The 57,671-nt window shown below is 58.4% G+C and carries 53 protein-coding genes and 1 pseudogene (2 of these 54 cut by a window edge); 36 read left to right on the top strand and 18 right to left on the bottom strand.

What is annotated here, in order from left to right:
- On the bottom strand, positions 1-1,754 hold the 5' portion of the coding sequence (locus ABI171_RS04830; RefSeq protein ID WP_348091470.1) for a UvrD-helicase domain-containing protein. Its footprint begins 310 nt before the window's first position; only the first 1,754 of its 2,064 coding nucleotides appear in the window; its start codon is at positions 1,752-1,754; its stop codon lies off the left edge, out of view.
- Between the two features lie 136 nt (positions 1,755-1,890).
- Here ABI171_RS04830 and ABI171_RS04825 point away from each other — a divergent pair, with 136 nt between their 5' ends.
- Complete coding sequence (locus ABI171_RS04825) at positions 1,891-2,370, top strand: SRPBCC family protein (RefSeq protein ID WP_348091469.1); 480 nt, start codon at positions 1,891-1,893, stop codon at positions 2,368-2,370.
- 19 nt (positions 2,371-2,389) lie between these two features.
- On the opposite strand, the gene ABI171_RS04820 is transcribed toward ABI171_RS04825, so the two are convergent.
- Complete coding sequence (locus ABI171_RS04820; RefSeq protein ID WP_348091468.1) at positions 2,390-3,016, bottom strand: response regulator transcription factor; 627 nt, start codon at positions 3,014-3,016, stop codon at positions 2,390-2,392.
- Entirely contained in the window at positions 3,009-4,388 is a 1,380-nt protein-coding gene (locus tag ABI171_RS04815; protein ID WP_348091467.1) for a cache domain-containing protein, read from the bottom strand. Before ABI171_RS04815 ends, ABI171_RS04820 begins: the two co-directional genes overlap by 8 nt.
- A gap of 231 nt (positions 4,389-4,619) precedes the next feature.
- On the opposite strand from ABI171_RS04815, the gene ABI171_RS04810 reads away from it, so the two are divergent.
- Positions 4,620-6,692, top strand: coding sequence for a carbon starvation CstA family protein (locus ABI171_RS04810; RefSeq protein ID WP_348091466.1), 2,073 nt, complete (start codon positions 4,620-4,622; stop codon positions 6,690-6,692).
- Positions 6,693-6,702: 10 nt separating this feature from the next.
- The gene (locus ABI171_RS04805) at positions 6,703-6,903 is read left to right on the top strand and encodes a YbdD/YjiX family protein (RefSeq protein WP_348091465.1); all 201 of its coding nucleotides are present in this window, start codon (positions 6,703-6,705) and stop codon (positions 6,901-6,903) included.
- Positions 6,904-6,992: 89 nt separating this feature from the next.
- Here the strand turns inward: ABI171_RS04805 and ABI171_RS04800 are convergent, their stop codons facing one another.
- The 4 genes from ABI171_RS04800 to ABI171_RS04785 all read right to left on the bottom strand — a co-directional run bounded on the left by ABI171_RS04800 (position 6,993) and on the right by ABI171_RS04785 (position 10,468).
- On the bottom strand, positions 6,993-7,523 hold the full coding sequence (locus ABI171_RS04800; RefSeq protein WP_348091464.1) for a DUF6622 family protein: 531 nt from the start codon (positions 7,521-7,523) through the stop codon (positions 6,993-6,995).
- Between the two features lie 134 nt (positions 7,524-7,657).
- Positions 7,658-8,479 carry a GntR family transcriptional regulator gene (locus ABI171_RS04795; RefSeq protein ID WP_348091463.1) on the bottom strand — a complete coding sequence of 274 codons (822 nt, stop codon included), beginning with the start codon at positions 8,477-8,479 and terminating at the stop codon, positions 7,658-7,660.
- A gap of 283 nt (positions 8,480-8,762) precedes the next feature.
- On the bottom strand, positions 8,763-9,269 hold the full coding sequence (locus tag ABI171_RS04790) for a hypothetical protein (protein WP_348091462.1): 507 nt from the start codon (positions 9,267-9,269) through the stop codon (positions 8,763-8,765).
- Positions 9,266-10,468, bottom strand: a complete 1,203-nt coding sequence (locus ABI171_RS04785) for a glycosyltransferase (RefSeq protein WP_348091461.1) — start codon at positions 10,466-10,468, stop codon at positions 9,266-9,268. Before ABI171_RS04785 ends, ABI171_RS04790 begins: the two co-directional genes overlap by 4 nt.
- Positions 10,469-10,773: 305 nt before the next feature.
- Here ABI171_RS04785 and ABI171_RS04780 point away from each other — a divergent pair, with 305 nt between their 5' ends.
- On the top strand, positions 10,774-11,673 hold the full coding sequence (locus ABI171_RS04780) for a DMT family transporter (protein ID WP_348091460.1): 900 nt from the start codon (positions 10,774-10,776) through the stop codon (positions 11,671-11,673).
- A gap of 155 nt (positions 11,674-11,828) precedes the next feature.
- Positions 11,829-12,134 carry an NIPSNAP family protein gene (locus tag ABI171_RS04775; protein WP_348091459.1) on the top strand — a complete coding sequence of 102 codons (306 nt, stop codon included), beginning with the start codon at positions 11,829-11,831 and terminating at the stop codon, positions 12,132-12,134.
- Positions 12,135-12,216: 82 nt separating this feature from the next.
- Here ABI171_RS04775 and ABI171_RS04770 read toward each other — a convergent pair whose 3' ends face one another.
- On the bottom strand, positions 12,217-12,813 hold the full coding sequence (locus ABI171_RS04770; RefSeq protein WP_348091458.1) for a nitroreductase family protein: 597 nt from the start codon (positions 12,811-12,813) through the stop codon (positions 12,217-12,219).
- Between the two features lie 321 nt (positions 12,814-13,134).
- Between ABI171_RS04770 and argS the strand changes: the two genes are divergently transcribed.
- From argS to ABI171_RS04745, 5 genes are all read left to right on the top strand, one after another.
- A complete protein-coding gene (gene argS, locus ABI171_RS04765) occupies positions 13,135-14,871 on the top strand; it encodes an arginine--tRNA ligase (protein ID WP_348091457.1) in 1,737 nt (578 codons plus the stop codon).
- Between the two features lie 112 nt (positions 14,872-14,983).
- A complete protein-coding gene (locus ABI171_RS04760; RefSeq protein ID WP_348091456.1) occupies positions 14,984-15,730 on the top strand; it encodes an SPOR domain-containing protein in 747 nt (248 codons plus the stop codon).
- A gap of 71 nt (positions 15,731-15,801) precedes the next feature.
- Positions 15,802-16,515 (top strand): thiol:disulfide interchange protein DsbA/DsbL, encoded by a 714-nt coding sequence (locus ABI171_RS04755; RefSeq protein ID WP_348091455.1) that lies wholly within the window; start codon positions 15,802-15,804, stop codon positions 16,513-16,515.
- 125 nt (positions 16,516-16,640) lie between these two features.
- Entirely contained in the window at positions 16,641-17,423 is a 783-nt protein-coding gene (locus tag ABI171_RS04750; RefSeq protein WP_348091454.1) for an SDR family oxidoreductase, read from the top strand.
- Between the two features lie 3 nt (positions 17,424-17,426).
- Positions 17,427-18,050: a LysE family translocator gene (locus tag ABI171_RS04745; RefSeq protein ID WP_348091453.1), complete on the top strand. Its 624-nt coding sequence runs from the start codon at positions 17,427-17,429 to the stop codon at positions 18,048-18,050.
- Positions 18,051-18,173: 123 nt separating this feature from the next.
- Here the strand turns inward: ABI171_RS04745 and ABI171_RS04740 are convergent, their stop codons facing one another.
- Complete coding sequence (locus ABI171_RS04740) at positions 18,174-19,241, bottom strand: MBL fold metallo-hydrolase (RefSeq protein ID WP_348091452.1); 1,068 nt, start codon at positions 19,239-19,241, stop codon at positions 18,174-18,176.
- A 31-nt stretch (positions 19,242-19,272) separates the two neighbouring features.
- Positions 19,273-20,193, bottom strand: a complete 921-nt coding sequence (locus ABI171_RS04735) for a LysR family transcriptional regulator (RefSeq protein WP_348091451.1) — start codon at positions 20,191-20,193, stop codon at positions 19,273-19,275.
- 138 nt (positions 20,194-20,331) lie between these two features.
- Here ABI171_RS04735 and ABI171_RS04730 point away from each other — a divergent pair, with 138 nt between their 5' ends.
- The gene (locus ABI171_RS04730; protein ID WP_348091450.1) at positions 20,332-21,543 is read left to right on the top strand and encodes an MFS transporter; all 1,212 of its coding nucleotides are present in this window, start codon (positions 20,332-20,334) and stop codon (positions 21,541-21,543) included.
- A 119-nt stretch (positions 21,544-21,662) separates the two neighbouring features.
- Here ABI171_RS04730 and ABI171_RS04725 read toward each other — a convergent pair whose 3' ends face one another.
- Entirely contained in the window at positions 21,663-23,369 is a 1,707-nt protein-coding gene (locus ABI171_RS04725) for a GMC family oxidoreductase N-terminal domain-containing protein (RefSeq protein ID WP_348091449.1), read from the bottom strand.
- Positions 23,370-23,639: 270 nt separating this feature from the next.
- Here ABI171_RS04725 and ABI171_RS04720 point away from each other — a divergent pair, with 270 nt between their 5' ends.
- The 11 genes from ABI171_RS04720 to ABI171_RS04670 all read left to right on the top strand — a co-directional run bounded on the left by ABI171_RS04720 (position 23,640) and on the right by ABI171_RS04670 (position 34,406).
- A complete protein-coding gene (locus ABI171_RS04720) occupies positions 23,640-24,347 on the top strand; it encodes an SDR family oxidoreductase (protein ID WP_348091448.1) in 708 nt (235 codons plus the stop codon).
- Positions 24,348-24,530: 183 nt separating this feature from the next.
- Positions 24,531-25,610 carry an aromatic ring-hydroxylating dioxygenase subunit alpha gene (locus ABI171_RS04715; RefSeq protein ID WP_348091447.1) on the top strand — a complete coding sequence of 360 codons (1,080 nt, stop codon included), beginning with the start codon at positions 24,531-24,533 and terminating at the stop codon, positions 25,608-25,610.
- Between the two features lie 269 nt (positions 25,611-25,879).
- Positions 25,880-27,733, top strand: a complete 1,854-nt coding sequence (locus ABI171_RS04710) for a fatty acyl-AMP ligase (protein WP_348091446.1) — start codon at positions 25,880-25,882, stop codon at positions 27,731-27,733.
- A gap of 3 nt (positions 27,734-27,736) precedes the next feature.
- Entirely contained in the window at positions 27,737-28,684 is a 948-nt protein-coding gene (locus tag ABI171_RS04705; protein WP_348091445.1) for an acyl-CoA desaturase, read from the top strand.
- Positions 28,685-28,699: 15 nt separating this feature from the next.
- A complete protein-coding gene (locus ABI171_RS04700) occupies positions 28,700-29,668 on the top strand; it encodes an acyl-CoA desaturase (RefSeq protein WP_348091444.1) in 969 nt (322 codons plus the stop codon).
- 52 nt (positions 29,669-29,720) lie between these two features.
- On the top strand, positions 29,721-30,053 hold the full coding sequence (locus ABI171_RS04695; RefSeq protein ID WP_348091443.1) for an acyl carrier protein: 333 nt from the start codon (positions 29,721-29,723) through the stop codon (positions 30,051-30,053).
- Positions 30,054-30,067: 14 nt separating this feature from the next.
- Positions 30,068-31,168 (top strand): fatty acid desaturase, encoded by a 1,101-nt coding sequence (locus tag ABI171_RS04690; protein WP_348091442.1) that lies wholly within the window; start codon positions 30,068-30,070, stop codon positions 31,166-31,168.
- Between the two features lie 43 nt (positions 31,169-31,211).
- Positions 31,212-32,156 carry an alpha/beta hydrolase gene (locus tag ABI171_RS04685; protein WP_348091441.1) on the top strand — a complete coding sequence of 315 codons (945 nt, stop codon included), beginning with the start codon at positions 31,212-31,214 and terminating at the stop codon, positions 32,154-32,156.
- Entirely contained in the window at positions 32,149-32,334 is a 186-nt protein-coding gene (locus ABI171_RS04680; RefSeq protein ID WP_120233877.1) for a rubredoxin, read from the top strand. The genes ABI171_RS04685 and ABI171_RS04680 overlap by 8 nt, the downstream gene beginning before the upstream one ends.
- Positions 32,335-32,471: 137 nt before the next feature.
- Complete coding sequence (locus ABI171_RS04675) at positions 32,472-33,491, top strand: aromatic ring-hydroxylating dioxygenase subunit alpha (RefSeq protein WP_348091440.1); 1,020 nt, start codon at positions 32,472-32,474, stop codon at positions 33,489-33,491.
- 102 nt (positions 33,492-33,593) lie between these two features.
- Positions 33,594-34,406 carry an alpha/beta hydrolase gene (locus ABI171_RS04670; RefSeq protein ID WP_348091439.1) on the top strand — a complete coding sequence of 271 codons (813 nt, stop codon included), beginning with the start codon at positions 33,594-33,596 and terminating at the stop codon, positions 34,404-34,406.
- A 38-nt stretch (positions 34,407-34,444) separates the two neighbouring features.
- Here the strand turns inward: ABI171_RS04670 and ABI171_RS04665 are convergent, their stop codons facing one another.
- Positions 34,445-35,482, bottom strand: a complete 1,038-nt coding sequence (locus ABI171_RS04665) for an AraC family transcriptional regulator (RefSeq protein ID WP_348091438.1) — start codon at positions 35,480-35,482, stop codon at positions 34,445-34,447.
- 1,342 nt (positions 35,483-36,824) lie between these two features.
- On the opposite strand from ABI171_RS04665, the gene rutA reads away from it, so the two are divergent.
- From rutA to ABI171_RS04635, 6 genes are all read left to right on the top strand, one after another.
- A complete protein-coding gene (gene rutA / locus ABI171_RS04660; RefSeq protein ID WP_348091437.1) occupies positions 36,825-37,913 on the top strand; it encodes a pyrimidine utilization protein A in 1,089 nt (362 codons plus the stop codon).
- Positions 37,910-38,677, top strand: a complete 768-nt coding sequence (rutB, locus tag ABI171_RS04655) for a pyrimidine utilization protein B (RefSeq protein WP_348091436.1) — start codon at positions 37,910-37,912, stop codon at positions 38,675-38,677. Before rutA ends, rutB begins: the two co-directional genes overlap by 4 nt.
- Before the next feature lie 53 nt (positions 38,678-38,730).
- Positions 38,731-39,120 carry a pyrimidine utilization protein C gene (rutC, locus tag ABI171_RS04650; protein ID WP_348091435.1) on the top strand — a complete coding sequence of 130 codons (390 nt, stop codon included), beginning with the start codon at positions 38,731-38,733 and terminating at the stop codon, positions 39,118-39,120.
- 46 nt (positions 39,121-39,166) lie between these two features.
- Positions 39,167-39,940 (top strand): pyrimidine utilization protein D, encoded by a 774-nt coding sequence (gene rutD / locus ABI171_RS04645; protein WP_348091434.1) that lies wholly within the window; start codon positions 39,167-39,169, stop codon positions 39,938-39,940.
- Positions 39,941-39,951: 11 nt separating this feature from the next.
- Positions 39,952-40,458 carry an NADH-dependent FMN reductase RutF gene (rutF, locus tag ABI171_RS04640; protein ID WP_348091433.1) on the top strand — a complete coding sequence of 169 codons (507 nt, stop codon included), beginning with the start codon at positions 39,952-39,954 and terminating at the stop codon, positions 40,456-40,458.
- A gap of 607 nt (positions 40,459-41,065) precedes the next feature.
- Positions 41,066-43,324: a TonB-dependent receptor gene (locus ABI171_RS04635; protein WP_348091432.1), complete on the top strand. Its 2,259-nt coding sequence runs from the start codon at positions 41,066-41,068 to the stop codon at positions 43,322-43,324.
- A 286-nt stretch (positions 43,325-43,610) separates the two neighbouring features.
- Here ABI171_RS04635 and udp read toward each other — a convergent pair whose 3' ends face one another.
- Genes udp through ABI171_RS04605 form a run of 6 tightly spaced genes read right to left on the bottom strand, consistent with a single transcriptional unit; the run spans position 43,611 to position 49,493 of the window.
- On the bottom strand, positions 43,611-44,375 hold the full coding sequence (udp, locus tag ABI171_RS04630; protein ID WP_348091431.1) for a uridine phosphorylase: 765 nt from the start codon (positions 44,373-44,375) through the stop codon (positions 43,611-43,613).
- A gap of 5 nt (positions 44,376-44,380) precedes the next feature.
- The gene (locus tag ABI171_RS04625; RefSeq protein WP_348091430.1) at positions 44,381-44,863 is read right to left on the bottom strand and encodes a cytidine deaminase; all 483 of its coding nucleotides are present in this window, start codon (positions 44,861-44,863) and stop codon (positions 44,381-44,383) included.
- On the bottom strand, positions 44,823-46,055 hold the full coding sequence (locus ABI171_RS04620) for a phosphopentomutase (RefSeq protein ID WP_348091429.1): 1,233 nt from the start codon (positions 46,053-46,055) through the stop codon (positions 44,823-44,825). Before ABI171_RS04620 ends, ABI171_RS04625 begins: the two co-directional genes overlap by 41 nt.
- A 38-nt stretch (positions 46,056-46,093) precedes the next feature.
- Positions 46,094-47,425 (bottom strand): thymidine phosphorylase, encoded by a 1,332-nt coding sequence (gene deoA / locus ABI171_RS04615; RefSeq protein WP_348091428.1) that lies wholly within the window; start codon positions 47,423-47,425, stop codon positions 46,094-46,096.
- Between the two features lie 9 nt (positions 47,426-47,434).
- A complete protein-coding gene (gene deoC, locus ABI171_RS04610) occupies positions 47,435-48,205 on the bottom strand; it encodes a deoxyribose-phosphate aldolase (RefSeq protein ID WP_348091427.1) in 771 nt (256 codons plus the stop codon).
- 13 nt (positions 48,206-48,218) lie between these two features.
- Positions 48,219-49,493: a NupC/NupG family nucleoside CNT transporter gene (locus ABI171_RS04605; protein WP_348091491.1), complete on the bottom strand. Its 1,275-nt coding sequence runs from the start codon at positions 49,491-49,493 to the stop codon at positions 48,219-48,221.
- Between the two features lie 491 nt (positions 49,494-49,984).
- On the opposite strand from ABI171_RS04605, the gene ABI171_RS04600 reads away from it, so the two are divergent.
- The 8 genes and pseudogenes from ABI171_RS04600 to ABI171_RS04565 form a co-directional block, all read left to right on the top strand.
- Positions 49,985-50,677, top strand: a complete 693-nt coding sequence (locus tag ABI171_RS04600) for a TetR/AcrR family transcriptional regulator (protein ID WP_348091426.1) — start codon at positions 49,985-49,987, stop codon at positions 50,675-50,677.
- 212 nt (positions 50,678-50,889) lie between these two features.
- Positions 50,890-51,212, top strand: a pseudogene (locus ABI171_RS04595) (helix-turn-helix domain-containing protein); the annotation flags it as partial.
- A gap of 347 nt (positions 51,213-51,559) precedes the next feature.
- Positions 51,560-51,985 carry a MerR family DNA-binding transcriptional regulator gene (locus tag ABI171_RS04590; RefSeq protein ID WP_348091425.1) on the top strand — a complete coding sequence of 142 codons (426 nt, stop codon included), beginning with the start codon at positions 51,560-51,562 and terminating at the stop codon, positions 51,983-51,985.
- Positions 51,986-52,070: 85 nt separating this feature from the next.
- Positions 52,071-53,255, top strand: coding sequence for an isovaleryl-CoA dehydrogenase (locus ABI171_RS04585; protein ID WP_348091424.1), 1,185 nt, complete (start codon positions 52,071-52,073; stop codon positions 53,253-53,255).
- A gap of 108 nt (positions 53,256-53,363) precedes the next feature.
- Positions 53,364-54,305 (top strand): pyridoxal-phosphate dependent enzyme, encoded by a 942-nt coding sequence (locus tag ABI171_RS04580; protein ID WP_348091423.1) that lies wholly within the window; start codon positions 53,364-53,366, stop codon positions 54,303-54,305.
- Between the two features lie 2 nt (positions 54,306-54,307).
- On the top strand, positions 54,308-56,077 hold the full coding sequence (aceK, locus tag ABI171_RS04575; RefSeq protein WP_348091422.1) for a bifunctional isocitrate dehydrogenase kinase/phosphatase: 1,770 nt from the start codon (positions 54,308-54,310) through the stop codon (positions 56,075-56,077).
- A 186-nt stretch (positions 56,078-56,263) separates the two neighbouring features.
- On the top strand, positions 56,264-57,460 hold the full coding sequence (locus ABI171_RS04570) for an acetyl-CoA C-acetyltransferase (protein ID WP_348091421.1): 1,197 nt from the start codon (positions 56,264-56,266) through the stop codon (positions 57,458-57,460).
- 131 nt (positions 57,461-57,591) lie between these two features.
- Positions 57,592-57,671, top strand: partial view of a 2-hydroxychromene-2-carboxylate isomerase gene (locus ABI171_RS04565; protein WP_348091420.1) — the start only. The gene runs 526 nt beyond the window's last position; 80 of the gene's 606 nt are visible here — the first part of the coding sequence; its start codon is at positions 57,592-57,594; the stop codon falls past the right edge of the window.

Raw genomic sequence — 57,671 nt, 5'->3', positions numbered from 1 at the left:
ATCAGGAACACATGCGGATATTCCAGCCCCTTGGAGGCATGCAAGGTCGACATGCGCACCGCATCCGGTTCTTCGTCGCGCCCTTCCAGCATCGACATCAACGCCACCATCTGCGTCAGTTCCAGCAGATTGCGCTCGTCGCCGGCGCCATCTTTGCCGCCGGTGCCTTTTTCTTTCAGCCAGTTGGTGAAATCCAGCACATTCTGCCACTTGCCTTGCGCCGCGCGGTCATCGAAGCTGTCGTACAGATAATGTTCGTAATTGATCTCTTTCATCATGTCGTCCAGCACGGCGGCGGCGTTTTCGCCACTGCCTGAAGGGCCGACGCGGCTGGCGCGGGCTTCCAGCTGGTTGATGAAATGGCAGAATTCGCGCAGCGGATACAGCTGGCGGTCGGTCAGCTTGGCTTCGATGCCGCCCTTGAACACCGCTTCAAACAACGAACACTGCCACTGCCCTGCCACCGTGCCCAGTACTTCCAGCGTGGCCTGGCCGACGCCGCGCTTGGGCGTGGTGATGGCGCGGATGAAGGCCGGATCGTCGTCTTCATTGGCGATCAGGCGCAGGTAACTGATGATGTCCTTGATTTCGGCGCGGTCGAAGAAGCTCTGGCCGCCCGACATTGAATACGGAATCCGCTCGCGCCGCAACGCTTTCTCGAATATCCGTGCCTGGTGATTGCCGCGATACAGGATGGCGTAGTCGGAGAATTTGGCGCGCCGTTCGAAGCGGTGTGCCGACAGCATGATCGCCACCTGCTCCGCCTCTTTCTCGTCATCTTCCATGCCCATCACCTTGATCGGATCGCCGAGGCCGTGTTCCGACCACAGTTTCTTGTCGAACAGCTTGGGATTATTGCCGATCACCGCATTGGCGGCTTGCAGGATACGGGTGGAAGAACGGTAATTCTGTTCCAGTTTGATCACTTTCAGGTCGGGAAAATCGACCTGCAGGGTTTTCAGGTTTTCGATGGTGGCGCCGCGCCAGGCGTAGATCGCCTGGTCGTCGTCGCCCACCGCGGTGAACATCGGCTTCTTGCCGAGCCCGGTCACCAGCAGCTTGACCAGTTCGTATTGGCAGGTATTGGTATCTTGATATTCATCGACCAGCAGATAGCGCAGCCGCCGCTGCCATTTGTCGCGCACCGCCTCGTTGCTGCGGAACAGTTCCACCGGCAGGCGGATCAGATCGTCGAAATCGACCGCCTGGTAAGCCGCCAGGGTCGCCACATAGCTGCGGTAAATCCGCGCGGACTGGGCTTCATCCTCGGTGACGGCATCCTTGACGGCTTGTTCCGGATCGATCAGGCCGTTCTTCCACAGCGATATGGCAGTCTGGATGCGGCGCACCAGCTGCTTGTCGGTGGTGATCGCCAGATCCTGCACGATAGAAAAGCAATCGTCGCTGTCCATGATCGAGAAGCGGTCTTTCAGGCCGACGCCGCGTGCTTCCTGACGCAGGATCTTGACTCCCAGCGAGTGAAAAGTGCTGACCGTGATGTGCTTGGCCTGTTTCGGGTCCTTCAGCAGCTTGGCGATACGCTCCTGCATTTCGGTGGCCGCCTTGTTGGTAAAGGTCAGCGCCGCAATATGCTTGGGGTCGTAGCCGCAATCCTCGATCAGATGCTGGATCTTCTGCGTGATCACGCGCGTCTTGCCCGAGCCGGCGCCGGCCAGCACCAGGCAGGGACCGTCGAGATACTTGACGGCTTCCCGCTGGGGAGCATTCAGACCGAAATTGGGGGTGGACGACATAAGTGACGGCGCAGCGGCGGACCGGAAGGGAGCAAAGCGCTGTATTTTAACAGTGCGCGCGGGTCGGACAAGCTCGGCTCCAGTTCCTGTGCCGAATATGGGACAATCCCCTATCAACTATTTTGCCGGACATGCCATGAAATTCAGCCATCTGATCGAAATCAACGATCCCCTCAACCCGCTGATCGATTCCCTGACCCGCGAGCAGCTATGGCGCGGGCTGGTGATGCGGGCCGAGCAGCCGATGTTGTTCGTCGAACATCTGGATGCTTGCCAGCTGTCGGACAAATCCGTGCAATCGGTCACGCGCGAATTGCGTTATGGAAAAGTAACAGTCAAGGATGTGGTCAGCTATCTGCCGCTGCTGCAGGTACGCTACCAGGTGCCGCAACAGCCGGACATTACCGGCTCCAGCCTGATCATGACGATTGAAGAACCGGAACAGGAAATGCTGTTTGTGCGTTTTGAATATGAAGACGATGCGGTCGAGCGGCAGCCGGCGGCGCAGGCCGAGCAAGAGTTTTACGATGAGTTCCGGCGTTCTGCCTATCAGGAAGCGGATATCGACACCATCCGCATGATTCGCGAACTGGCGGTTGAAGGTAAGCTAGGGTAATAATCGCTGGCACCGCTCTTCAGCGGAAATTATTTTCCACCGCAAACTTGATCAGCTCCGCCTGCCCTTCGATATCCAGCTTGCGCTTGATGTTGAGGCGGTGGGTTTCCACCGTGCGCACGCTTAAATCGAGGTCGCGCGCAATCTGCTTGTTCGATTCGCCGTTGGCGATGTGCTGCAACACCTGGCGCTCACGCGCCGTCAGCAACTGTCCCGGCGTCATCGGCCGCGCCAGCTTCTGCGCCAGCGCCGCGCTGTAGTACATGCCGCCGGAAATCACCGTTTCTATCGCATGCACGATGTCCTTGCCGGGCGCGTCCTTCAGCACATAGCCGCGGGCGCCGGCCTGCACCGATTGCATCAGGTATTCGGTCTTGTCGTGCATGCTCAGGATCAGCACCGCGATTTCCGGGAAGCTGGCATGGAAGCGCGCCGTCAGGTCGATGCCGTTGCTACTGCCGCGCAGGTTGATGTCCATCAGAATCAGGTCGATCGGCTGCTCCTCAGCGCGCTGCAAGGCTTCCTCGGCGCTACCGGCCTCGGCCACGATGGCGAAGCCCGGCACCGCTTCCAACCGCGCGCGCAAGCCGTCGCGCACCAGCGGATGATCGTCGACCAGCATGATCTTGGTAATGGTTTCAGACATAAGATGTGTGGGAAATGGTTGCCAGCACGCGGGTGCCCGCCGTCGAAGACATAATGTCGAGATGGCCGCCGACCGCTTCCAGCCGCTCGACCATATTGCGCAAGCCGATGCCGCGTTTGGGATTGCCGTCGATTTTATCGACATCGAAACCGACGCCGTTGTCTTGCACGGCTAGCGTAATCGCTTGCGGTTGATTTTGCAAAACCGGGCCTTGCAACAGCACCTCGATCTGCGTCGCCTGCGAGTGACGGGCTATGTTGGTCAAGGCTTCCTGAGCGATGCGGAATAGTACCGTATTGGCGACCGCCGGCAGGCCGTCGGTATTGCCGGTGTGCTTGAAGATGATCGGAATGCCCGCATGTTCCAGCCATTCCTGCGTCAGGTGTTCAAGCGCCGCCGCCAGGCCCAGATCATCCAGGATCGCCGGCCGCAAATCGTGCGAAATGCGCCGCACTTCGCCTAGCACGTCATTCAGCTGGCCGGCGGTGCGTTCGAAAGTCGAGCGCGCCGCCGCGGCATGCTGCGGGCAGTTGTCGAGTCGCGTGATGCCGGCTTCGATCTGCAGCTTGATCGACACCAGCCACTGGCTGATGCCGTCGTGCAAATCGCGCGACAGCCGCGCGCGTTCCTCCTCCTGCGAACGCACCACGCGCTGCGCCAGGACTTTCAGCTTGGCGTCCGCCACCCGGTGCTCGCTGATATTCAGCACCAGTCCCGAAGCCCCCACCACCAACGCGCTCAAAATCGCGATACCGGCGATCCACCACATGGTGTTGCGAATATTGCCCGAGACCTGGGCATCAATCTTGTTGAGCGCATCGTCGACATCATCCAGATAGATACCGGTGCCCAGCATCCAACCCCATTTCGGCAGGGCTACTACGTAACCGAGCTTGGGCGCGACATGATGGCTGGAGGGCTTTTCCCACAGATAGCGCTCGAAGCCGCCACCGTTTTTGGCGCGTTCTATCAGGTGCTGGATGGTCATGCTGCCGTTGGCATCCTTCATGTCCCACAGATCGCGCCCGACCAGTTCCGGCTGGCGCGGATGCATCAGGCTCTTGCCTTGCATGTCGTAGATGAAGAAGTAACCGTCGTCGCCATAGGACAGCTTGGCCAGGATCGCCTTGGCTTCATCCAACGTGGCCTGGTCGTTGCGACCGGAATCGTAGAGATGCGCAATCGACCGCGTGGCCAGCGCCACATAGTGCTTGAGCTCCGCTTCCTTGCTGGCCAAATACGCTGCCTGGATCGTTGCGCGCTGCTGCTGGCCGAGCGAAATCGCCTGATGGCGCACCGCCAGCGCGATCGCGCACAGCGCCAGGATCAGCGGAACGATGGCCAGGAAGATGATTTTTTGGCGTAATTTCATGGCGCTACTTTACCCGTAATCGATAGCGATTCTGTAAAAAATGCTATTGGACTTGGTGAGCATTTCATTGCGGGCTAAGTAGTACTACGTAAAAACCTTGCGTAGTTTCTCGCTTGTTCTCGGGCCCTGTATGCCAAATACTTTGGCCGCGGTCATGCTGCCTGGCTGGCGCCGGCGGCACGCTAATAAAAACAACATCTAACAACATTCTTTCCCTCTGGGAGGAGACCAATGAATCGTCTATCTTCAAAAATGGGCTGGCTTGCGCTGGCCCTGCTCGGTGCGTTCGCGTTCGGCTATATCGGCCTGCAGCGCGGCGAATCCATCAGCGCCATCTGGATCGTGATCGCCGCAGTCTGCGTCTATCTGATCGCTTACCGTTTCTACAGCCTCTATATTTCCGACAAGGTGCTGGGCCTGGACGCCACGCGCATGACGCCGGCTTACAAGTACAACGACGGGCTGGACTATGTGCCGACCAACAAGAACGTCTTGTTCGGCCACCACTTCGCGGCGATTGCGGGCGCCGGGCCGCTGGTCGGTCCGGTGCTGGCAGCGCAGATGGGTTATCTGCCGGGCATGTTGTGGATACTGGCCGGGGTGGTGTTTGCCGGCGCGGTGCAGGATCTGATGGTGCTGTTCATCTCGACCCGGCGCGACGGCCGCTCGCTCGGCGACCTGATCAAGTCGGAGCTGGGTGTGGTGCCGGGCGTGATCGCGCTGTTCGGCACGTTCATGATCATGGTGATCATCCTGGCGGTGCTGGCGCTGATCGTGGTCAAGGCGCTGGCGGAATCGCCGTGGGGTACGTTCACCGTGGCGGTGACTATTCCGATTGCGTTGTTCATGGGCGTCTACACCCGTTATATCCGGCCGGGACGTATCGGTGAGATCTCGCTGATCGGCTTCGTATTGCTGATGCTGGCGATCGTCGGCGGCCAGTATGTGCAGGAACATCCGGTGCTGGGCGCCATGTTTACCTTCACCGGCAAGGAGCTGACCTGGATGCTGATCGGCTACGGCTTCATCGCCTCGGTGCTGCCGGTGTGGCTGCTGCTGGCGCCGCGCGACTATCTGTCGACCTTCCTCAAGATCGGCACCATTCTCGGCCTGGCGCTGGGCATCGTCTTCGTCGCGCCGGAATTGAAGATGCCGGCATTCACCCAGTTCATGGACGGTTCCGGGCCGGTCTGGTCGGGTAGCTTGTTTCCTTTCCTGTTCATTACCATTGCTTGCGGTGCGGTCTCCGGCTTTCATGCGCTGATTGCTTCCGGCACTACGCCGAAACTGCTCGAAAACGAGCGCCATGCGCGCTTCATCGGCTACGGCGCGATGCTGATGGAATCGTTCGTCGCCATCATGGCGCTGATCGCCGCATCCTGCATTGAGCCTGGCGTGTATTTTGCGATGAACAGTCCGGCGGCGCTGATTGGCACCACGGTCGAAACCGCTGCGCATGCGGTATCGCAATGGGGTTTTTACGTGACGCCGGAAATGCTGGCGCAGGTAGCCAAAGACGTCGGCGAGCACAGCATCATTTCGCGCGCCGGCGGCGCACCGACACTGGCGGTCGGCATGGCGCACATTCTCTCCAGCATCGGCGGCGGCAAGGTCATGATGGCGTTCTGGTACCACTTTGCGATCCTGTTCGAAGCCTTGTTCATCCTCACCGCAGTGGATGCCGGCACCCGCGCCGGCCGTTTCATGCTGCAGGATCTGCTTGGCACTTTCGTGCCCTCCATGCGCAAGATCGATTCCGTGCCGGCCAGCCTGATCGCCACCGCCCTATGCGTCGCCGGCTGGGGCTACTTCCTGTACCAGGGTGTGGTCGATCCGCTGGGCGGCATCAATACCTTGTGGCCGCTGTTCGGCATCTCCAACCAGATGCTGGCGGGGATTGCGCTGATCCTGGCGACCTGCGTGCTGTTCAAGATGAAGCGCGACCGTTATGCCTGGGTCACCATCGTACCGACCGCCTGGATCCTGATTTGCACCTTGACCGCCGGCTGGCAAAAGATCTTCGACGCCAATCCGCGCGTCGGCTTCCTGACCCACGCCGGTAAATACCAGGCGGCGCTGGCCGATGGCAAACTGCTGGCGCCGGCGAAATCGGTGGCGCAGATGCAGCAGATCATTTTCAACGATTACCTGGATGCCGGGCTGGCGGCGTTCTTCATCCTGGTGCTGCTCAGCATTCTCGGTTTCGGCATCAAGACCGTACTGGCGGCGCGCGCCGCCAACAAGCCCAGCACCAGCGAAACGCCGTTTGAATCGCTGCCGGCGAGCGCTCTGCCCACAACCTGAAAGGTCGGCCATGCTGGATGAAATCGCCAAAGCCGGACGTTATCTCGGACAGACCATGCGGTTGATGGTTGGCTTGCCGGAGTACGGCACCTACGTGACGCACATGGAAAACACCCATCCCGGCGAGCCGATGATGAGCTATGAAGAGTTTTTCAAGGAACGCCAGGAAGCGCGTTACGGTGGCAATGGCCGGGTCGGACGCTGTTGCTAGGCCACCTGCCCTGGCTGTAAAAGGTTAAGCGTCCTATGGGGGATGTTGGTGCCGACCGGTTCGCCGGCCGGCATTTTTTTATTCAGCCATCAACCGTTCAACTGGCCGTTATACAGAATGGCCGATGGCTGCGCATTGCGATACAGGCTGACGATGCGTGACAGGCGGCCGATGAACATGCCGTTGAAAATCCCGTACAGCGAACACACTACAGCTGTAAATACCGGGTCGCGAACGAGTTCCGGATGCATTGCCAGCAGCACGCCTACCGTGTATTTGGTCAAGAAAATCCCCATCATCAACATCAGCGGCAACCAGCTGCCGCGCTGGAACACCACACCGCGGTCCGGATGCGCGGTCACCCGATCCTTCCGGAAAAAAAGCCAGCTGAGAGAAGCCGCGATACCTGCGGGCAGCAACCAGCACGCCAAGGTCAATGGCGTGATGCCGAAATGGCTTGATATACCCTCCCAGGAAAGCGCCAGCATCACCAGCGGAATGATGGACAGCTTTTTCAGCGTGGCTTCACGGTCAACGCTGGCCAGGACGCCGCGATACACCAGGAATGCCAGCAATGCCCATACCCAAAGCGGCGTGTGTGAAATGATTTGTGCAAACATGTTGTGCTCCCGTTGATTGATCTGCTGCGATTATCTGGTCGCCGCAGAGGCGGGAAAAGCGGAAAGCGACGAAGTGCAGGAATACGTCGCGAATCGACGGTCTGGGAGGATGGCGTGCGGCCGGTTTGGCTCTGTTATCGCACTTCCGCGGAGTATTGAAAGCGCTCGGCCGGCACAAAGGAACTGCGCCATTCGACCGGTTCGCCGGCATGGTCTAGCATCAGACGCTCGACACAGATCGCCATGGTCTTGGTTTTCAGCTTGAATACGGCGGCGTTGGCGCGGTTCAAGGGCTTTGCCGTCAAGTCGTCGATGGCGCGCGAGACCAGCACGTCGCATTCGCTCTCATAAATGGGATACAAAAAAGGCGGAGAATTGCTTTTAAGATATTTTTGTAGCTTGCGGAAGCGCGCCAGCGGCAGCCAGATGTGTTCCGACAAGACGATTTCATCATTGAAAGACCTAGTGCGATGTAGGTAAAGGGTTTTGTCGCGCGGCTTGAGCTTGAGCTTTTCCGCTACCGCGGCTGGCGGTATCGCGGTCGTCATTGCGCGGATCTCGGCCACCGGCAGTGCGTCCCTGCTTGTGCCCTTGGCGCGGATAAAATGCAGCATCGAAGAGCGTTCTGCAGCGCGCGCCACAAATGTCCCGCGTCCACGCACGCGGTCGACGATACCGTCATTGACCAGCGTGTCGAGCACCTTGCGCATCGTGCCAACCGCAATTTCATATTCGGCGGCCAGTTTTTCTTCAGACGGCAGCGCTTCATCAGCGGCCCAGCTACGCAAAACGATCCTTTTCAGCAGATCGTCTCGGACCTGCAAATAGCGAGGGAGACGCGGATCAGACGCATTTTCTGGTGAGAGAGACCCGTTTTTTTGCAAGAGAGACGCGTTTTTTTCGTCTTTTTGGAGGTTTTTTTTGGGATTTATTTTCGAATTTACTTGATTAAGCATCAACAGCATTTCAAACTTTGTAAGGGCCCGCAATTTACCAAGTTCCAGCTGTTATTACAATACATATATGCATCTCTACTTCTATACAGAAGTAGAGATGCATATATGTATGAAGTGATGAAAGAAGGCGAAGAGAACACGCGTTCTTCAAATACGGAAGTGCGCAATATGTACAACGACAGAAGGAATGTTTACGTGCTGGCCGCGCCACTGAAGCGACATCGTGAAAAATAATGTCGTTTCAACGGCGGGTAGATTTTTTTTTGAGTGGGATAACGTTAAATCAGTTCTGGCTCAGTGCAACGCGGCTCGGCCGTGGCTTGCGTTCAGCCAGCCACAACAGCACGATCGCCACTGTCGAATAAATCCAGTAATCGACCGGCACGCCGCCCAGCCAGTGCTTGTGCCACGGCACGTCGATCGGGTTGAAGCGCACCAGCCCGTAGGCCGGATTGAGCACGAACCAGAGCCAGTCTTCGCTGATCCAGAACACCATGATGGAGGCCATGATGCGACCCTCGGCGCGCCAGTCCCAGCTGCCGTTGAACCAGATCGGATAGTGGAACATCAAGGCGATGAACGGAAAAATCCAGGCGTGGTAGCCGGTCATGGCGCGGCCGCCCCAGAAGATGTCGAGCAGCCAGTGATGCTCGATGCGCCAGGTCGGCAGATTGGCGGCCCAGCCCGCGGCGCCTTCGATCTGGATTTCGACGTTGGCGAAAAAGAAGGCGGTCAGTGCTGACCAGAACAGCATGCCGAACACGCGGCGAGAAGGTGTGGAAGCAGTCATGGCGAGGATGGAAAGAATGGAGAATCAAGTTTGCTGAGCACCGTTTGCAGCACGGCGCGGCCGGCTTGCGGCCGGCCCAGCGCCAGGCTGCGCTGGCGCAGGCGCTGCAGCAGCTCCGGTTGCTGCAACAACTGCTGCAGCCGGTATTCGAGCGCGGTCAGGTCGATGGCCTTTAGCGCAGCGCCTTGTTCCAGCAGATAATCGGCGTTGCGTTCTTCCTGTCCCGGAATCGGCGAGTGGATGATCATCGGCACGCCCATCGCCAGGCATTCGGAAGTGGTCAGGCCGCCCGGCTTGGTGATCGCCAGGTCGGCGCAGGCCATCAGTTCATCGACCCGGCTGGTGAAGCCGAACGGAAACAGGCGCGTCGGATGCGCCGCCGCCAGCTGCTGCAGGTCGGCCAGCATGGCGGCGTTCTTGCCGGCCAGCGCCACCAGCTGGAAATCGGTCGGTAGCGATAACAATCTTTGTACCGTTTTGTCGAGATCGCCGATGCCGGCGCCGCCGGACATCATCAAGATGATCTTGCGCTCCGGATCAAGCCCGAATTGCTGTGCGCATTGACGCCGCTCCAGCGTCTGGCCGAAACCCGGCATGATCGGAATCCCGGTCACATGTACCGCGTCAGCCGCCAGCCCGCGCGCCCGCATGCGGTAGGCGATTTCCTCGGTGGCGGCGAAATAGCCCCGCATCAGCGGTTGCAGCCACATGCTGTGCAAATCGAAATCCGTGACCTGCACCCATACCGGACATACCACGCGCTGCTTGCCGATTTCACGCGCCAGCAATTCGGCCGGCAGGAAATGGGTGCAGATGATGGCGTCCGGCGCAGCCGCCTGGATCGCCTTGCGCAAGGGGCGGGTGCTGATGCGCTCGATCGCGCGCCGCAGTTTTTGCGTCGGCGAACTGCTCAGGGCTTTATCGCTCTTTTGATAAACATAGCCCCACAGCGCGGGATGGCGGTTCACCAGATGCAGATAGAAGTCGGTATACACCGCGCGGAATCCGGCGGGGACGAAATCCATGGCATCCAGGTGGATCGCCTCGGTATCCGGGAATTCGGCGGAGGCGTAAGCCCTCAGCGCTTCGGCAGCGCGCATGTGGCCGGCGCCGGCGGAAACGCTTAACAGCAGTAGTTTGCGGGGGCGGGACGGGGTTGCGGTGCCGCTGGCCGGCGCGTTCTTTAGCATATGAATCATCTGCTCCGGCCATCAGTGTATGTCGTGTATATCGCCGGCAATGCAAAAGTGACTACTTTCAAGCATACTCCTTGCAATCTGATCTCTGGGCCCGCGATAGCGGCCAATGACGTTGATGATAGGGATAAATCAACGCTGAGTAAAATGACATTTATGACAAACAATCTTCCCCCCGTTTTAGAATTAGTCTGGACTTACGCAAAACTGTCCCAGCAAGGCACGACGACGACAGTACGGCGTACGGCTAGGAGGAGTAACGCCGCTGGGGCAGTTTTGCGTAAGTCCTATTAGTGAAAGACCGCAATATGCCTACTACCCGCAAACCGTTAGACGGCCTGGCCATGAGCCTGATGTTAATCCTTTGTATGTGCTGGGGGTTGCAGCAGGTGGCGATCAAGGTGGCGGCGCCGAGCATTTCGCCGATTTTGCAGAATGGCTTGCGTTCGGCCGTGGCGGCGGTGCTGGTGAGCGGCCTGATGTGGTGGCGCGGCAGCAAATTTTCGCTGACCGACGGTAGCTTCTGGCCGGGCCTGGCGACCGGCTTGCTGTTTGCCGGTGAATTCCTGTGCGTTTCCATCGGCTTGAACTACACCACCGCTTCCCACATGTCGGTATTCGTCTACACCGCGCCGATTTTCACCGTGCTGGGTTTGCACTGGCTGGTGCCGGGCGAACGCTTCGGCCTCACCCAGTGGCTGGGCGTGCTGGCGGCGTTTGCCGGCATCGCGGTGGCGTTCGCCGGCGGCTTTGAAGCCGGCGCGGGTTTCAGCCGCACCCTGGTCGGCGATGCGCTAGGCGTGCTGGCCGCCGTATTCTGGGCCGCAACCACCATCATGATCAAGCGCAGCGTCCTGACCAATACGTCGCCTAGCATGACCTTGTGGTACCAGCTGGTGGTCGCCGCCCTGGCGTTGCCGCTGCTGGCGCTGGTTTCCGGTCAGACGGAAGTCGCGCCGCTGACGGGCATCATGTGGGTCAGCTTGGTGTTCCAGTCGCTGATCGTGGCTTTCGGCAGTTTCCTTGCGTGGTTCTGGATGCTGCGCCGATACCTCGCCTCCCGGCTTACCGTGTTTTCATTTTTAACGCCGCTGTTCGGAGTCAGTTTTGGCGTCTTGGTGCTGAACGATCCGATCGGCTTGCCGTTCGTGTTTGGCGCTTTGCTGGTGCTGAGCGGGATCGTGCTGGTCAACTGGCAACGCAGTTAGATAGGACTTACGCAAACCGCCCTGACCGCGTTGCATCTCCTAGCCGTACATTCGTACTGTCTTCGTCGTTGCGCTTTGTCAGGACGATTTTGCGTAAGTCCTCTTAGATATTCAACAAGGTCTTATAAACGTTAAACCTGCTCCAAGGAAAATACATGGTTACCTGCTATCTGCGCTACATCATCGACGCCGGAAAACTCAAGGAGTTCGAGCACTACGGAAAATTGTGGATACCGCTGGTCGAGAAATTCGGCGGCACGCACCATGGTTATTTCTTGCCGTCGGAAGGCGCCAACAACGTCGCCCTGGCGCTGTTCACCTTTCCCAGCCTTGCCGCCTACGAACAATATCGCATCAAGATGGCGAACGATCCGGAATGCCTGCTCGCCTTCAAGTATGCCGAGGAAACCAAGTGCATTATTAGTTACGAGCGCAGCTTCTTCCGGCCCGTATTTGAATGAGGCATTGCAAAAAAATGCGGGTTAACAGTTTGCACCGTTAACCCGCATTGAATTTACTTGTCGAAACAATATGCAAGGGCGATCAGGCCTTGAAAGTACCTTCCGACACCAGCGCTTGCAAAGGCAAACGCGGGCTAGGCTCTTCCTTGGCGCGCAAACCTTCCGGCAGCATGGCCTTGTCGCCGATCTTGCCGATGGCTACCGCTGCTTCAATGGCGAAATTGGCCGGTACGCCCAGTTCGGTACGCGTCTTTTCCTTGTCGAAACCAGCCATGCCATGCGCATGCCAGCCGGAGATGCTGGCTTGCAGCGCCAGGTAACCCCAGGCCGAACCGGCATCGAAAGAATGGGTAGGCGAAGGCAATTCTTCGCTGCTGCCCGGCGGCGCAAAAGTGGTTTTTGACAAAACGATCACCAGTGCGGCGGCGTTTTCAGCCCAGCTGCGGTTGAATTCGTTGAGCAAACCCAGCAATTTGGTCCACTGCGGCGTGCCGCGGCGGGCGAAGACGAACCGCCATGGCTGCGAGTTGTAGGACGATGGTGCCCAGCGCGCTGCTTCAAGGATGGTCAGCAATTCTTGCTCTGAAATTTCATCCTGGGCGTAGGCGCGTGGCGACCAGCGGCTGAGGAATTGCGGATGGGCCGGGTGATCGGCAACGCGTGGCGTGGATTGGGTCATATGGTTTCCTGTGGTTTCCAGTAAATAAACTGTATAGAGATAAGGGATGCAAAATCGCTGTGGCCGCAGCGTTCCCGGCCAAGACGGTGCATCTTATCAGCAGTTTTTGATGCTTGCAGAGGCGCCGGGAATTTATGGCATAGCTTAGCGGCGACGGCAGATTGCCCTGCCAAGGCGGAGCGCCAAGCCGGTATAATCGGAAATAACCAAGGCTGTCCGGGAGAGCTCCAGGCGTTTGAGCAATCCCGCAGACTTTCGCATAATCCTGTGCGGCGCACTGTATTTCCGCGCCGCATTCTTGTTCTACTGATACTCAATCCTATGCTTGCACCGCAAAAACAACAGATCATCGACCTTTTCAACGCTGCATTGCAGCCTATTGTCGCCGGTACCGGCCTGACGCCGACGGTGACGCTGGAGCGTCCGCGCGATGCTTCGCACGGCGATGTCGCTTGCAATATCGCCATGCAACTGGCGAAGCCGCTGAAAAAGAATCCGCGTGAACTGGCGCAAGCCGTGGTGGCGGCAGTCATGGCTGGCGCTGCGGGCGGCAACCTGATCGAGGCGGCCGAGATTGCCGGTCCAGGCTTCATCAATTTGCGTCTGACGGCAACGGCCAAGCAACAGGTGGTCAAGACTGTGCTGGAACAAGCGGCTGAATTCGGCAAGAGCCAGCTCGGCGCCGGTAAAAAGGTGCTGGTCGAGTTCGTCTCGGCCAATCCGACCGGTCCGTTGCACGTCGGCCATGGCCGTCAAGGCGCGCTGGGCGATGCCTTGTCGGCATTGTTTGAAGTGCAAGGTTTCGATGTCACCCGCGAGTTTTACTATAACGACGCCGGTGTTCAGATCGCTACTTTGGCGACCTCGGTCCAGGCGCGCGCCAACGGCTTCAAGCCGGGCGACGCAGAATGGCCGGAAAGTGCTTACAACGGCGACTACATCGACGATATCGCCCGGGATTTCCTGGCGCGCAAGACGGTGGCAGCCAGCGACGGCGAACCAGCCACCGCCAGCGGCGACATCAACGATATCGAATCGATCCGCAAGTTTGCAGTAGCGTACCTGCGCCGCGAGCAGGATTTGGACTTGCTGGCCTTCGGCGTCAAGTTCGACAACTACTACCTGGAATCCTCGCTGTACAAGGATGGCAAGGTCAACGCCGCGGTCGACGCGCTGATCGCTGCGGGCGTCACCTATGAACTGGATGGTGCCTTGTGGCTGCGCACCACCGACTACGGCGACGACAAAGACCGCGTGATGCGCAAGACCGACGGTACATATACCTACTTCGTGCCGGACGTCGCCTATCACATCGTCAAATGGCAGCGCGGCTTCGGCAAGGTCATCAACATCCAGGGCAGCGACCACCACGGCACGATCGCGCGGGTGCGGGCCGGTCTGCAGGCGGTCAGCATGGGCATCCCGCAGGGCTACCCGGATTACATCCTGCACAAGATGGTCACCGTGATGAAGAACGGCGAGGAAGTGAAGATTTCCAAGCGCGCCGGTTCCTACGTGACGGTGCGCGACCTGATCGAATGGTCGGCCGGTGAAGAAACTCCCGCAGATGGCGCGCCGCGCGACCTGACCCGCGGCCGCGACGCCGTGCGGTTTTTCCTGATCTCACGCAAGGCCGATACCGAATTCGTGTTCGATGTCGACCTGGCGCTGGCCAAATCCGACGAAAATCCGGTCTATTACGTACAGTACGCCCATGCCCGTATCTGCTCGGTGCTGGCGCAATGGACCGGCGATGAAGCCAGCCTGGCCACGATCGATCTCAGCCCGCTGACCGCGCCGCGCGAAGCCAGCCTGCTGGCCAAGCTGGCGGAATATCCAGACATGCTGCAACATGCGCTGGAAGAACTCGGGCCGCACCAGGTGGCGTTTTATCTGCGCGATTTGGCGGGCGAGCTGCATAGCTACTACAATGCGGAGCGGGTTTTGGTCGACGATGAAGCGCTCAAGCTGGCGCGCCTGGCGCTGATGTACGCAACCCGCCAGGTGTTGCGTAACGGCCTGGCGCTGATCGGCGTGTCGGCGCCCGCACGGATGTGATTTGAATCTACAATAGATGAGTTCCGCATGGCAATGTGTCTGATCCGGCGTCCGCGCCGGTAGCACGGTTGCCTGAAGGAAGTGTCTGTAACCAGTATGTCATTGGGGAAGTATGAGCAAACTTAACAACAAGCTTCACACCAAGCTTAACTACAAGCAAGCTGGCGGTACTTTACTGGGCCTGATTTTCGGCCTGATTATCGGATTGGCGATTGCCGTCGTGGTGGCGATCATGATCACCAAGACGCCTACGCCATTCACCAACAAGACGGTGAAGGCCGACAAGCCTGCAGACGCCATTACGGCTCCTGCCACGCCGGCCGCTCCGGCTGCGGGCACGGACCAGCTGCCCGATCCGAACAAATCCCTGTACGGTAACAAGGACGCGGCCAAGGAAGCCGCCAAGGCATTTGCGCCGGCCAATCCAGCGAATCCTGCCATCCCTCCGACAGATGGTTCGCCGGCAGCCATCAACCAGGCGGCCGAGAAAAAGCTGGATGCACTGGTAGCCAAGGCCCAGGAAAAGCCGGCGCCGGTGGTCGATAAATCGACTGCGGACAAGACCAAGAAGGCCGCCGGCGACATTGCCGAAGCCAAGACCAAGGCCGCGGCGGCGGACGACAACTGGATCTATTTCCTGCAAGTCGGCGCCTTCCGCGAACAGAATGAAGCCGAAAGCGCCAAGGCCAAGCTGGCCTTGATGGGTTTCGAAGCCAAGATCAGTGAACGCCAGGCGGATACCGGCTCGCTGTACCGAGTGCGTGTCGGCCCGTTTAATCAGATGGAAACAATGAACCGGATTCGCGGAAAGTTGTCAGATAACGGCGTTAATGCGGCTGTGGTGCGGGCTGCGAAATAAGAGATCCCTGTCAGCATGTCGCCGCTGCGCGGGTAAAAAAATCAAACAATTTCATTTCGATAGGATACTTCATGCGTTTTTTTCAAAAAGCCCTGGCTGTAGCCGGTTTTAGCCTGAGTCTCGGCCTGCTTGCCGTCAGCGCGAGCGCATCGCCGGCCAGCCCGGTTGCCGGCACCGACTACAAAGTTCTCGACAATCCGCAGCCGACTGATAGCGGCCTGGGGAAAAAAGTCGAAGTGACGGAGTTCTTCGGTTACTTCTGTCCGCATTGCAACGCGCTGGAACCGACGCTGGAAGAGTGGGTCGCCAAACAGGGCGACAAGATTTCCTTCAAACGGGTGCCGGTCGATTTTGGCGATCCGAATGGCGATCCGAAGAAATCGCCTTACGTGACCCAGAAAAAGCTGTACTACACGCTGGAAGCGATGGGCAAGCTGCCTGACATGCACAAGAAGGTCTTCAACGCCATCCATGTACAGCGCCAAAATCTGAATACCGATGCCGCCGTCGCCGATTTCGCCGCCAAGCAAGGTCTCGACAAAGCCAAATTCGTGGATGTCTACAATTCCTTCGCGGTGCAAACCAAGGTGACCCGCGCCACCCAGCTGCAGAACGCCTACAAGGTCGACGGCGTGCCGATGCTGGTGGTTGACGGCCGCTACGTCACCTCGCCGTCTGTCGTCGGCGCAACGCCTGGCGCCGGCACTACCGAGGCAGCCTTGTTCAAGTCGACACTGCAGGTGATGGACAGCCTGGTGACCAAGGCCGCGGCAACCAAGAAGTAAGCTGAATGGCCGTTAAGGCCCGCCAGCAGCAGGTTTGGCAGCACATGTTCAAAAGTCCGCCTCTCGCAAGAGGGCGGGCTTTTTTATCGAGGTTTGATTAAATAACGCCAAGATTGGTCATTTTCATGAAACGCATATTCATCACCGGCGCCTCGAGCGGCATCGGCGCCGCCCTGGCGCAATATTATGCGGAGCAGGGCGCCGCACTGGGGCTGGTGGCCAGGCGGCAGCCGGTGCTGGAGCAACTGCTGGCCAGCCTGCCGCATCCGGAACGGCATCGTTTGTATGCGCTGGATGTCAACGATCATGCCGCGTTGAGCGCGGCGGCGGCGGATTTCATCGCGGCGGGTGATGGCGTCGACGTGGTGATCGCCAGCGCCGGCATTTCGCAAGGCACGCTGACCGAGCATGCCGAGGACCAGGAAGTATTCAACCAGGTATTCGCTACCAACGTGCTAGCCACGGTAGCGACTTTTGCACCATTCATCGCCACCATGAAGCGCCAGGCCCAGGCCGGTCGGCGCGATTTGCGGCTGGTCGGCGTCGGCAGCGTGGCGGGGATTCGCGGCTTGCCGGGCGCCGGCGCTTACAGCGGCTCGAAGGCTGCTGTGATCAGTTATTGCGAGTCGCTGCGAGTGGAGTTGCGAGACAGCGGTATCAAAGTGGTCACCATCGTACCCGGTTATATCGATACGCCGATGACCCAGGTGAACGATTACAAGATGCCGTTTTTGATGCCTGCATCTCGCTTTGCCGCCAAAACCGGCGCCGCGGTTGCGCGTGGCAGCAGTTACCAGGTGATCCCGTGGCAAATGGGCGTGGTCGCCAAGCTGTTGCGGGTATTGCCAAACTGGCTATATGATCTGGTCTTCTCAAAAGCGCCGCACAAGGCGCGCAAAACGGATTGATCCATGGAATTCCACAATTTCTTCCTGTTCGTGCTGACTGAACTGGCTTTATCGGCCTCGCCAGGGCCTGCAGTCATGCTGGTGGTCGCCTATGGCATCACGGCGGGCCGGAAAAAATCGATTTTTGCGACGCTGGGAATACTCACCGCCAACGCCATTTATTTCACCATTTCGGCGACCGGACTGGGAGCGTTGATTGTCGCTTCGCACACCTTGTTCACGGTGGTGAAATGGCTGGGCGTAGCCTATCTGGCGTATCTCGGCTTGTCGGCAATTTTCGGCCGGCCTTCGCCGATTACGGCGTCCAAATTAAATGGACAGAATGCATCCGGCTGGAAAATCTGGCTGAGCGGCCTGACCCTGCAACTCGCCAATCCGAAGGCCTTGATTTTTTTCATCGCGATCTTGCCGCAATTCCTGAATCCGGCTGCGAACGTGCCGCTGCAAATGATCTGGCTGGCGGCCGGCTCGATGATTCCGGAATTCTTCATCCTGCTCGGCTACGCGGTGCTGGCGGGCAGAATGCAAACCATCGCCACCCGTCCAAGCTTTGCGCGGATCACTGACCGGGTCGCCGGCAGCCTGATGCTGGCGGTGGCGATGATCGTGGCGGCGATCCAGCAGTAACTAATTGTTTAAGGCTCTTCCACAAATCGCGTCATCCCCGCGAACGCGGGGATCCAAATTTGCGGATTAAAATGGATTCCCGCGTTCGCGGGAATGACGTGCAAGGAGTTATTTGAGGTCATTTTAAATAACGCTAAAGCGGTAAACCTGATCTGCATCCAGCCGTCGCTTCAGCACGCCGTCAAACCACAGTTTGTGCAAATGCGCCAACGCTTCGCCCAAGGCGAAGGTCATCTGATGCGCATCGAGCGGGCGACGAAACATGATGGGGACGATATCGCTGGCCGATTGCGGCGCGGTTGTGCAAGCACTCACTACCTCTGCTAGCCTTTCCCTATGATGTTGTTGCAACTGGTCGATGCGAATCTGCAAACCGCGGAACGGTTTACCGTGCGAGGGTAGCACCAGCGTGTCGGTCGGCAGGTCGCGGTATTTTTCCAGCGAATCCATATACTGCTGGACCGGATTGGATTCCGGTTCAATCGCAAATACCGAGACATTGGTGGAAATCCGTGGCAACACCATATCGCCGGAAATCAGCAGTTCGAGATCGTCGCAATACAGCGCCACATGCTCCGGCGCGTGGCCGAAGCCGGTGATCACGCGCCATTGATGCTCGCCGATGCGCAGGCTTTGCCGGTCCGCCAGCCGGTGATAGGCCTGCGGCACCGACGGCACCATCGACGGGTAATAGGACTTGCGCTGGGATACTTTGGCGACGACCTCGGGATCGCGCATGCCGTGTTGCTGGAAATGCGGCAAGGCCGCGCTGCCGTCGGCGCCGGGCAGGGCGGCCGCCATGATGCGCGCGGAAAAATACTCGCCGCCGCTCATCCACAGCGGCGCTTGCCAGCGCGTGCACAGCCAGTCGGCCAGGCCGACGTGATCCGGGTGGCAATGGGTCACCAGCACCCGCAGCACCGGCAGGCCGCGCATTTCATTGGTAAAAATCTGTTCCCAGGCGGCGCGTGTGACGTCGCTGGAAATCCCGCAATCGATGATGGTCCAGCCATGGCGGACACCGTCTTCAGTGTCGATGCTGTCTTCCAGCAGCCACAGGTTGATGTGATCCAACGCGAACGGCAAGCTCATGCGCAGCCAGCGCACGCCGGGGGCAACTTCCAGGGTGGCGCCGCTGGCTGGCAGCGTGTCGCCGTAGGCATAGCTGAGCTGGGCTTCTAGTGCGTTCATTGGGGTGTTTTCTTTCTGCTCGATAGGGCACTCATGGAGTGCGTTGGGTGGATTCAAAATGCGCGGCTGCATCGCCTGCGAATTCTATGAAAGACCGGACCGCGCCGGATTGCTCCGTATTGCGGTAGATAAGCGCCACTTCCGCCTGTTGCCTGACGCCCGCAAGCGGGATGTAGCGGATGCCGCTGCGCATGATGGCCCGGACTGAAGCGGGGACGATAGATACGCCCTGGCCGGCGGCAACCAGAGCGATGATGGTTGTCATTTGCTGCGCAACCGCGCCGACGGCAGGGATGAAATTGGCATCCGCGCAGATTTGCAATAGTTGATCATACAGCCCGGAACCAAACCCCGGCGGAAACAGGATGAACGGTTCTGACGCCAACTGCCGAACGTCGATGAATTCGCTCGATGCAAGGGGATGGTCAGCATTTAGAACCGCGATGAACGGCTCCACGTTTAACCGCAGGGCTTGAATTCCAGAGGGAAGGATGTTGCCGGTGGGGCGGATGAAGCCGACATCCAGGCTGCCATCGAGCAGGGCATCGATTTGCCGGCTGGATGACATTTCGCTGAACCCCAGGGTGACGTTCGGGCGGCTTTGCGCATATTGCTGAACCAGGCCGCTAAACATATCCGACAGCGGAATCGAGCTGGCGTAGCCGATATCGAGATTCCCCATTGCTCCCGACCGGGCGCGCTGCGCCACTCTTTCGGCATGCTCGACTTGCGCCAATACTTTTCTTGCCTGATGCAGAAACAGACTTCCTTCCGCAGTGAGCGTCACGGCCCGGCTGGTCCGATCGAAAAGCCGGATACCGAGATCTCGCTCCAGCGCGGTGATCTGCCGGGTCAAGGGAGGTTGCGCAATATGCAGTTTCTCGGCCGCGCGTCCAAAATGCAACTCATCCGCAGTGACAACAAAATATTTCAATCGACGCAGATCAAGCATAAGGGCACAACCAAAAAAGTATTAATCAGGGGAAATAAGGTATTGGCTGAAAAGAATAACTTAATTTATAACGTTCTTCTCGCCGTAACGATATTCTTCACATTATTGCTCATGCTTGCACATTCCAGTGATTCCCGATTGAGCTCATACCGCTGGCTGGTGCTGGCGGTGGCCACCATATCGCAAGCCAGCGCGGCATTTGTCACGCAGGGCCTCGCCGTGCTGGCGGGCTTCCTGCAAAAAGATCTCCAACTTTCGACTACTGAAGTCGGCTTGTTGTTTACGGCTTCGGGGGTGGCGCCGATCCTGACGCTGCTGTTTGTCGGCGACTTGCTTGATCGCAGGTCGGAGCGGACCATCATCGGCGCCGGCACGCTCATCATTGCGCTCGGCCTGGCCGGCGCCATCCTGGCGCCTTCGTTTGCCGTTCTGTTAGCGGCCTTGTTCGTGATCGGCATAGGCTATAGCACGGTGCAGCCCGGTGGCAGCCGCTCGATATCAAAATGGTTTCGCAGCGATCAGCTTGGAATCGCCATGGGCATCCGCCAGGCAGGCCTGCCGCTGGGCGGCGCCGCTGCCGCAGGGATCCTGCCGCTGCTTGTCGGCAGCGGCAGCTGGCGTACCGCATTGACATTCAGCGTGGCAGTCGTATTGGCGGGAGGGCTGCTGTTCTGGCTGGTTTACCGCTCCCCCGATCTACCGGATGGCGAAGGCAAGCGGCCAGTGTTGACGGTGCGTTATCTGATCGCCATGTTGCGTCAACGCTGGATGCAACTGGTCATCTGGTCGGGCCTGGCGATGGTCGGCACGCAGTTTGGCGTCGTCGTCTATCTGATGCTCTTTTTGCGCGACAGGCACGGCACGCCTTTGTCCCAAGGGGCCTGGCTGTTGTTGCTGATTCAAGTGTGCGGTGGCGTCGGCCGCATTATCCTATCGATGTGGAGCGACCATTGCAGCAAGTCTGGAAAGCGGTTTTTCCCGGTATATGTGTGCATGGCGGCTGCCATGCTGGGTTTGTTCGCATTGATGTATCTGCCTGCCGGCATGGAAAAATTCTGGCTGATCGGCATTGTCGCCTGGCTCGGTTTCTTCGGGATCGGCTGGTATGGCCCCTGGGTCACCTATATTGCAGAATCAGCGCCCAAGGAAAGCGTCGGCCTGGCCCTGGGCGCAGCCATGACCGTCAATCAGATAGGCATCGTGCTGTCGCCGCCTCTGCTTGGCTTGATTTTTGACGTGACGCGAAATTACAATTTTCTGTGGTGCACATTGATCGCGTGGATCGGCGTCACGCTGTTAGCGGTTCGGGCGCAACGCCGCGCCCCCCGGCTTGAAGCAGGCAGCTCATGATGAGGGCATGACTGAGCGCGTTGTCTGCAGGCGCCATCGTCGCGGCAAGCCCGTTTGCCACGTCGAAAACCCGAATGGATCCCGTCTTCTCCCTTACTTTCCGGTACGCGTAACAACCCTTAAATCTGCGGCACCATGCCCAGCTGCTCCGCGGCGAGCTCGGCCAGCATCATGGTCGGTGCGTGTGTGTTGACCGCGGTCACCTCCGGGATTACCGAAGCGTCGACGACCATCAGGTGGTCGACGCCCCACACCCGGAAACGCGCGTCCACCACACTGTTGCCGGGGCTGCTGCCGGCAGCACAGGTGCTGACATAGTGGAAACCGGCGCCGCCGTTTTGCGCGATGAACGCCAGTTTCTCGCTCCGTGTATTCAGGAGGGACGGCGAGTTCAGTCCCGCCGAGAACGGCTTGAGGGCGCGACTGTTGCCGATGTCGATGGCACGGTCCAGGCCTAGGATCATGTTGTCCTGGTCGGTCCGTTCCTGCAGGTAGCGAGGATCGATGCGCAATGGCTTGCGCGGATCCGCGCTGACCAGTTTGGCAGTGCCGCGGCTGCGCGGCTTGACAAGGAAAGGGGCAATGCTGAAACCCGCACCGACCGGCAAAGTACTGGTCAGAAACGGGCTCTGCAGGCACATTACCTGGACATCCGGCGCCCACTGGCGCGATCGGTTGCTAAAGTAGGCGAACGCGGAAGCGCCATTCGAGACAGGCGGCGGCAAGAGGGCCTGCGACTTGAACAGGATATTCAGCAGCAGGATGTGGTCTTGTAGATTTCTCCCGACATCGGGCATCTCATGCAGCAGCGGGATGCCAAGCGGCGCAAGCTGGTCGGCGCAGCCGATTCCCGACAGCATCAGCAATTTTGGTGATTCGAAAGCGCCTGCGCAGAGAATGGTTTCTCGCGCGGCGGTGATTTTCTTCGGTACGCCGTCAACGATGGTGTTGATGCCGCGGCATCTGTTTCCTTCCAGCTCAAGTTTAGTCACCAGCGTGTCCGACAGCACCGTCAGGTTAGGACGGGTCAGCGCCGGCACCAGGTAGGCTTGCGCCGGCCCCGAGCGGCGGCCGTCTGCGGTCGCGTTCACTTCCGCGACGCCGATGCCGTCCAGTAAACCACCCGCATTCAGTTCGATCTCGCCCAGGCCGAATTCACGTCCGGCGGCCAGGTAAGCCGGCGTCAGCGGATGTTGCGGCGCATAGCGGCCGAAGGTGATCGGACCGGTGCCGGCCGGCGAGCGTAATGGGCGTGCGCCTACCTGCGGCGTCGCCAGCCGCAGGTAGGCGCGGTGCAGCGCCGCTAGATTCCACTCCGGGCCGACTTGTTCTTCCCAGTGCAGGTAATCGCGTGCATCGCCGCGCAGCCAGATCATGGCGTTGATGCTACCCGATCCGCCCCAGATTTTCCCTCCCGACGCCGCCTGCGGACGATTGCCCAGGCGCGGCGCCGGAATGCTGGTGCGTCCCCAGTCGGTATCGCTGAACAGGTTCTGCTGCCACAGCTGGGCCTGGGCAATCTTCGGCTGGCTGAGGTCGGCGCCGCCTGCCTCGACCAGCAGCACCGAGGCGCCGCTGGCCGAAATACGGCTAGCCAGTATGCACCCCGAGGAACCGGCGCCGACGATAATATAGTCATACTCGTCGCGCAGCGCAGCGCGCCGGATGGCCTGGTTGCGGTTGGCGGCCTCGGCATGCATCGCCAGTAAACTTGCCGAACTTGCGCTGACGCCGAGCGCAAGCAAGCGCGCGAGAAAATCGCGGCGGCCGATCTTGCCGCTGAGCGCCGCGCGTTCCAGTTCGTCGATCTTCAATCCTGTGCTCATGTCATGGTCCGTTGAATTTTCCGTTGATGCCAAACCGGCAGGAAACTATAGGTACTAAGAGCAGCGGTGTATGTTGCGCCGGGGGCCAATTTTATTGCTCGCCGAGACAATCGCGTTGTCTAGGTCTTGCAGGGTATCGATTGTCCCGGCGAGCAATAAAATTGGCCACTGGCGCAACATACATGGACCGCCTTAGTACCTATAGTCATTCCGAAGGCTTCATTGACCGTATAACCTCGCCAGTCAGTGGCTACACAAAGGAGTAATGAATTGGATATCAAAGGTTCTGTCGTTTTTGTCACCGGCGCCAATCGCGGCCTCGGCCTGGCGTTTGTGCATGGCTTGCTGGCCGCCGGCGCCAAGAAGGTGTATGCAGGCGCGCGCGATCCGGCAACGATCTCATTACCCGGCGTGCAGACGGTCAAGCTCGACATCACCAATCCGGCAGACGTACTGGCTGCGGCGAAACTCGCCTCGGACACCAATATACTCATCAATAATGCTGGAATCCTGGCGCCTGGCGCCTTCCTCGGCGAGAACGGCGCCGCAGCCAGCCGCCGGCAGCTGGAAACCAATTTCTTCGGCACCCTGGCCATGGCCCAGGCATTTGCGCCGATCCTGCACGAGAACGGCGGCGGCGCCATGGTCAATGTGCTGTCGGTCCTGAGCTGGCTCAATCTGCCGCCGATCGGATCCTATTGTGCGTCGAAGGCCGCCGCATGGGCGCTGACCAACGGCCTGCGCAACGAGTTGCGCGGCAATCGCACCCTGGTGGTCGGCGTGCATGCAGCCTATATCGACACAGACATGGCCAAGCATGTCGATGGTCCGAAAACCAAACCGGAAGAGGTTGTCCGGCAAGCGCTGGAAGCGATTGAACTTGGCCGCGAAGAAGTCCTGAGCGACGACATTACGAAAAAAGTAAAACTGGAATTGAACGCCGAACTTCCCGTCTACGTACGGGAATGGGGTAAATAAAGCCACGGCAAGTCCTCTCAATCAAAGCCCCGCGTTTACAACGCAACTCCGGGGCTGTTGCGAAACCCGCCTGTCGTCATTGCACCCGGTGGTTGTACTGCATTTGCCGTACAGCCCGGGTCGATACGCTTGCGCACTTGATTTCGCAGCCGCCGCACCACAAAAAAACTTGGGAAGTGCCCTATGCTGATTCGAAATTCCTGGTACGTCGCCGCACTATCGTCTGAAATCAGAACGGAATTGTTCGCACGCAAGATCTTGAACGAAAACATCGTCATGTACCGCAGCTCGGACGGCACGCTGGTAGTACTCGAAGACCGCTGCCCGCACCGCCAGGTGCCGTTGTCGAAAGGCCATCTTCAGGGCGACACGCTGGTCTGCTGGTATCACGGCTTGCAGTTCGACGCCAAAGGCAAATGCATCCACATCCCCAGCCAGCAGCTGATTCCCCGGCGTGCCTGCGTCAAGACCTATCCGGTCGCCGAAAAATATGGCTTCGTGTGGTTGTGGATGGGTGATCCCGCGCTCTGCGACGAGGCGCTGATTCCCGATCACTCGGTATGCAGTTCGGCGCAGTTCGCCGGCGAAATGTGCTACACCCACGTGCTGACCGATTACCGGCTGGCGATCGACAACCTGCTCGACCTGACCCATATCAATTACGTGCATACGGAAACAATCAGTTCGATAGCGGTAGCCGAAACACCACCCGATATCACAGTGAACAAGCGCGAAGTGCGTGTGCGCCGGGTGCTGCGCAAGGAAAAAAATTCGCCGCTGCTCAAGAAAATGATGGGGCTCGACTTCATCGACCGCATCCAGGAAGTGATTTTCTGGCCGGTCGGGAATACCCGCGTGGAAACCACTGCACGCGCTCCCGGCGAAACAGACGGCGCCGCGCTGCGTCTGTTTACCACCTCGATATTTACGCCGGAAACGGACAACAGCAGCCATATCTGGGTCGGCATGCATCGCGATTTTGCACTCGACAACCAGCCGCTGACGCAGATGATCCTGCAAGAGGTGGTCAAGACCGTGCTTGAAGACAAGGACGTCACCGAACACCTGCAGCAGAACTGGAAACAGAGCGCTCCCATCGTCCATCTCGCTGTCGACCAGGCTGCTGCGGCTGCGCGTCGCATGCTGACCGAACTGAGATTGCAGGAATCCGGCGTGCGGGAACGAGGCATCGTTGAACTTGATTTTCGCAACAGCGCGTCCTCTGAAAACTGGGTGGGCGAGGCTGGCGTCGAGGTCATCTAGCAAACCGCGGCAGCGCCAGGTCTGCATGGTTGCCGACAGTTAGTTCGGTAGTCCCGGTCAATATGGCAAGGAGCGCATGGTCCGGCTCCGCGCCATATGCATAAAGCGCAGATAGATATGCGCGCAATGACGCGTTGCAGCAAGTTGTCTCGCGCAGCAATCAAATTGGCCACCGCCGCAACAGACACGGTGCAAGGTAATCCATATAGTCGTCTCGTAGATTGACACGGCGGCGCGGTTTTCCTGGCAATAAAACAACGGAGTATCGAATGACATCCAGCTTGAGCATCAGCGAAGCGGCAGTGTTGGTCTCGCAACAGGCCGCGCAAGATATCGACATGGACGCCATCCTGCGCCGGCGCGCCGCGGCAACGCCGGACGAGGTGGCGTTGCGTTTCCTCAAAAACGGCGAAGACGATATCGCCGAATTGACCTATCGCCAACTCGACTTGCGCGCCGCCCGTCTGGCGCAACAGCTCAAACAGCAACTGGCGCCGGGAGCCCGGGTGCTGCTGGTGCTGGAGCCAGGCCTGAATTACGTCACGGCGCTGTTCGCCATTTTCAAGGCTGGCGCAACGGCTGTACCGTCGTTTCCCCCGGTCGGCAGCCGCGCTGTCTCGCGCTTCGCCAGCATCTGCAACGATTGCAATGCGCAGCTGGTGATCGCCGAAGGCAGCCTGCACGCAGCTGTGGAGCGTCTCAATGCCTCACTCTCCGCCGACGGCAATTTTCCTGAATGGCTGTTTGTCGGCAGCGATTTTTTCGAAGCACTGGACACGCAGCCAATACCTGTGGATGCCAACGATGATGCTGGCAGCGGCGCGCAGTTTCCGGCGCTGCTGCAATACACATCCGGCTCGACCGGCAATCCCAAGGGTGTGGTGCTTTCCGCCGCCAACCTGATCAGCAATAGCCGCGTGCTTGACACCCGGCTGGGATCGGCAGAAAAACATATCGGCTTCACCTGGCTGCCGCCCTACCACGACATGGGCCTGATGGGAGCGCTGCTGCTGTCAGTGTATAGCGGATTCACGCTGGTGGTCATGACGCCCGCCCACTTTGTACAGCGCCCGCTGCGCTGGCTGAAAGGCTTGTCTACGCACCAGGTCACGACCTCGGTGGCGCCGAATTTCGCGCTCGACCTGTGCGTCGACACCATTACCGAAGAAGAGATCGCCGAACTCGACCTGAGCAGGCTGACGATGCTGTTTTGCGGCGCCGAGCCGGTGCGGCAAGCCACGCTTGACCGCTTTTCGGAAAAATTCAGAGCGGCCGGATTCTCCAGCGCGGCTTTTGTTCCATGCTACGGCCTGGCCGAAGCCACCCTGTTCATTTCCGGCAAATCGGATCGCGACGCCACACCCGGGACGCTGCTGCTGGACCATGAAGCGCTGGCCCGCGGCCAGGCCCGGCCGGCGGTTGCGGATGCGCCCGCCACCGCAATCATCAGCTGCGGCACGGTGGCGAGCGGCCACGTGATGGCCATCGTCGATCCCGACACCCTGCAGCAGCTGCCCGCCGGCGCAGTCGGCGAACTATGGTTCAAGGGCGCCAGCGTGGCGCAAGGCTATCTCAACCAGGCAGAGACCAGCGCCGAAGTATTCAATGCCTATATTGCAGGCGATCCTAAGGACGGCCCCTACCTGCGCACCGGCGACCTCGGTTTCATGCTTGATGAAGAACTGTATATCACCGGCCGTATCAAGGACGTCATCATTTTCGCCGGCCGCAATCTCTATCCGCAAGATATCGAAGCTGCGGCCCAGGCCAGCCACCCGGCGATCCGCACCAACGGCGTCGCCGCATTCTCGGTGACACGGGATGACACGGAACAGCTGGTGGTGGTGGCCGAGATCCTGCGCTCAGCCAAGCTGAACGGTGAAGACCTGGAAAACGTCGAAGACGCGATAGCTGCCGCCATCACCCGCAGCCATGGCGTGGCGCCGCATACCGTGCACCTGGCGCCGGTATCGACGATTCCCTTGACCACTAGCGGCAAAGTGCGGCGCAGCGCCTGCCGCGACGCCTTCAACGCCGGTTCGCTAGCCTGCGTCAAGGCCCGTTCGACGCCATCCGCAACTGTGGCGGAAGCCGATACCACCACACTTTTCCAACAGGGGTAAGCAGTGACCAATACCAAAATTCCTGCGGCTGCAGCGCCCGGCGAGAAAGTACAAGCGCTCAGGGACGGCGACACCAAGGCGCGCAGGCTGGCTTATGTGACGGTGCTGACGCCCGCCATCGGTTTCGTCGCCGCGCTCTGGTATTCGATCCAGTTCGGCTTCAGGCAGCAAGACATGATTCTGCTCGGCGTCATGTACCTCCTGACTTCGTTCGGCGTCGAGGGGGGATTGCACCGCTTCTTTTCGCATCGCGCGTTCAAGGCCGGGCCGGTGGTGACTGCCGTCATCGGCATCCTCGGTTGCATGGCGGCGCAAGGGCCCATCCTGTTCTGGGCGGCGACGCACCGCATGCACCACGTCTTCACCGATCAGGACGGCGACCCGCATTCGCCGCGGGTGCTCTCGCCCGGCCTGCGCGGCCGCATCAAGGCTTTATGGCATGGCCATGTCGGTTGGCTGTTTACGGTCAAGCGCAGCAACTGGAGCAGCTATGTGCCGGACCTGTTCGGTAGCAAGCTGGTGCTGTTCGTCAACCAGCATTACCTGATCTGGGTATTCCTCGGGCTGGCGCTGCCGGCCGCTATCGGCGCCGCGCTGAGCGGCATCGAAGGCGCGATCGGCGGCCTGCTGTGGGGCGGCCTGGCCAGGATCTTCCTGCTCGACCAGGTGACCTGGGCGGTCAATTCAATCGGCCATACCTTCGGCAAGCGGCCTAACCAGACCCGCGACACCAGCGGCAACATCGGCTGGCTGGCGCTGGTGTCGGCCGGCGGCGGCTGGCACAACAACCATCACGCCAATCCGGCGCTGGCGCACAACGATTTCCATTTCTGGCAGATCGACACCACAGCTTGGGTGATCCGGTTGTTAGGACTGGTCGGCCTGGCCTGGGATATCCGCCAACGCCAGAGCGCCGATCCGCTGGACCAGAAACTTTTCAACAACGATTAACGTCGGGAAAACGCCATGACTACGCAAACCAATGTCTTACCTCCCACACCGGAGAACGCCGCCGGTCCTGCACTGAGGCCGGGCGTCGCACCGCTGACCGGCACCGGCGCGACCATCAAGCAGGTCACCGCGCTGCTGGTCATGCTGGTGCCGCTGGCCGGCTTCGCGGTGGCGCTGCAGCGCGCGCTGGAAGGGCGCATGTCGACCACCGATGTGGTGCTGTTCGGCGTCTTCTATTTCCTCCACATGGGGGGCATCACGATGGGCTTCCATCGCTACCTGGCGCACAAGACATTCAATACTTCGTCTTTCTTCGAGGGCTTGCTGCTGATCTGCGGTTCGATGGCGGCGCAAGGGCCGATCATGTTCTGGGTCACCACCCATCGCCGTCATCACACCTACAGCGACCAGCACGGCGATCCGCATTCGCCCAACCTGCACGGTCCGGGACTGCTGGGGCGACTGCGCGGCATCTGGTATGCGCATATGCCGTGGATGCTGGCCAAGGACGTGTCGGGCTGGAATTTCTTTGCGCCGGACATCCTCGCCAATCGCAAGCTGTTCTTTTACCACCGCACCTACGGCCTGTGGATCGTGCTCGGCCTGGTCTTGCCGGCTGTCATCGGTGGCGCGGTCGGCGGTACGTGGGATGCGGCTTTCAGCGGTTTCCTGTTCGGCGGGCTGGCGCGGATTTTCCTGGCCAACCAGGCAGCCTGGTGCGTCGGCTCGGTGTGTCACATGATCGGTGGCAAGCCGTTCAAGACAGACGACAACAGCGCCAACAACTGGACCGTCGCCATCCTCACTTTTGGTGAAGGCTTGCAGAACAACCACCATGCGTTCCCAGGTTCATACCGCCACGGCGTGAAGTGGTGGGAGCCGGACCTGAGCGGCTGGCTACTGGCCGGCTTCGGCAAGATCGGCGTGGTCTGGAACCTGCGCTCGCCCGACGAAAAGGCAGTCGCCAAGATGCGCGCCCGCTGAGCCTCACAAGATTCAAGCACACACCTAGTTCACATTCATCCCAGGAGAAACCATGTATCAAGAAAACAAATCGGGCGGCCTGTTCGGCTTCTTCCGCAAAGGCGGAGAGGAAGTTGAAAGCAATGTCCCGTTAAGCGAAGAAGTGATTCGCCAGTGGCTGGTCAAGCGGCTCGCCAAGCAAGTCAAGGTCGACCCGAGCGCCATCGACACTGCCAAGAAGTTCGAGCTGTACGGCCTCGATTCGATCGTCGCGGTGCGGGTTTCCGGCGACCTGGAAAAACTGGTCGAGCAGCGCCTGTCGCCGGCGCTGCTGTTCGAACACCCAAGCATCGACGAGCTGAGCGCTCACCTGGCCGCGGAACTCGGGCTCAACGCAATTGCATAATCTGGGAGAAATCAATGCCGTCCGCAAATAGTTATCCTTCATCGCCGGGACCCGAGTTCGAGGCGTTCCTGGACAAGAGCAAGACGCTGGAAGGCGCTCGTCTGGCTGAAGCGATTCCCAAATCGTATTTCGAACCGCAGGCATGGCGCGGCCTGGCAGGCTTCTTCATCAGCTATGCGCTGTATATCGGCGCCATCGTCGGCGTCGCCTATGCGCCGCACTGGGGCTTCTACATCCCCCTGTTCATCGTCGCCGGGCTGGGCGGCTGGGGCTTGCATTGCATCGCACACGACTGCGGGCACAACTCGTTCTCGCGCAACAAGAAGCTCAACATCGTCATCGGCCACCTGTCGCTGCTGCCGCTGCTGTATCCGTTCTATTCATGGAAGCACGTGCATAACCTGCATCACTTCCACACCAACAACCTTGAGCTCGATACCGACTGGCGGCCGATTCCGCGCGACATGTACAAGCGCATGACGTTCGCGCAACGCTTCGTCTACATGGGCACCAGGACCTGGCTGTTCTGGGCCGGCACCATCAATTACTGGATCGTGTCGGGCTTCCGGCCAGGATTTTTCCCCAAGAAGGATATGCGCACCGACGTCAAGCGTTCGATCGCCTTCGTGGTTCTGGCTTCGATAGTCTATTTTTCGGCGCTGATCTACTTTACCGGCATCGCCGGCTTCTTCCTGCTATTCTTTGCGCCATGGATTGCCATCCATACCTGGTTCAGCGTCACCACGCTGATGCACCACACTTCGGCCGACATCCCGTTCCTGACCTCGGAACACTGGACGCCGAACGCCAGCCGCATGCTGGTGACCACCGACTACCGCTATCCGAAATGGCTGCTTTTCCTGACCCACAACATCTCTATCCATACCGCCCACCATGTGGCGCCGGTGGTGCCGTTCTATAACCTGCAGAAAGCGCAGATCGCGCTGAAGCAGGCTTATCCGGGGATGATCAGGGAAAAAGATTTCAGCTTCGGAGACCTGCTGTGGGTCATCAGGAACTGCCATTTCTACGATCTCGATTCCGGCTATTACAAGGATTCGGCGAAACAGCGTGCCGTGGTTAACGGCAGCGCCAATTCGGTCGCCAATACCTGATCCACCATCAACCCGTGCCGGGCCAACCACAGGACCTGACGCTATGACCAACATCACTTCATCCTCGCCGCCGCTGTCGCAACAGCCGGCGGCCACGCCGGCCCTCAGCATCGGCGCCGGCCTGGCAAAAGCCGGCTACCAGCTGGGCGGCATGCTGGTGCCTGGCCTGGCCGGACGCATTGCAGCGGATGCCTTCGGCCGCTCGCGCTCGAAAGGCGGCCGCACCTTGTTCCGCACGCCGCTCGGTGCACAAACCTTCGACATTGCCGGCAACGAAGACGTGCGCCACGGCTATCTCTGGAAAAATCACGGCCCTACCGTGCTGCTGGTGCACGGCTGGGGTTCGGACAGCAGCAGCATGATCGGCTTCGTCAAGCCGCTGCTGGCGCTCGGTTTCCAGGTGGCGTCGTTCGATGCGCCGGCGCACGGCGAGTCGGCCGGCAACAAGACCACCATGACGCGTTTTGTCAAAGCGGTCGGCGCCGCCATCAAGTCGCTGGACAATGTGCAGGTCATCGTCGGCCATTCGCTCGGTTCGATTGCCTCCGTGGCAGCGATCGCCCATGCCGACGCACGGCACGCAGAAGCCGTCAAGCGCCTGGTGCTGATAGCTGCCCCGGTATCTCTTTCCACCGTGCTGGAGCGCTGGTCGAGCAACCGGCACCAGCAGCTGCCGCCGGCCGTGATCGGCAAGATCTACGACCGCCTGCACGTGCAGAACGGCGTCCCGGTCAGCCACTGGGATATCAGCGTGCTTGGCGCGGCCATGGATGTGCCGGTGCTGGTGGTGCACGACGAGCATGATCCGGTGGTGCCGCTTAGCGAGGCGCAAAGGCTGATGCGCAGCCTGAAAAACGTGCGCCTGGAACAGACCTCCGGCCTTGGCCACAGCCGGATACTGTCTTCCAACCCGGTCAAGGAACTGATCACCCGCTTCATCAGCGGCTCCCAACCGACCCAAACTAGTCTGGAACCTAGCAATGACTGAAACAGAAACCGAATTCAAGACACTGATGTGCCTGGTATGTGGCTGGATCTACTCGGAAAAGGACGGCGCGCCTAGCGAAGGCCTGGCGCCGGGCACCCGCTGGGACGATATTCCCGACACCTGGACCTGTCCTGAGTGCGGCGTCAAGAAAGAGGATTTCACCATGGTGGAATTCTAAGCTGTTACAGCAATAGAGTTGCCGCAATCGCCTGCAAACCTATCGATGTCGACAGGGTGTTGAAAACCGGCGGTAGCAAGATTTCCTGGCGGCCCGGGCCGGAGGCCGTCGCTGAAACTACTGGAAAGGGAGGCCTTATGTTTATTCAAAATGCATGGTATGTCGCGGCGCTGGCGTCCGACATCAAGGCCGAACTGTTCCCGAGGATGATCTTGAACAAGCACGTCGTGATGTACCGTACCTCCGACGGCAAGCTGGCGGCGCTGGAAGATCGCTGCTCGCACCGGCACGTGCCGCTATCCAAGGGCTGTCTGATCGACGACCAGATCCAGTGTGCCTACCACGGCATCCGCTTCAATGCGGGCGGCACCTGCGTCCACATACCCAGCCAGAAAATCATCCCCCAGCGCGCCAACGTCAAGTCTTTTCCCTTGGTGGAAAAATACGGCTTTGCATGGATCTGGACAGGCGACCGTGACCTGTGCGATGAAGCACTGATCCCGGATCATTCCGTATGCACTTCGCCGCGCCACGCCGGCGAGATGTTCTACGCCCACGCCAATACCGATTACCGTCTCGGCATCGACAATTTCCTCGACCCCTCGCACGTGTCCTACGTGCATTTGAGCACAGTGATGTCGCAAGCGGTCACCGAAGCCTCGCCGGAAATCATGGTGACGCCGGGCGAAGTGCGCGTACGGCGCGTCCTGCGCATGGAGAAGAGTTCTCCGCTGCTCAAGAAAATGATGAACCTTGACCATATCGACCGTATCCAGGATGCGGTCTTCTTCCCGGTCGGGAACACTAGGATAGACACTACCGCGCATCCGCCGGGCCAGCCGGAAGGCATGAACATGCGCATCTCCACGCTGGGTATCTTTACTCCGGAAACCGAGACCACCTGCCATCTCTGGGCCGGCCTCTACCGTGACTTCGGCATCGACAGCCAGCAACTGTCGGACGCCATCGCCAAGGAACTGCGCACCACCATCGCGGAAGATGTGTATATCTGCCAGCAAGCGCAGGCAAACTGGGACAACGACGCCGTGTTCATCCATCTGGCGGTGGATCAGGCGTCGATCGCCGCGCGCCAGATCCTCGACGTGCTGCTGCAAAAGGAAACACAGGCGTATCCGCCCCTGGTGAAATCGGCGTAACAAATCGACGTAGCAAATCGGCACAACAAATCGGCGTAACATTGCCTGTCCACGCAACAGAACGACGTAGCAAACCAAAAATATCAACTGGAGACCGTCATCGTGAGCATCCCTGTCGAAAAATTAGCACCTACGCCCGAATCCGTCGCCAAGGCGTTCCTCACGCCAAGGACCGATGAGCGCACCCCCGCCATAGTCGGCTTCGAAGGTGCGAACCGGGTGGAAACCAACGGCCCGACCGGCAAGCTGGTGTCCTGGCAGGCTGGCCGGGGCCCGACGGTATTGCTGGTCCATGGCTGGGAAGGCCGCTCCGGGGACATGGCGCCGTTTATCCCGCCGCTGCTTGCATCCGGCTACCGCGTGGTGCTGGTCGATCTGCCGGCGCATGGCGAATCGGAAGGGACGAGTTCCTCGATCCCTGCCTGCGCCGCCGCGCTGCTGAAATTCCAGGAACTGACCGGTCCGGTCTATGCCGTGATCGCCCATTCGGTCGGCTGCGCCCTTACCGTGGAAGCAGTGCGGCACGGTCTGCAGGTCGAGCGCCTGGTCCTGATCGCACCGCCGGCGCGCTACTTCGACTACGCCGTCGGCTTCGGTGTCCAGGCCGGCCTCGACCGGGGCCAGGTCGCGGCCATGATCGCCCTGCTGCAGGAGCAGGGCGTCGATGTCGCCGATGTCGATACGCCGAAAGCCGCCGCCAGCCTCAGGCAGCCGGTGCTGATCCTGCATTCGAACGATGACCGCGTGGTGCCGGTGTCGCTCGGCCTCGAAATCGCCAGCGCCTGGCAAGGCGCCCGGCTGCTGCGCTTCGACGGTCTTGGCCATCGCCGGATCCTGCAGGCGCCCGCAGTCATCGAAGCCGCGTGCTCTTTCCTGACGACCCATACTGAGGTTGGCCGAGGACAGGCGGAATAGGGCTAAATAGGGTTATGCAGTCTCAGCATTACGCCGGATCATCTCGACAGCAGCAGATGGTTGCGATACTGCTTGGGCGACATGTTGAACCAGCGCTTGCACGCCCGGAACAGCGCGCTCTGGTCGGTAAAGCCGAGCAGGAAAACCGCCTCCGAGATCGGCAGCTGATGTTGTCCCAGGTACTGTTGCGCCAGGCTGTACCGCGTGTGTTCCACCAGCTCCTGGAAACTGGTCCCTTCGTCCTGCAAGCGTCTTTGCAAGGTGCGTTCGCTGATGCATAGCGCACTGGCGATATCGGCCCTCAAGGGCTCGCCGTCGGGCAGCCGGTGCATGATCAGATTCTGCGTCTTGGTACGGATCAGATGCTGGTCCAGCCGGCCGAGGCGTTCGCTGGCGTAGCGGTCATGCAGGCTTGCCAGAGAGAGGTTGGATGATGGCAGGGGAGTCGACATATCTGTCTTTGAAAGTAATATCCGGTAGACTGCCGCGCCGAAACGCAACGGGCAACGAAACGCCTGGTCGTACGGCGCCCGGTCGACCGGTTCCGGATGGGTGAATTCAACCACCAGCGGCCGGATGTCTTGCTTGGTGACCCAGCGGCAGAAGGTAACCAGCGTAATCAGGTTGAAATCGAAGCGCTGGCGCGGCACGTTTTTTTGCATGTCGCCGTTGATGGCCAGCTTGAACCAGTAACCGTCTTCCGCTTCAGTGAGCTCGATGGCGGCGGCGTCGGTCACCAGGCGCAGGTAGCAGATCAGGCGTTGCAGGCTGGAGTACAGGTTTTCGCTGGACATCATGGCGTAGCCGACCACGTCGAAGATGGCAGGCGTGGTCACCTCCGGAGCCGACAGGCCGATCGCCGGGTTATTCGAACGTGCAGCGGCGATTTTCCACAGGGCGCAGAGTTTTTCCGTTGCATAGCTGGCGTGAGGATCATTCAGGATGCCGATATCCATGCCGGCTTCGACGAATAGCGCAGGAACATCCAGGCCGACAGCCTTGAACATTTCCGCCACGCCCTTGACCCAGGTGGTGGAGCAGGTCAAGGCAATTACCTGGCGATGGCTGGGGTTCATTTTTCTCCTTTCTAAGCGTCTGTTCGAAAGCTGTTGTGATCGTTTGCCAGCGTGGGAATCGGAGATGTCTGGGGCCTTTGCCGGGATGTGAACGTAGCGGAAGCAGCTTATGCAGCGTATGCGCCCCGATCATGGACGGCAGGTGGAACCGGTCCTGCGGGAGAACGGCGCTTGCACGGCTCCGACCTTCTGTCGGTGAGCAGGCGCATTGCGGCATGAGTCATTTTCTTGCTCCCAGTGTTAATACGTCAGCGTCAGCAAATCGCGCCAGGCCGTGTAGCGGCCTGGACGGCAGTTGTCCTGTCCATGTTTGATCCGGTATCGGCTGAGCTAGCCAGATATCCCGCCGGCCGGGGTGGTATCGAATGCCGTTCAAGTAGCGCTAAACAGAGCCGCTTGTAGTCTGCTACAAAAAATATTGCTGTAACGCAGCATATGAGGAGGGTTGCATGAAATCAACTGGCATTATTGACAGGCTGGCCGGCTTTATTTGCGAAACTGAATCAGCGCTCTACGGGCTTTGCAAGTGATAGCGTTAAGCGCGCCGATGAAGACAAGATGTCTTCCTGCAAAAATTTTACAATATCAAATTGCTCTCGGTTAGCCAGGCAAAATCTCACCTTCCTCGGCGGTAATCCCGATTTCTACGTGACTTTAAGGTACCGTAAAGTACTAAAGAAGGTGATCCCGGAAGCAGGCGAAATCAACAAGTTACCAACGGATGTGCCGTACGTATTGGGATCATTTGCCCAAGAAAATGAGATTTTCTGTTTACCTCGTTATTGTAGAGATTTCCTTTGACTTGAAGCTAATTTCCGGCAACGGTTGTTGATTTACTGAGATGGACCCGTGAAAACGAGTAATAAAGTCTGTCGACTCCTTTGTTGACGTCAGCTTTCCTGAGTCAAAGCAGCTCAGCGTTTGTCTGTTGATTTGCGCGCGGAATTGATCCGTTCTTGGACTGCCACCCGGCTGGACCAAGGTGGATTGAAAATTTAAGCCGTTTGCAAAGCTTCTTGTGCCTCGAATTGGTTGAGTGATTGATAACCAAGCGCGCTAAATATTCAAGATTTTTACGTCAGCCAGTGGTGGCAATCGCCCTGCGCTATCTTTATTAGCCAGAAATCGCTGGATGCATCGCATCGCCCCGCATACGTGCAAATCCAAGATCAAATGATCCCAATTTGACCAAATGGTCAAATTTGGTGCAATAAAAGAGGCTATCTAGCTGAAAACAAAGGCTATTTGGTTGGCACCGATTTTGCGTATGACAAATCGTCAGGTTGTTTCGACGACCATTGTCGATCTACTTTCAGTGGATTTATTTTTAGAAAGGGCTGTAATGAACGTTGGCATATTCATACCCATCGGGAACAACGGCTGGTTGATTTCCAGTAGCGCGCCGCAGTACATGCCGAGCTTCGAGCTGAACAAGAAAATTGTACAAAAAGCGGAGCACTACGGCTTCGACTTCGCGCTATCGATGATCAAGCTGCGCGGCTTCGGCGGTAAAACCGAGTTCTGGGATCACAATCTGGAGTCGTTTACGCTGATGGCGGGCCTGGCCGCTGTGACCTCGCGCATCAAACTGTTTGCGACTGCCGCAACGCTCGTGATGCCGCCGGCGATCGTCGCGCGCATGACCTCGACCATCGATTCAATTTCTGGCGGCCGCTTCGGCGTCAATCTCGTGACAGGCTGGCAGCGTCCGGAATATTCGCAAATGGGAATGTGGCCCGGCGATGAATATTTCGGCAAGCGCTATGCGTATCTGTCCGAATACGTACAAGTGCTGCGCGATCTGTGGGGCAGCGGGAAAAGCGATTTCAAGGGCGAGCACTTCAAGATGGAAGATTGCCGTGTCAGTCCGAAGCCACAAGCGAAGATCGAAGTCATATGCGCCGGCCAGAGCGAATCCGGATTGGCGTTCTCTTCCAAATATGCAGACTACAATTTTTGCTTCGGCCGCGGTGTCAACACGCCGGCCGCGTTTGCGCCGGCCGCCGAAAATCTGGCCAAGGCGAATGCGATTAGCGGGCGCGACGTTTCCTTGTATGTGCTGCTGATGGTGATTGCCGCAGATACCGACGAGCAAGCGATGGCCAAATGGGAGAGCTACAAGGCGGGCGCCGACCAGGAGGCGTTGGCCTGGCTCTCCGAACAGGGTGCGGTCGACACCAAATCCGGGGCCGATACGAATGTGCGGCAAATGACCAATCCAACCTCCGCAGTCAATTTGAACATGGGCACTCTGGTCGGCTCTTACGCATCGGTCGCCAGGATGCTGGATGAAGTGGCAGCGGTCCCTGGTACCGGCGGTGTGCTGCTGACCTTCGACGATTTCCTGGGCGGTATCGAAAATTTCGGTCAGCACGTCCAACCGCTGATGAAGAGCCGCAGCAAACTTAAGCTGGATATGGAGGCGATATGATGCCCGGACAAACTACTGCGTTGCTGGACGAAGTAATACAGAACGATGCAATCCGCGCCGCTACCGGCGGCAGCGGCGCCGAATATCTGCTGGCGGCACGCCCGGAACCTATCGCGCTGCACGCGGACAATACAGCCCTGATCGTGGTCGACATGCAAAATGCCTATGCCAGCAAGGACGGCTATCTCGATCTGGCCGGCTTCGACGTGTCGGGCGCCGCCGCTGCGCTGGAACGCATACAGGTGGCGATCGCGGCTGCCCGTAGCGCGGGCATTCCGGTGGTGTTTTTCCAGAACGGATGGGATCGCGACTATGTCGAAGCGGGCGGCGCCGGTTCGCCGAACTGGCACAAGTCGAACGCCTTGAAGACCATGCGCAAGCGGCCGGAATTGATGGGTATGCTGCTGGCGAAAGGCAGCTGGGATTACGACCTGGTCGACGCATTGCAGCCGCAGCCGGGCGATATCGTGCTGCCGAAACCGCGCTACAGCGGTTTTTACAACACCAACCTGGACAGCATGCTGCGCACGCGCGGCATCCGTAATCTGGTGTTCACCGGCATCGCCACCAATGTCTGCGTCGAATCGACATTGCGGGATGGTTTTTTTCTCGAGTATTTCGGGATCGTACTGGCCGATGCGACGCATCAAGCCGGTCCCGAATATGTGCAACAAGCTTCGCTGTACAACATTGCCACCTTTTTCGGATGGGTTTCCAGCGTCGACGAATTTTGCAATAGCATCGCCGCCGCAAAATCCAAGTAACGTTCCCTCAACTCGGAACTCGTTTCCACTTACGAAATAAACAGGAGATTTTCATGCCCAAACAAGTCATCATTCCGGCCGGCACAGCTACGCCGCTGGCGCCTTACGTTCCCGGTACGCTGGCCGACGGTGTGGTCTATGTGTCAGGCACACTGCCGTTAGATAAAGAGAATAATGTCGTCCACGTCGGCGACGCCGGCGCGCAGACCGGGCATGTACTCGACATCATCAAGAGCGTGATCGAAACCGCCGGCGGCAGCATGAGCGATGTCACGTTCAATCAGATTTTCATCCGCGACTGGGCGGACTATGCCGCAATCAATGCGGTGTACGCAGAATATTTTCCCGGCGATAAACCAGCCCGTTTTTGTATTCAATGCGGGCTGGTCAAGCCGGATGCACTGATTGAAATAGCGACCACAGCTCACATCGGAAAGCAGTGAACCGTCCGCTTCCCTGGTTCTCTCTTTGACTGTACAGAAAGCATCTATGCACTACGAAGTTCTAGGGCGGCGGGAAGCCGGCGTCCCTACGGTGCTGCTATCGTCCGGCCTCGGTGGCCTGGGCAGTTTTTGGCGTCCGCAACTGGCTGCCCTGGTTGCCCGGTTCCGGGTAATCGTCTACGACCAGCGCGGCACCGGCAAGAGCGTTGCCGAACTGCCGTCCGATTATTCCATTGCGGCGATGGCCGACGATGTGCTGGAGATTGCCGATCGAGTCGGCATTGCGCAAATGCATTTCATCGGTCATGCGCTGGGCGGCCTGGTCGGCATGCAAGTGGCTCTGCAATCCCCGCAATTGATACGGCGGATGATCGTCATCAATGGCTGGGCTCGCGCCGACAGTCACACCGCACGTTGCTTTGCAGTGCGCAAGGACCTGTTGCGCGACAGCGGCGTCGCCGCCTATGTCCGGGCGCAACCGATTTTCCTGTATCCGGCGCCGTGGTTATCAGCCAATGCGCAATCCATCACCGATGAAGAACAGCACGCGATTGCGCATTTTCCGGGTACAGCCAACACTCTGGCGCGGATCGGCGCTTTGCTGAAATTCGACCTCAGCGAGCGGCTGGCGACGATGCAAGTGCCGACGTTGGTGATCGCGGCTCGCGATGACGTATTGGTTCCGTATACCTGTTCCGAACAATTGGCCGTATTGCTGCCAGCCTCCCGCCTGCAATTGCTCGATAGCGGTGGACATGGCTTCACGGTTACCGACGCTGCCGGCTTCAATCGTGCGGCGATTGATTTTCTTCAAGATTGAGGGACGCTTTGATGTTGAAGGTTAACACCGATTTGCCGATCAAGCAAAATTATCGCGATGCGATGGCCCGTCTGGGCGCCGCAGTCAATATCATCACCACCGACGGTCCGGCCGGCCGCGCCGGCTTTACCGCTTCGGCTGTCTGTAGTGTCACCGACTCACCGCCCATGCTGCTGGTTTGCTTGAATTGCGCATCATCGGTGCATCCGGCTTTCAGCCAGAACCAAGTGTTGTGCGTCAATACGCTAGCGTCCGGACAAGAGGAATTGTCGCGCCGCTTCGGCGGCAAGACACCGATGGAAGAGCGTTTCGCCGGTCATCAATGGTCGGTGCTCGACACCGGCGCCCCGGTATTGGATGGCGCGATTGTCGCATTCGATTGCCGCATACAGCGTGTTGTCAATGTCGGCACGCACGACGTCTTGTTTTGTGAAGCGGTGGCGGTTGCGCGCAACGATGGCGAGCATCACGGCTTGATTTATTTCGATCGCCGATATCACCAGCTGAGCGCGTATTAGGCGCGCGCCTTGCCGACACATGCTTTGGCTGGAACGCATCTCCCAAACCCAATGTACCCCGGCCCTGGCGACGATTCGGTGCGGACGCACGCTTTAGGTACACGGGCTGCACCCGGATAACGAATCCGGGACGGGTGTCGAGTTTGCCGGCAGCGCTTGCATTCGGAAAAAATGTACCCGGGACGGCATGCCGCGACACTCTCGCTCTCAGTGACCGGCATGGACAAAATCCGTTGTTTGTTTTACCAAATGGTAAGCATTGGCATGCGACTTGCATTGAATAGTCGCGGAGAAGCCTGGCTATGCGAATTATCGAATAGCTGCTTGTCTTACTGCGTGCGGTTGTAGTGCGGCTGTGAGCAAACGAGTCTTGGATCCTTGACTTGTTTTTGGCGGCGCAGCCGATGCTTTTGTCGTTTGCACGAACGCTTGCACATTCGAATGTCGTGTCGGTCAGGGTGCAGCGGAAGTTTGTTGGCACAGATGGTTTGCAGTAAAACGCAGTTCCCAGGAGGGGCTCTCGACAAGCAGCACGTCATCAGATTGTCGACCTTGGGGCAGCGTATTCAGTGTTGATGTCAGTGAATCAATAACCGGGGAGAGAGTAATGCGCAACAAAATGAACAAACTGGTCGTGCAAAGATCCAAGCTGTCTGTGATGTCCTGGACGGTGGCGGCCGCATTTCCCATGAGTGCAGCGCTGGCGCAATCGGCGCCTGGCGGCGAAATTGCCGCCGCCGATAAATTGGAAGCGGTAACCGTTACCGCTCAGCGACGTTCCGAAAACCTGAAAGACGTACCGCTCTCGATTTCAGCAATCAAGGGCGACATGCTGGACAGTTATACCGCAAGCGGCCAGGACATCCGTTTCCTGGCCGGCCGCGTGCCCAGCCTGAACGTGGAATCCGATTTCGGCCGCTCTTTTCCGCGCTTTTATATCCGCGGTCTGGGCAATACCGATTTCGACCTGAATGCATCGCAACCGGTGGGCGTGATCTATGACGACGTGGTGCAGGAGAGTCCCATGCTGAAAGGCTTTCCTGTGTTCGACGTGGATCAGATAGAAGTTTTACGCGGCCCGCAAGGCACGTTGTTCGGTCGTAATTCGCCGGCGGGCGTGATCAAATTCGATTCGGCCAAACCAACCCGCCAATTTGAAGGCTATACCAGCCTTGGTTACGGCAATTACGGCGCCACCAACCTGGAGGCAGCGATCAACGTGCCGCTCGGCGACGACTGGGCCATGCGTTTTTCCGGCCTGAGTCAAAGCCGCGACAACCGAGTGGATAATCCGCGCAGCACCGGCACCAAGAGTTTAGAGGGCTATCATGATAATGCGGCGCGCCTGCAACTGCTATACAAGAATAGCGGTTTCAGCGCACTGCTTAACGCACATGGCCGCGACATGGCCGGTAATGCGACCTTGTTCCGTGCCAACATTATTCAGAAAGGCACCAACAACCTGGTACCTGGTTTCGATTACGGATCATATCCAACTGATGGCATCAACACCCAGACACTGACCAGTTCGGGCCTTAGCATGCGCTTGCGTTGGGACCTGGACGGAATTACGTTGCACTCGATCAGCGCCTACGACAAGGCCAAATTCTATAGCCGCGCTGATGTCGATGGTGGCTATGGCGCGTCATTTGCGCCGCCTATGGGGCCGGGTTTTATTCCGTTTCCTTCCGAAACCGCCGACGGCATGCCTAGCCTGAAACAGCTCACCCAGGAATTCCGCGTCGAATCCAATACCAAGGATCCTCTACAATGGATAGGTGGCCTCTACTATTTCAAGGAAGATATTCAGGTCGACAGCTTCGACTACAATTCGTTAGCCGGCAATGTGCAGGATGGCTACGCCAACCAGCACCAACATGCCAAATCCTGGGCGACCTTCGGTTCGCTCAACTACGCCGTCAACGACCGTTTGAAACTGCGCGCCGGCGTGCGCTATACCGACGACAAGAAGGACTTTGACGCGCAGCGCTTCGTGACCCCGGGCGGCGGCGTCGGTACCCCTCAGCTTACTGCGCATCCTAGCTCTACCAATGTAAGCTGGGACGTCGGCGCCAACTACGCGCTGGACCGGGCTACCAGTGTCTATGGCCGTGTCGCGACCGGTTATCGGGCGCCGAGTATCCAGGGCCGCGTACTGTTTGGCGACAGTATCTCGGTCGCCAATCCCGAGAAGAACCTGTCGTTTGAGGCCGGTATCAAGAAAGACCTGCTGGATGGAACCGCGCGTATCAGTGCGACGGTATTTCACTATCAGGTGAAAGATCTGCAATTGACCGCGGGCAGCGGCAGCGTCAATCAGAACAAACTGGTTAATGCCGACAAAGCCACCGGCCAGGGATTTGAACTGGAAATGCAAGCCAACCTGGACCACCACTGGAAAGCTACGGTGGGTACCAGTTACAACCGGACCGAGATCAAAGACGCCAACCTGTTTGTATCCCCTTGCGGTAACGGCTGTACGGTAACCAATCCGGCCGGCCCTGTAGCCGGCACCGTGCTGATCAATGGAAATCCCTTGCCGCGCGCGCCAAAATGGGTGGGTAACTTCACGCTGAAGTACACCACTGCGTTAGCCAGCGGCGAACTCTATGCGTTCACAGACTGGGCCTATAAGGATAGCTACAACATGTTCCTGTACGAAGCCAAGGAGTACACTGCCAAGCCTTTGCTGGAAGGTGGTCTGCGTGTCGGCTACAGATGGGACGGCGGCAAATATGAAATCGCAGCCTACGGTCGCAATATCACTAACAGGCAGCAAGTCATTGCGGCGATCGACTTCAACAACCTGACAGGTATCGTTAATGAGCCGCGCTCTTACGGCGTACAGTTCAAAGCTAATTTTTGATGCAGTAAGCCGACTGTGGTGAGGCGAGCGGGGAACGGGGCCACCTCCGTTACCCTCTCACGTCACCAGATGGAGGGGCCGGAAGATACATGCCAATCGTCACTGGCTGTCATCGGGAGAAAACTGCAAACGGCTTGTGCCCGCATCGCTATCCGCGATCCGTTGGAAAGAGCAGATGATTTGCATTGAGGCCTGCGATTCTCTGAGTACCAGATGATCGATATAGGCATCGCAATGATACTTGCCGGGGCCGCTGTGATCCGGCTGTCCTTGTCGCGTTAGAATATCAGTCCAGTAATTGGCGCGCAGCATCCAGGACAATGCCAACCACGCCTTGCTCGGCTTGCTTCATGGTTCTTTCGTCGGGAATTTCCTGCTCAGTGCGGTTTACGATGACGCCAGCAATCATGCCGGCCCGCAAACCGAGCGCCGAACACATGGTCAGCAGGGTCGCCGACTCCATCTCGTAATTCATCACGCCGAGCGCTTGCCATTCCTGCATCGAGCCTTGCAGACTGCCGGTGACACGCCCCGCATACGTATCGTAGCGTTCCTGGCCGGGATAAAAGGTATCACTGGAAGCAGTGATGCCAACGTGGAAACGAGCTTCCGCTGCGCGTGATGCATTGACCAGCGCGGTAGTGCAGTCGAAATTGGCGACTGCCGGATAAGCGGCCGGAGCGAAATGATAGCTGGCGCCGTCGAGTCGCACAGAAGCCGTGGTGACCAGCACATCGCCAACCTTGATCTGCGGCTGGATAGAACCGGTAGTGCCGACTCGCAAAAACGTGCGTACGCCCAGTTGCGCCAGCTCTTCCACCGCGATCGAAGTCGACGGGCCGCCAATGCCGGTCGAACAGACGACTACCGGCTTGCCGCCCAGATAACCCAGCCAAGACGTGAATTCGCGCTGGCTGGCGAGCGCTACCGGATTATCCATCAATTCGGCAATCCGCTGCACGCGCGCCGGATCGCCCGGCACGATGGCCAGTGTCGCGCCTTGCAGCGCTTGCCTGGTCAAGCCCAAATGGAAAACATCGAAAGTAACCATGATTTCTATTTCTGTGTCGAGGGTTGCAGATAAAAGGCATCCGGCAATTGCGCTGCCGCCGTGGTGGCGTGAGTGTCGCCCTTTAGATTGCTCAGCAGCACTCTCAATTCCGGTCCGCCCAGTTCGATGATGACTTGGCGGCAGGCGCCGCAGGGTGCAATCGGGCCGTCGGTATCGCCGATCACAGCGATGGCGCTGAAATCGCCCGGCTTGCAACCGGCCGCAATGGCGCTGAACAGGGCGGTGCGTTCAGCACAATTGCATAAGCCGTAAGAGGCGTTTTCAACATTGCAGCCATGGAATATCCTACCGTCCCGACTCAACAGCGCGGCGCCGACCAGGAAGTTAGAGTATGGCGCATAGGCAGACTGGCGCGCAGTCTTTGCTTCCTGTATCAATTGTTCATCATGCATTTGGCTTCCTTTACAGGTAAATACGGATATGTGATCAGACAGCGCCTGGCGCCGGATGGAGGAAGGATTCGCCATCCGGGAAGGATGACAGATTGAACCAGCTGGACAGGCTTTGCCCGACATCGGCAAACGAACTCCGCACGCCAAGACTGCCTGGCGTCACTCGCTTGCCGTAGGCTAGCACCGGGACATATTCGCGGGTGTGGTCGCTGCCCGGCCAAGTCGGATCGCAACCGTGGTCGGCGGAGATGATGAGGATATCGTCCTCGCCCAGCAAGGCGTACAGCTCGGGCAGGCGGCGGTCGAACTGCTCCAGGGCGCGCGCATAGCCGGAGACGTCGCGGCGATGGCCGTAGTTCTGGTCGAAGTCGACGAAATTGCTCATCACGATGCTGAAATCTGGTGCTTCACTGGTGGCCTGCAGCGTCGCGTCCCACAGCGCATCGTTGCCATGGGCCTTGATTTTTTTTGTAATGCCGACATCGGCATAAATATCGGCTATCTTGCCTATCCCCACCACTGTGCCGCCGGCATCGGCAAGCTTTTTCAATACCGTGTCTGCCGGCGGCGCGACCGCCAGATCGTGGCGATTGCCGGTGCGAATGAAACCGGCGGCAGCGTCGCCGATAAACGGCCGCGCAATCACGCGGCAAATGTTGTAGCGCTCGATTTCTTCGCGCACGATCAGGCACAAGTCGTACAGGCGCTGCAGCCCGAAGCTTTGTTCGTGGCAGGCGATCTGGAACACGGAATCGGCCGAGGTATAAAAAATCGGTTTTCCGCTGGCTATGTGTTCCTGTCCTAGTTGTTGCAGAATCGTGGTGCCGGAGGCGTGGCAATTACCCAGATAGCCGGGCAGTTGCGCCCGCTCGACGATACGGTCCAGTAGCTGCTGTGGAAAACTGTTCTCGGCCTGGCTGAAATAACCCCAGTCGAAACGCACCGGTACGCCGCCTAGTTCCCAATGACCTGACGGTGTGTCCTTGCCAGTCGAGATTTCCTGCGCCGCGCCATACGCACCGATGATAGCGGGCTTGACGGACAACCCCGCCGGCAGCGCACCGCCGGCCAGGCGAGCGGCCAGCCCGAGCCCGAGCTGCTCCAGATGGGGAATGCGCAAAGAGCCGCTGCGGCCGGTTTCGGCCAGGTTGTCGTGGCAATGTCCGGCAATGTGGCCGAGCGTGTTGGCGCCGGCATCGCCGAAGCGCACGGCATCCGGCGTCGCCCCGATACCGAGTGAATCCATGATCAAAATGATGGCACGCATACTGAATCCTTCTTGGTTTTTGGTTCACATAAGGCTAGTCAAGTAAATTCAGGTTCTGCCGGACGATATATCAGCGGCAAATCCGCCGCTCTTGTTGCGCCTATGGCATAGGCGGCTTGCACCGCGGCGATAGCTTGCCGCGCGGCGTCATCGCTGCGCGCATGCACCCACGCCAAAGGCTGGCCGACGCTCAGCGTGTCGCCCAATGCCGCCAATTGCGTCAAACCGACTGCGGAGTCGATGATCTGATCAGGATGCCGCCGGCCTCCGCCCAGCCCGACTACCGCCATGCCGAGCGCGCGGCAATCGCAAGCGGCGACGAAACCCCCGTGCGGAGCCGGAGCCGGCAGCACGAGCGGCGCAGCTGCCAGATACTTCCCGCTTCGTTCGAGCAAATCTGCTGGCCCACCGAGCGTCGCAACCATACGGGCAAAACGTTCAGCGGCCTGGCCGGAATCGAGCGCCTCCGTCAATTTTCTGCGCGCCTGTTCCTCATCCTGTGCCAGCTTGCCCAGCACCAGCATCTGCGCCGCCAGCGCCAACGTTACCTGGTGCAGCCGCACCGGACGGCTCTTGCCGGTCAGGTAGTCCAGCGCGCAACGTACTTCGATCGCATTGCCGGCACAGGGAGCCAATGCTTCGCTCATGTCGGTCAGCAAGGCGGCAGTCCGCATGCCGGCGCCGTTGCCGACGGCGACTATGCTATCTGCCAATTCGATCGATTTTTCCATGGTCGGCATGAAGGCGCCGGAACCGACTTTGACGTCCATCACCAGTGCGTCCAATCCCGCCGACAATTTTTTCGACAAGATCGATGCCGTAATCATCGCCACCGATTCGACTGTCGCCGTGACATCGCGTACGGCATAAATGCGCTTGTCGGCCGGCGCCAGCTGTACGGTCTGGCCGATGATGGCGACGCCATTGCTACGCACCAGCCGGCGCAATGCTTCGGCATCGGGCGCGATGTTGTAACCGGGAATTGCTTCCAGTTTATCCAATGTGCCACCGGTGTGTCCCAGCCCGCGTCCAGAAATCATCGGTACGAAACCGCCGCAGGCAGCAATCATCGGCCCTAGTAGCAGCGACACCAGATCGCCGACGCCGCCGGTGGAATGCTTGTCGAGAACCGGGCCAGGCAAGTCCTGTGAGCGCCAGTCCAGCACCTGGCCGGAATCGCGCATCGCAAGTGTGAAGGCGACACGTTCATCCAGGTGCATGTCATTGAAATAGATCGCCATCGCCAACGCGGCGATCTGCGCGTCGCTGATGCTGCCGTTGCTGATGCCATGCACGAAAAATGCGATCTCTTCTTTGCCGAGGGCGGCGCCATTACGTTTTTTGCGAATGATTTCCTGGGCGAGCAGCATTTGTCAGTCTCAGTAAGCCGGGTTGCCGGCACTACGGGTGGCGCCGGCCTGATAACCCAGTGCGACCAGCAAAGTATCCAGCAGGCTAGAGGCGCCAAAGCGAAAAGTCGCCGGCTGCGCCCAATCCGGTCCCATTATGCGATCGGCCAAAGCCAAATAGGCCGCCGCCTCAGATACGCTGCGCACGCCGCCTGCAGCCTTGAAACCGACCGCTTTTCCACTGTCGCGTATCGTCTGTAACATGATCTCGGCAGCATTCAAAGTGGCGTTGACTGGCACTTTTCCGGTTGAGGTTTTGATGAAATCGGCGCCGCCGTCAATTGCAATCTGACTCGCAAGCTGTATTAACGCCGGATCGTGCAATTCACCCGATTCGATGATGACCTTGAGCTTTTTGTCCGCGCTCGCCGCGCGACTCTGCGCAACCAGTTCTCGGCCGGCAACGGTGTCGCCGGCCAGCAAGGCCCGCCAAGGGAAAACCACATCGATCTCATCGGCGCCGAGCGCCACTGCGGCCGCCGTTTCCAGCGCTGCCGACTCCGCATCGGCAGCTCCATGAGGAAAATTGGTCACAGTCGCTACCGGTATCTGCAAGCCGGTTCTGGCGAGCGCGGCCTTGGCCGCCGGCACAAAACGAGGATAGACGCACAGCGCTGCCGGACTTCCTGCCGGTGTATCGGCTGCGGCAGCCAGCGCTGCTATGCTGGCCTCGGTGTCGCTATCGTTGAGCGCAGTCAAGTCAATCAGATGTAGCGCCCGCAACGCAATTTGTTTTGGCATTATGTTGTTCATCTCAATGTAGCGAAAGAAATAAGCCTGCAATCGTCGCACTCATCAAGTTCGACAACGTAGCGGCGATTACCACCCGCAGGCCGTAGCGTGCCACTTCGGAGCGGCGCTCCGGCGCGACGGCGCTGAAGCCGCCGGTGAGAATTGCAATCGACGAAAAATTGGCGAAGCCGCATAACGCGAACGACACGATGGCGATAGTCTTGGCGTCCAGCGGCAACAAGCCGGCGGCCTTTACAGCAGCGGCGTCTTGTAAATAAGGCGCAAATCCAACATAGGCGACAAACTCGTTCAAAATCATTTTCTGACCGATGAAATTACCGGCTAATGCGGCGTGTTCCCAAGGTATTCCGATCAGATAGGCTAGCGGCGCAAATGCGCGGCCGAGTATTGCTTCCAGCGTTAGATCCGGATGGCCGAACCAGCCCGCCACACCACCCACCATACCGTTCAACAGTGCAATCAGACCAATGAAAGCGATCAACATGGCGCCGACATTGACGGCGATCTTCAAACCGATGGCGGCGCCGGAGGCAGCCGCCTCGATCACGTTGGCCGGGCGTTCTTCATCGAACCCGATATTGTCGATCTGGACTTGGCTGGGCGCCGTGCTGGGGCAAACGATCTTGGCGAACAGCAGTCCGCCGGGCACTGCCATGAACGATGCCGCAATCAGATATTCCATCTTGACCCCGAGGCCGGCATAACCTGCGAGGACCGAACCTGCCACGGCCGCCATGCCGCTCGACATCACTGCAAACAGCTCGGGCCCGCTCATCTGCTTGGTAAACGGTTTGACCACTGCCGGCATCTCGCTTTGCCCAAGAAAGATAGTGGTTACGGCTGAAAACGATTCAATTTTGCTCACCCCCAGCAGCTTATGAAACAACATGCCGAGCAAAGTGACGATCCAGCGCATGATGCCAAGGTAGTACAGCACTGAAATCAGCGCCGTCACAAAAATAATCATGGGAAGAACGCGTAATGCGAACACGAATCCGACATTGCCGAATAATGAAAACATCTTGGCATCGACTAATCCGCCAAATAAAAAAGAAATGCCATGGTTGCCATATTCGATTACATGATTGACGGCATTGGCGATATTCGTCAGGAACTGCTTCCCTGCAGGAACGAATAGAACCAACGCCCCGATCGCAATTTGCGCCAACAGGGCGCTGACAACAGTGCGCAGCTTGATAGCCCGGCGGTTGTTGGAAATTGTAAAGGCAATCAGCAGCAATACGGCCATGCCTAAGAAGTTACGGGCAATCTCCATGATCGTTTTTCTCTTTCGATAAAATTTCAAGTAAAGCAAATGCCGTGCCCGAATTTTACCACTTGGAAAAAAATAGCTATTTTTGCATCGGCGCTGGCAGTGAAAAATTGGTGCGCAACTTGGCGTAAGCCATGCGTCGATCAACTTCAGTCGATTTGCTGTCTTCTTCGCTTTAAGAAGTGAGGTAAGATTCTGTAGCTTCCGATCAAACAACATCGGGAACAGCTGTAACGGTTTGCTGGAGGTCATTGTAAAAGGGATTTAGAAATTGCAAGCCAGACGATATTTGAAATTTCATGCAAAGATGGTGCAATTGGCTGGTGCAGATATTTATCTGCACCACAATGGCCGTAACCACGCTGCATGGTCATTCGTGAATACGTTCTCAGTCATATGAAAAGATAATATGCTGAATTGAAAATGACGCCTCAGCTGAGCGCCTGCTGGTGCCGGATTTCTATAAATTGCAACCCTTCCAATAATTGCGCACCATGAATCGATCTGATGGCACAGGCTCTGCTGTTCCAAAAAGCAAAACAAAACGCACAACCACTCGCAACGATCTGCAAGCTGAAATCCTCACACACGCAGAAAAAGCCTTCGCGGAATATGGTTATGAAGGTACGTCTATTGCCACGATTGCGGAAAGCATTGGCATATCGAAGCAGAACCTCCTGTATTATTTTCCTAGCAAGCAAAGCTTGTACAAGCGCGTACTTGACGATGTGCTTGGCATCTGGCTGGAAAGCATGGCGTTGCTGGCGGATGAAACACGCAATCCGCAGGAAGCACTGACCTCTTACATCCAGGCCAAATTGCGGTTCTCTCGTGAACACCCCTGGGGCTCACGCGTATACGGCCTGGAAGTGATCACCGGCGCTCGTTTCTACCGCGATGACATCCGCGCTAAAGTGGTGCCGGTATTGCAGAAAGACATTCTGGTTTTTGAGAAATGGATAGCGGAAGGAAAAATTGCGCCGGTCGATCCGACCCATTTGCTATTCACGATCTGGGCGATGACGCAATCTTACGCCGATTTTTCTACGCAGATGAGCTTGGTGCTGAACCGCAAAAAATTGACTGCCAAAGATTTTAATGCGGCGGAAAAACTAATCCTCGATATCGTGCTAGCGGCTGTGTCGCCTAAAGCTGATACATTAAATTTGAAAACAACTTCCAAGTGATGGCCGTGCCCAAAATCAGTAGCGACTTTTTTATTGGGGTAGGGTCAAATCAAGTGCCATAGCATTGATCAGTAATTGATGGCGCACACGGGATCATGTGCGTCAACCTCAAAGAGCAAACCATGTAGCGGAACCAGTACTGTTGATTTGCACCGAGAACTGACCCACGTTTAGCGCACAATCCTACTTGTCAGAATGAGTAGGGGATCGGAGTGATCGACGTGGCATTACTAGGAATAATCAGATGCTGGCACCTTCGGGAACAGGTTCCGCTGAGGGAAATCGCCAAGCGGTTGGGCATCTCGCGCAACACCGTCCGGCGCTACCTACGCTCGGAAACGACCGAGCCGGCCTATGCAGAGCGCCATCGGCCAGCGCCATCGATCCATACGCCTTCCAGCTCTCAGGCTGGCTTAAGACCGAGGCGGCCAAATCCCGCAAGCAACGGCGCAGCCTGAAACAGCTTCATGAGGACCTGTTGGAATCGGGTTTCACGGGGTCTTACGACAGGGTGGCGGCGTTCGCCAGGCAATGGCGGGGTCAAACTGAGTGGGTCAATTCGGCACGCAAACGAACACTATACGTATTCCGAACGCCCCCATGGACTACCGTTAGATGCAAAAATGGAGCCGTCGAGGACAAAACTCAACAGCAAACACCAGAATGAAGCAACTTTGGTCCGCAAGTTAATCCAGTCACATCTATCGAGACAAAAATCTCACCTTCCACGGCAGGAATCCCAACTTCTACGTCACTTTAGGGTGCTAGTAGTTTTTCGGTGTTTTCATTTTTCGCCAGCACGCCTACAATATGCTTTACGTTAACGTTAACTGCCGTTGTGGCTAAACCAGCATTTTTCGCATTTATGATGTCAATCTGATCATGCCGACTTACACCATCACAGAACTGGCCCGCGAATTCGATATTACCCCGAGGGCGATCCGTTTCTATGAGGATCAGGGTTTGCTGAGCCCGTCGCGGGATGGCGCCGGTGGCCGCAACCGGGTGTATGCCAACCGCGAGCGCACCCGTTTGAAACTGACTTTACGCGGCAAGCGCCTGGGTCTGACCTTGTCGGAAATCAAAAGCCTGGTCGACATGTATGACTCCCCCAAGGATTCGGCGCCGCAGTTGGAGTTGTTCCTGCGGGTGCTGGCGCGCCATCGCGAGCACCTGGAGCAGCAGCGCGAAGATATCGAAGTAACGCTTGAAGAAATCACCGCCCACGAGGATGAATGCCGGCGTCTGTTGAATAGCGGCCAGCTGAGCGACCACACTGCACTGGCGGTCGCTGGCCAAAAGGACTGAGTCCGGCATCCGGCCCCTGTATCTGGCCTCTGTGTTCCGCCAGAATTTACATTAAACAACTCGCAAGAATAACGAAGGAGACAACATGCTGCATCTACCCGGCCTGACATTCGATCACGGCGAAGACATCGACGCCCTGCGTAGCGCCATTCAAGAGTTCGCCGCCGCCGAAATCTCCCCGCGCGCAGCGGAAATCGACCGCACCGACCAGTTCCCGATGGATCTGTGGAAGAAAATGGGCGACCTCGGCCTGCTCGGCATCACCGCCGAAGAGGAATATGGCGGCAGCGGCATGGGCTACCTGGCGCACATCATCGCCATGGAAGAACTCTCCCGTGCTTCGGCTTCGGTCGGCCTCTCCTACGGCGCCCACTCGAACCTGTGCGTGAACCAGATCAAGCGCAACGGCAACGCCGGGCAAAAAGCCAAATACCTGCCGAAGCTGATTTCCGGCGACCATGTCGGCGCCCTCGCCATGTCCGAGCCGAACGCCGGTTCCGACGTCGTCAGCATGAAGCTGCGCGCCGAACTGAAGGGCGATCGCTGGGTCCTCAACGGCACCAAGATGTGGATCACCAACGGGCCGGATGCCGACGTGCTGGTGGTCTACGCCAAGACCGATATAGAAGCAGGCGCTCGTGGCATGACTGCTTTCCTGATCGAGAAAAATTTCAAAGGCTTCAGCGTCGCGCAAAAGCTGGACAAACTCGGGATGCGCGGTTCCCACACCGGCGAACTGGTGTTCCAGGATTGCGAAGTACCGGCGGAGAACATCCTGGGCGGTCTCGGCCAAGGCGTCAACGTGCTGATGTCCGGCCTGGATTACGAGCGTACCGTTCTGTCCGGCGGCCCGCTTGGTATCATGCAAGCATGCATGGACGTGGTGGTGCCGTATGTGCACGATCGCAAGCAGTTCGGCCAGTCCATCGGCGAATTCCAGCTGATGCAGGGCAAACTGGCCGATATGTATTCGACCATGATGGCTTGCAAGGCCTATGTGTACGCAGTGGGCCAGGCTTGCGACCGCGCCAAGACGCCGTCCGCAGCGCGCGCACTACGCAAGGATGCCGCCGGCGCCATCTTGTATTCGGCGGAAAAAGCCACCTGGATGGCTGGTGAAGCGATCCAGGCGCTGGGCGGCAATGGCTATATCAATGAATATCCGGTGGGACGCCTGTGGCGCGACGCCAAGCTGTATGAAATCGGCGCCGGCACCAGTGAAATCCGCCGTATGCTGATCGGCCGGGAATTGTTTGCAGAAACACGCTGACCAACCCGGTAACGGAGGGATTGCAGCTCAGGCCGTGCAATATGTAAATGGTTTTGCAATCCCCGCGAATAGTGGCACAATTGAAAAAAAGACAACAGCGTTAAGAACATGACTTCACTGCATATTCACACCGCGTTACTGCGACACCCGCAACTTTCCGTCGCCCTCGACAAGCAAGTGTTGCTGAAGATGGAAAACACCCAACCGGCCGGTTCCTTCAAGCTGCGCGGCATCGGTTTGCTATGCCAGCGCGCGGTGGCCGATGGCGCCAGCCACCTGGTGTGTCCCTCGGGCGGCAACGCCGGCTTTGCCGCTGCATTTGCCGGCGCCGCCCTCGATATCAAAACCACCATCGTGGTTCCCGAGACCACCGCGGCCCAGGTTTGCCAGCGCATTCGCGACATCGGCGCCGAGGTGATCGTCCACGGCAGCGTCTGGGATGAAGCCAATCAACTGGCGCTGCAACTGTGCGAACAACCCGGCAGCGTCTATATTCCGCCCTTCGATCACCCTGATATCTGGGACGGCAACGCCACCATGATCGATGAAGCGGCGCAGCAGGCCAGGCAGCTCGGGGTCGAGTTCGACGTCGTCATCTGCTCGGTCGGCGGCGGCGGCTTGATGAGCGGCGTGCTGAGCGGCTTGCACCGCAACGGGTTGTCGCATATCCCCTTGATTGCGGTGGAAACCGAAGGCGCGGCATCGCTTAACGCCGCAGTACGTGCGGGTGAACTGGTGAGCTTGCCGGCGATTACCTCGATCGCGACCACTCTCGGCGCCAAGTGTGTGGCGCCAGAATGTTTCGCCTGGACCCAGCGCCATGAAGTCTACAGCGTGGTGGTCAGCGATGCCCAGGCAGTTGCCGCCACGCTGGCGTTTGCCGATGACATGCGGACCCTGGTCGAGCCGGCTTGCGGTGCGGCGCTGGCGGTCGCCTATCAGAAGTTGCCGGTGCTGGCGCCCTTTGAACGGCCGCTGATCGTGATCTGCGGCGGCATCGGCGTCAGCCTGGCGTCGCTGGCCGACTGGAAGGGGCGGTTCGGCCTGTGATCATGTCTGCAAATTTTCCGAAATTATTGTCGTCGCAGATCGCTTTCGATACTGCGCGCATGATCTTGGACGGTTTCGACAAGCATTACCGTTTGTTCCGCGAAGCCAGCGTGCTGGCCAAGCAGCATTTTGAGGAGGCCGACTGGAAAACCGCCCAGCTGGCGGCGCGCGAACGGATCGGCTTCTACGACGCCCGGGTGCGCGAATGCGTACAGGCGCTGGAAGATGAATACGACCAGAACGACCTGACCGACCAGGTATGGCGAGAAGTAAAGCTGCACTATATCGGCATGCTGACTTATCACAAGCAGCCGGAGCTGGCGGAAACCTTCTTCAATTCGGTGTGTTGCAACATCCTGCATCGCACCTATTTCCACAATGATTTCATTTTCGTGCGGCCGGCGGTGTCGACCGAATACATCGATACCGATGAAGCGCTGCCGACCTACCGCGTGTATTACCCGGCCAAGGACGGCCTGCATTACACGCTCAAGCGCCTGATCACCAATTTCCAGCTGCAACGGCCTTTCGCCGATCTCGACCGCGATGTGACATTGGCTGAAGAGCGTATCAGCCTGGCCTTCGGCGATACGCCGCTGGAGCCGAACCACCAGATCCAGGTGCTGGCGAATGCGTTTTACCGCAACAAGGGCGCCTATGTGGTCGGCAAGATGATCAACGGCCCGCGCGAATATCCGTTCGTGGTGCCGATCCTGCATGACAGCGACGGCAAGCTGGTGCTGGACGCGGTGCTGTTCGACAGCAAGATCCTGACAGTCCTGTTTTCTTTCACGCGCGCCTATTTCATGGTCGACATGGAAGTGCCGTCGGCCTATGTGCAGTTTTTGCGCAGCCTGCTGCCGAACAAGCCGCGCAGCGAAATCTATACCATCCTGGGTTTGCAAAAACTGGGAAAAGCGCTGTTTTATCGCGATTTCCTGCGCCATTTGCGACATTCCTCCGACAATTTTGAAATCGCCCCCGGTATCCGCGGCCTGGTGATGGTTGTGTTTGCCTTGCCCTCGTTTCCCTACGTGTTCAAGGTCATCAAGGATTATTTCCCGGCGCCCAAGGAAACCACCAATGCGCTGGTCAAGGAAAAATACCTGTTGGTCAAATATCACGACCGGGTCGGGCGCATGGCCGATACCCTGGAATATTCCAGCGTGGCCTTCCCGCGCGCCCGTTTCGCCGACGAATTGCTGGCCGAACTGAAGCTGGTGGCGCCCTCGGTGGTGGAGGAAGAGGGCGATGAGATCATCATCAAGCACCTGTATATCGAGCGCCGCATGGTGCCGCTGAATATCTACCTGACCAACGCCGAGAAGAACGACGATCAGGCCGCGCTGGAGCATGGCATCGCCGAATACGGCAACGCCATCAAGGAACTGGTCGCCGCGAATATCTTTCCGGGCGACATGCTGTATAAAAATTTTGGCGTGACACGTCACAATCGGGTCGTGTTTTACGACTATGATGAGATTGAATACATTACCGACTGCAATTTCCGGACGATCCCGCAGCCGCGCAATGAAGAAGATGAAATGTCGGCCGAACCCTGGTATGCGATCGCCAAAAACGATGTTTTTCCAGAACAGTTCGGTGTATTTCTTCTCGGAAATCAAAATGTGAAGAAGTACTTTATCAAGCACCACGCCGATTTGTTAACCCAACAATATTGGCAGCAACACAAACAGCACATACTGGAAGGCCATTTCGACGATGTCTTTCCTTATCCGCAAGAATGCCGTTTTACCTATATACCCGGTTAAACAGTAGTAGAAACAACAACACAGGCAGCGCAGTTTCACTTTCAGCTTATTTTGCAATTTCATTTGCAATTTTATTTTTTGACCAACCAGGCAGCAAAGCCGCTTCAGGGCATCGCGGACAGATGCAAGTGACTCCCGAAGTGACCCCGCAGCGGCTTACCAGTTGTCGTAATCTGGAGAAGCAACATGAATGACCCAATCGTTATCGTCGGTGCAGCACGTACTCCAATGGGTGCGTTTCAGGGTGATTTTTCGGCGTTGACCGCCACTGATCTGGGCGCCGTGGCGATCAAAGCCGCGGTAGAACGCGCCGGCCTGAGGCCGGAACAAGTCGATGCCGTGTTGTTCGGCAATGTGCTGCAAGCGGGCCAGGGCCAGGCGCCGGCACGCCAGGCAACTATCAAGGCCGGCTTGCCAATGTCTACCACTGCAGCCACCATCTCCAAGGTGTGTGGTTCAGCGATGCAAGCCACCATGTTCGCCTTCGACGGCCTGCTGGCAGGGACCAATGAAGTCGTAGTCGCCGGCGGCATGGAATCGATGACCAATGCGCCTTACCTGATCCCGAAAGCACGCGGCGGCTATCGTATCGGCCACGGCATGATTTTCGACCACATGATGCTGGACGGCCTGGAAGATGCTTATTCCAAAGGCGACAACGGCGGCGGCCGCTCGATGGGTACTTTCGGCGAAGAATGCGCCGCCAAATACCATTTCAGCCGCGCCGACCAGGACGCGTTCGCCATTGCATCGGTGCAGCGTGCACAAGCTGCTACTGCCGATGGTTCCTTCAAATGGGAAATCGCGCCGGTGACCGTCACCAGCCGCGCCGGCGAGGTCGTGATCGACAAGGACGAAGGTCCGCAAAAAGCCAAGATCGAAAAGATCCCGTCGCTGCGCGCAGCGTTCAAGAAAGACGGCACCATCACTGCAGCATCGTCGTCGTCCATCAACGACGGCGCCGCGGCACTGGTGCTGATGCGCGAATCGACCGCGAAGAAGCTCGGCCTGACGCCGATCGCCCGTATTCTCGGCCATGCCAGCCACTCGCAAGAACCGGAATGGTTCACCACCGCACCGGTCGGCGCGATTGAAAAGCTGTACAAGAAAGTCGGCTGGAAGAATAGCGATGTCGATCTGTACGAAGTCAATGAGGCGTTCGCCGTGGTGCCGATGGCCGTGATGAAAGAACACGACATCCCGCACGACAAGATCAATGTCCACGGCGGCGCCTGTGCTATCGGCCATCCTATCGGCGCTTCCGGCGCACGCATCATCGTCACGCTGCTGGGCGCGTTGAAGGCCAAGGGCAAGAAGCGTGGCGTGGCGTCGCTGTGTATTGGCGGCGGCGAAGGCACCGCGATTGCCGTCGAACTGGTGTAATAGCTCGAAGCCGGATCTGGTAAGACAGTAAGCAGTAAATCGATCAGCGTTTTTCCGTGGAATGTCCACGGATTCACGCTGATCTTTGTTATTTGAGTTCATGAATTGCGATTTAAACAAGGTGCAAAAAGATGGCCGCAGCAATTGATTTCTACTTTGATTTTTCTTCGCCCTACGGCTACTTCGCCGCCACCCGCATCGATGAGCTGGC

Source organism: Collimonas sp. (assembly GCF_039923675.1).
Lineage (GTDB): Bacteria > Pseudomonadota > Gammaproteobacteria > Burkholderiales > Burkholderiaceae_D > Collimonas.
The sequence above is the reverse complement of the archived record's forward strand: the minus strand, read 5'-3'. Positions and strand labels throughout refer to the sequence as shown.

Bases quoted from the DNA above. Each gene is read 5' to 3' on its own strand.
- ABI171_RS04680 (WP_120233877.1), top strand. From the start codon at position 32,149: ATGACTGAAACAGAAACCGAATTCAAGACACTGATGTGCCTGGTATGT.
- udp (WP_348091431.1), bottom strand. From the start codon at position 44,375: ATGGTTACTTTCGATGTTTTCCATTTGGGCTTGACCAGGCAAGCGCTG.
- ABI171_RS04605 (WP_348091491.1), bottom strand. From the start codon at position 49,493: ATGGAGATTGCCCGTAACTTCTTAGGCATGGCCGTATTGCTGCTGATT.
- ABI171_RS04785 (WP_348091461.1), bottom strand. From the start codon at position 10,468: ATGATTCATATGCTAAAGAACGCGCCGGCCAGCGGCACCGCAACCCCG.
- aceK (WP_348091422.1), top strand. From the start codon at position 54,308: ATGTCTGCAAATTTTCCGAAATTATTGTCGTCGCAGATCGCTTTCGAT.
- rutB (WP_348091436.1), top strand. From the start codon at position 37,910: ATGATGCCCGGACAAACTACTGCGTTGCTGGACGAAGTAATACAGAAC.
- ABI171_RS04665 (WP_348091438.1), bottom strand. From the start codon at position 35,482: ATGAACCCCAGCCATCGCCAGGTAATTGCCTTGACCTGCTCCACCACC.
- ABI171_RS04585 (WP_348091424.1), top strand. From the start codon at position 52,071: ATGCTGCATCTACCCGGCCTGACATTCGATCACGGCGAAGACATCGAC.
- ABI171_RS04780 (WP_348091460.1), top strand. From the start codon at position 10,774: ATGCCTACTACCCGCAAACCGTTAGACGGCCTGGCCATGAGCCTGATG.
- rutF (WP_348091433.1), top strand. From the start codon at position 39,952: ATGTTGAAGGTTAACACCGATTTGCCGATCAAGCAAAATTATCGCGAT.
- ABI171_RS04710 (WP_348091446.1), top strand. From the start codon at position 25,880: ATGACATCCAGCTTGAGCATCAGCGAAGCGGCAGTGTTGGTCTCGCAA.
- rutA (WP_348091437.1), top strand. From the start codon at position 36,825: ATGAACGTTGGCATATTCATACCCATCGGGAACAACGGCTGGTTGATT.
- ABI171_RS04620 (WP_348091429.1), bottom strand. From the start codon at position 46,055: ATGCGTGCCATCATTTTGATCATGGATTCACTCGGTATCGGGGCGACG.
- rutD (WP_348091434.1), top strand. From the start codon at position 39,167: ATGCACTACGAAGTTCTAGGGCGGCGGGAAGCCGGCGTCCCTACGGTG.
- ABI171_RS04750 (WP_348091454.1), top strand. From the start codon at position 16,641: ATGAAACGCATATTCATCACCGGCGCCTCGAGCGGCATCGGCGCCGCC.
- ABI171_RS04790 (WP_348091462.1), bottom strand. From the start codon at position 9,269: ATGACTGCTTCCACACCTTCTCGCCGCGTGTTCGGCATGCTGTTCTGG.
- ABI171_RS04800 (WP_348091464.1), bottom strand. From the start codon at position 7,523: ATGTTTGCACAAATCATTTCACACACGCCGCTTTGGGTATGGGCATTG.
- ABI171_RS04580 (WP_348091423.1), top strand. From the start codon at position 53,364: ATGACTTCACTGCATATTCACACCGCGTTACTGCGACACCCGCAACTT.
- ABI171_RS04815 (WP_348091467.1), bottom strand. From the start codon at position 4,388: ATGAAATTACGCCAAAAAATCATCTTCCTGGCCATCGTTCCGCTGATC.
- ABI171_RS04685 (WP_348091441.1), top strand. From the start codon at position 31,212: ATGACCAACATCACTTCATCCTCGCCGCCGCTGTCGCAACAGCCGGCG.
- ABI171_RS04775 (WP_348091459.1), top strand. From the start codon at position 11,829: ATGGTTACCTGCTATCTGCGCTACATCATCGACGCCGGAAAACTCAAG.
- ABI171_RS04805 (WP_348091465.1), top strand. From the start codon at position 6,703: ATGCTGGATGAAATCGCCAAAGCCGGACGTTATCTCGGACAGACCATG.
- deoC (WP_348091427.1), bottom strand. From the start codon at position 48,205: ATGCCAAAACAAATTGCGTTGCGGGCGCTACATCTGATTGACTTGACT.
- ABI171_RS04820 (WP_348091468.1), bottom strand. From the start codon at position 3,016: ATGTCTGAAACCATTACCAAGATCATGCTGGTCGACGATCATCCGCTG.
- ABI171_RS04600 (WP_348091426.1), top strand. From the start codon at position 49,985: ATGAATCGATCTGATGGCACAGGCTCTGCTGTTCCAAAAAGCAAAACA.
- ABI171_RS04795 (WP_348091463.1), bottom strand. From the start codon at position 8,479: ATGCTTAATCAAGTAAATTCGAAAATAAATCCCAAAAAAAACCTCCAA.
- rutC (WP_348091435.1), top strand. From the start codon at position 38,731: ATGCCCAAACAAGTCATCATTCCGGCCGGCACAGCTACGCCGCTGGCG.
- ABI171_RS04760 (WP_348091456.1), top strand. From the start codon at position 14,984: ATGAGCAAACTTAACAACAAGCTTCACACCAAGCTTAACTACAAGCAA.
- ABI171_RS04740 (WP_348091452.1), bottom strand. From the start codon at position 19,241: ATGAACGCACTAGAAGCCCAGCTCAGCTATGCCTACGGCGACACGCTG.
- ABI171_RS04755 (WP_348091455.1), top strand. From the start codon at position 15,802: ATGCGTTTTTTTCAAAAAGCCCTGGCTGTAGCCGGTTTTAGCCTGAGT.
- ABI171_RS04810 (WP_348091466.1), top strand. From the start codon at position 4,620: ATGAATCGTCTATCTTCAAAAATGGGCTGGCTTGCGCTGGCCCTGCTC.
- ABI171_RS04625 (WP_348091430.1), bottom strand. From the start codon at position 44,863: ATGGCGAATCCTTCCTCCATCCGGCGCCAGGCGCTGTCTGATCACATA.
- ABI171_RS04635 (WP_348091432.1), top strand. From the start codon at position 41,066: ATGCGCAACAAAATGAACAAACTGGTCGTGCAAAGATCCAAGCTGTCT.
- ABI171_RS04700 (WP_348091444.1), top strand. From the start codon at position 28,700: ATGACTACGCAAACCAATGTCTTACCTCCCACACCGGAGAACGCCGCC.
- ABI171_RS04770 (WP_348091458.1), bottom strand. From the start codon at position 12,813: ATGACCCAATCCACGCCACGCGTTGCCGATCACCCGGCCCATCCGCAA.
- ABI171_RS04825 (WP_348091469.1), top strand. From the start codon at position 1,891: ATGAAATTCAGCCATCTGATCGAAATCAACGATCCCCTCAACCCGCTG.
- ABI171_RS04675 (WP_348091440.1), top strand. From the start codon at position 32,472: ATGTTTATTCAAAATGCATGGTATGTCGCGGCGCTGGCGTCCGACATC.
- deoA (WP_348091428.1), bottom strand. From the start codon at position 47,425: ATGCTGCTCGCCCAGGAAATCATTCGCAAAAAACGTAATGGCGCCGCC.
- ABI171_RS04695 (WP_348091443.1), top strand. From the start codon at position 29,721: ATGTATCAAGAAAACAAATCGGGCGGCCTGTTCGGCTTCTTCCGCAAA.
- ABI171_RS04570 (WP_348091421.1), top strand. From the start codon at position 56,264: ATGAATGACCCAATCGTTATCGTCGGTGCAGCACGTACTCCAATGGGT.
- ABI171_RS04715 (WP_348091447.1), top strand. From the start codon at position 24,531: ATGCTGATTCGAAATTCCTGGTACGTCGCCGCACTATCGTCTGAAATC.
- ABI171_RS04725 (WP_348091449.1), bottom strand. From the start codon at position 23,369: ATGAGCACAGGATTGAAGATCGACGAACTGGAACGCGCGGCGCTCAGC.
- ABI171_RS04590 (WP_348091425.1), top strand. From the start codon at position 51,560: ATGCCGACTTACACCATCACAGAACTGGCCCGCGAATTCGATATTACC.
- ABI171_RS04745 (WP_348091453.1), top strand. From the start codon at position 17,427: ATGGAATTCCACAATTTCTTCCTGTTCGTGCTGACTGAACTGGCTTTA.
- ABI171_RS04735 (WP_348091451.1), bottom strand. From the start codon at position 20,193: ATGCTTGATCTGCGTCGATTGAAATATTTTGTTGTCACTGCGGATGAG.
- ABI171_RS04690 (WP_348091442.1), top strand. From the start codon at position 30,068: ATGCCGTCCGCAAATAGTTATCCTTCATCGCCGGGACCCGAGTTCGAG.
- argS (WP_348091457.1), top strand. From the start codon at position 13,135: ATGCTTGCACCGCAAAAACAACAGATCATCGACCTTTTCAACGCTGCA.